This window comes from uncultured Psychrobacter sp. (genome assembly GCF_947495825.1).
Classification (GTDB): Bacteria; Pseudomonadota; Gammaproteobacteria; order Pseudomonadales; family Moraxellaceae; genus Psychrobacter.
The window spans coordinates 288358-346028 of sequence record NZ_CANMAH010000001.1 but is presented as its reverse complement, the minus strand read 5'-3'; the positions used below and the strand labels follow the sequence as shown (position 1 = coordinate 346028).

Sequence of the window (57671 nt, the reverse complement as noted above, 5' to 3'; positions counted from 1 at the left end):
CCGTATCGGTCATGGCATCAGGCGCAGATACTCTGACCTGTCCATCAGGTGGCATCACGCTGATATGTAGGTTTTTAATATCCTTGCGAGTTAAATATATATCTAACTCGCCAATCTTAATAAGCGTTGACTTAACAATCACTGATATTCCTGCTGTGCCTTAATCAAATTAATTAACGCTTCGATATCGACATCGACATCGACATCGACCTGATACTGAGAAACAGTTTGATGGACGGCACGCTGAATTTTTCGCTCTTTAATCAGATGACCCTGCCAGTCGGCTTGCTTATTGAGCCTAATAGCAGCGTCTACTTTATCTGCCAAGTCCTCATTTTGATCCAAGTTATCATATAGTGCGCGCTTAGCAGGGGTGTTAATAGCCTCAGGATATGCGTCACCACTTGCTGTGCCAGTCGGATTGATTACTTTAGAGGCTAGCTGGCGTATCTTTTGCAAGTATTCAGCGTAGGCAATGGCTTTTTGTCGGCGTAGCTCAATGAGCTCATCGAGTAGGGCGGACATATGCTCATAGTATTTAGGGTTGATCGGATTCTCATCGACAATCGTTTTGCGAACGTTGTTTTCAATGGTCTCTGCGACGTTTTCAGGGTTGCTCGCTATATCCTCAGGTATGGCTTTGATTAAAGCTTCAGGCCCTTGATTGACAATAAGCTCAATGAGTCCTAAATCTTCAAAGTCGATAACCGTCTCACTAGGTGTGGCATGAATATAAGTGTCTAGCATCCTACGCATGGTCGGCTCATAGCTTTTCATATCGATATGGTCGCCACTCATAAGCTTGATGTTATTACGCACGGACTCTAAGTGCTTTACATCGTCTTTGATGCGTGTTATCTCCTGATCGCTATATCCCGCTTCCGCCATTTCATTGGCAATATTGCCGTAAGCGCGTATCAGTTTGGAGACGCTTTTGTACAGGGTCAGTCTAAGTTGTTCCTTTTCTATTTTTTCAGCCTCAGTTGTACCTTCGCTAGGACAAAAGTAAGCGCCATAATCTTGTGTATTTCTAGGGTATTTAACAGGCTCACACAGTCCTCTGACCATCTCTAGGGCATCATCTAGGTTTTGTTTTGCCGCAGTTAAGCGGTTCTTTAACAGCCCATCAATATCTTCATCTTCGTATTTTGAGAACGCGCCTTGCGTATAGTCAGAAATAGTACTGTTTAAAGACTGAAATAGATCCTGATAATCAATGATATAGCCATAGTCTTTTTCTGCACCATCGAGTCTATTAACACGGCAAATGGCCTGAAACAGATTATGATCAACCATCTTTTTATCAATATATAGATAGGTAGCAGAAGGGGCATCAAAGCCTGTTAGCAGTTTATCGACGACGATTAGTAGGCGCATTTGACCTGGTTCTTCGATGAAGCGTTTTTTAACTGACTTTTCAAAGTCCTCGGCCTTAGAGCTTGCTTCTTGTTCGCTAATATCATAATAATCAGCAATCATTCTGCGATAGATTCGATATTTAAAAAGCTTCTCTGTCATGCCTTCGCCAGTTTCTTCCCCTTTGATGCTATCTGCAGTTGGTAAGTAGCTGGTCACAATTGCTACTTTGCCTTTTAAGAAAGAGTTCTCAAAGGCCTCATAAGATTTACAGGCTTGATAAATACTGCTACAGACCAGCATGGCATTACCATGACTGTCCATAAGTCTAGGTTTTTTCTGCATATCGAGCAAGATGTCATTGACGATGCACTCTATGCGCGACTGGCTAGATAGAACCCGCTGCATGGTGCCCCATTTTTGCTTAAGCTGGCTCTTAGCAATATTGGTTAAGCCACGAGTATGAGCATCGAACCATTCATCGACTTTCTTAGAGGAAGTAAGCTGTTGATCGATATCACGTGCTTCATACAGGAGGTCCAATACCACACCGTCAGCAACTGCTTCATCAAACTTATAGGTGTGAATAAAGGGTCCAAACACTTCGATAGATTTCTTCTTATCTTTTTTAAGCAGTGGTGTGCCGGTAAAACCGACAAACATAGCTTCTGGCAATAATGCCTTCATAGCGCTGTGCAGCTTGCCAGACTGAGTACGGTGACACTCATCAACGAAGACAAATAAATCGCCCTTAGGGCTAAAGTCTGACGGTAGGCTGGCTTGAATGTCCTTTATAAAGTCGTCTGTGTCTTTACTGTCAGGGCTATCATCATCACCGCCGCGCCCAAATTTATGAACTAGGGAGCAGAGCAACCAAGGGTTAGGCTGGTTTAACTGGGTAATAAGATCAGCACCACTCTTGGTGCGATATATTGATTCATCGACACCAAAGAACACTTTTTCAATTTGTTCATCAAGCTCAGTACGGTCAGTAATAATGAGTACACGGCTATTGGTGACATTCTCCCGTATCCATTTAGTCAGCCAAACCATAGTTAAGCTTTTGCCTGAGCCTTGGGTATGCCAAACAATCCCATCCTTGCGCTGTGCAATGTGTTTTTTTGCCGCCTGTATCCCGAAATACTGATTGTGTCGGCAAGTCTTTTTGACACCCGAATCAAAAACAATGAAGTTATTAATGATGTCTAAGAATCGGTGCTTATTGCACATATGATACAGATGGAAGTCTAAGGGCTGATTGGTGAAGTTAGCGTTTGCTAAGGTAAGATGTGTCGGTACGCTAGTATCAGACTGGGGTGTATGATTGGGGTTAGCTTCTTTCCATTCTAGATAGTATTTCTCTGGCGTTTCGATCGTGCCATAGCGCAGGCCTTGGGTATCATTACCTGCCATAACCAATTGTATGGTGCTAAAGAAGCTACGAATAAATTCTTTGTTTTGATTGTCTAAGTTTTGATGAATACCTTCGGTGACGTTGATGCTAGAGCGTTTAAGTTCAATAACGCCTAGTGCAATGCCGTTGACATAAAGAACGATGTCAGGACGTTTTTTATTTTCGCCATTGATGGAGACTTCTTCGGCAATGGCAAAGTCATTGGCCTCTATGTTATCCCAATCAATCAGCCAAATGGTCTCTTTATGATCCCCTGTGCCTTCTTTTTCTTTGATGCCATAACGGAGTAGTCTATAGACCTCTTTATTGGCATCGTATAGTTTAACGCCACTGCCTAGAGCGGCTGCTTTTTCTAGAGCGTTAATGGCTCTATTTCGCAGTGTACGGCTGACGTTACGTGAGCTTAGCCACGCCGCTAAAATCTCGGACTCAATGTTTTTGTTATTAGGTCGGTCTTTGAAGTCGCCGAGATAGCGATAGCCGAGTATGTCGGTGAAAAAGCGTACGACACGGTTCTGCGTGAGTCTTTCTATGTCGTTGACGTTACTCATTATTATTATCCCTAATTTTTATATCTAGCGCATCCTCAAGAAGGCTAAACATTTCAGTTTCATGCTCAGTAATTGCGTCTATATTCCATTCGTCATTGTGCTGTTCCAGCGTCTCAATCATCTTATAAAGCTTTAAAGAATCAATATGGTTTTTAAATGATTCATCATAATGTTCTTTTTTAGCTAAAGGCTTATGATTACTAACACGGGAGTTTAAGCCTCTGTTTATAAGGCAAAGATTACCAAAACGATGAATATATCTTCTATCGTCAACTTTTTCATCTTTGTGGATAGGGGTCTGAGGAATAAAGTGTTCAATAGAACCTTGTGTAGAGGGTCTGAATTTCTTTTTATCATCTGATTTAATATTACCCTTCAACCAAATCAAGTAATCTAAGTAGTTGAATACAAAGATATTGACGTGAGGGTATCCTAATTGTTGTGACAATTTCTCAAATTCAATAATTTGAGGCAATAGCGACGGACTGGACAAAGTCGTCTCGCTATTATCATTTATATGTCGACGAAACTCTTGAAAGTAATCACTGACGATATTATTAGGCTTGGTTCGATCAGATTGAGCGATATATCTTCTAAGCATATATGCTTTAGCCAGCCCATCAAGATAGCTCAGAAATTGTTTGCCATCGATACCTTGTTCACGCTTATCAAAAATCAAATAGAGATACTGCAAGCAGGCATTTAACCAGTATTTAGAATTTAGAGTAGGTGAAGAGACATGAAAGGCGCTTTGTAGAGTAACCAAACTGGCATTTAAGTCTGGTCCAGTTGAGTCCTTTGGCATATTTTTTTTATAAGAAGGACCTGACGCCTCGTTGATTAGCTGCTCAAGTGTCCAATAGCCTTTCTTAAACTCTGTATTACGCTTGATAATATATTGATCAAATAAAAACTTGGATTTCAACAGGGTGTAAAGGAAATGCTCTATTTTAGTTACCTTATTGGTCACCTTAGAACCAATCAAATGATTATCAAATTCAATCAATAACTGCTTATCATCAAGCGATACGATGTCAATTTGGGAGTTGTCAGTCAGATCGCTAGCTGGATTTTGAGTCGCGTGTACTCTTAGGACCTGCAATAAAAAATTGGGAAAATCTATCAAGCTATAATAGGTTTCGTCATCCTCATCGCCCTTATTCTTTTTGGCTGGATCAGTGGGTATATCAACAGTATCATTAAATAAAATATCATTTAAGCTGATGGTATCTTGAGCCTCTACTTTTTCTGAGTGTGTTTTAGACTTGTCTTTATTGTTTTTGGCAGCTTGCTCGTTGCAATCTTGAGTATAAATTTTAAGCAATTCAGAGAATTCTTTTGGCTCAAAATGTGCCCAGTCTAATGAAAAAACCTTTTTACGTAGATCAGTTGTAAAGCCATACTGTACGTATTTATCCATACGGCTGCAAGTATTCCAAATCAAATTCAACAGGCTTTTGCAGTGTTGTGTTCGCTCTGTATCGGTAGAGTCGTCACTGCTAATTACTGATAACAGCCGAGCCTTAATAATTTCGTGCTTTTCTAACTGCTCTCCTCGATTGTTCATGACTTCAAAGTAGTGATTAAGGTCTGTTTCTTGAGGAACAGGAACTCTTGCTATCTCTACCTTATCGAATAAAAAGGTACAAAAATCATTGATGGTTATAACTCCATTATTTCTATCAAAAAGATGCATCATCGTTTTGGTTAAGATGTCATAACCGTCGATAATAGACTGATTCATAGAGGCATCTTGGACAAAATGCGCTGACTCATCGTTATAAAGCAAAGATAAGGTGTAAGCCGAATGTGGGCGACTTTCAAAATGTAAATTTGGCTGGTTAAAGCTTTTTAAATAAGAGTCGCAATACTGACGATGATGGTGATGTAAATATACTGCCAGTAGAGTTAGAGTAGTTAAGCGTTGCTGACCATCTATCACTTCAAACAACGCTTGACTGGTATTGGATTTATCAAAGACAACTAAAGTACCTAAATAGTAGGTTGAGCTTGGGTTACGATTATAAGCATCAATAATATCTTTAATTAATGTTTCAATCTCAACAGTGCCCCATGCATAGTTACGCTGATACATCGGTATAACGTATTGATCGCCGTCTGTCAGCAAGTCTTTGATATTCAAAGAGCTTACTTTCACACTTGAGTTATTCACTGTCATATTATGCTCCTGACGTATCTATATAGTTGAGACTATCAAATAACATATAAATATCGCTACCACTTTCAGGCTTCTGATTAGTGGCTAATTCAATAATTTTAAGAGACGGTATAGAAGTGATAACCACGTTCTTTGGTAATGTTGCCTCGTTGATACACATGAACATACCTGTACTCTTTGTGGCATGCTTATCGATTGTAGTTAGGCTGACACTGTAGTTTGTTAATCTAATGCTATAAGCCCACGCAAATAGCAGCTCCACCGCCTGTGGCAGCTCTTCTGTGCCAAATTTGTCAATATAATAAATTAATGCATTATCAAAGACGTTACGGGTCAGCTTGTCGCCTTTACGCCTTCGTTGATAGCTATTATAAGAATCTAAAGTATTTATTATTTTGGAGGCGCGCTTGTTTAAGGCGTGATCGAACAGGGTAAAGATGTGCTCAGAACTAGATGCTTGACTATTATTAATGGCTTTGTACTTGGTTATCAGAGCATCATAATGTGCCACCATTTCAAAAAAACGTCTTCCGTTAATGATGGTTTGGTCAATTGAAAAGGGATAAGCAGTGGGTGAGCCTGCGATCTTGCAATGAACGCTGTTGTTATAGTCATCAATATAGTGGTGAGTGATGGCTAAGCGTCTGGTATAAGGTGGAAGTGTCTTGGACTCTAAAGTAATGCCTTTGAACTCTACGACATCATCTTTAGTAAATGTCTGCGCTGACTGACCCCGCGACCAGCGTCTAATACGATATAAATAATTTGAGAATAACTTGTCCAGTCTGTCATCATCTAGATTTTCCCAGTAATCGACAGTCTTTATTCTTAATGCTTCATCATCAGTCTTAAACTCGCGTAAATGAAACGCTTTTAATAGATCATGAGGGTAAAGGTCTTTACCGCGTGAGTTTTGAGAGTCAAAAAACTGAAACGCTTCAGACTCTTTGTCTAATACAAATATCACTACTTCGCATCGAGTTAATAAAAACTGAATATGCTTAAGGATAAAGTCGCCTCTGCTAATAATATTAGAGATAACTTTATAATTTTTATATAGGTTATATAGTGAGAAATCATCTTTAAATTGAGGTCTGTTAATAAAAGTCTGAACCTTCTTAGGCAGCTCATCTAATACCTTATTGATACTTTTGACTTCGTCTGATTCTTCGTTGTGTTGACAATAAGTATTGATAGCCAGTAAAGCCAATATGAGAGTAAGGGTGCGCTGCTGACCATCGACAATATCTAAGGAGCTTTTTTCGGTATTATTGTGCAATACCACTGTACCTAAACGGTAAGCCGGTTTGTCGCTGTGCATTCTAATGTCATCAAATAAACTCATGACATTTTGAGCAGTCCATTTGTAAGGACGTTGATAATCAGGAATGCTTAGCCTTGGCTCACTGAGTAGCTCAGATACACTGATGATTTTCTCATGTAGCCCATGCGAATCAGTACTTTTAGTCTCATTCTGACTTTGTGATACATAAATATTGTTGTCAGAATTACTCATACTCACCTTGCTCTTCAACTTCTTTGCCCATCGCTTTAGTGATCAGGGCTATCAACTGATTGCGCCTATCTGCTATAAAACCGTCAAAGTCATCCGCACGTAGGAGCTCAGGCGATAATGAGTGGCTGGCAAGCAGCTCATCCATTTTTTCATCTGATAGACCGACTTGTTTTTCATTTTGAATTTTAGGTAAATATACGGAAGGGGCATCGCCACCAATTTTACGATTGGCTTTATATGAGATGCTGGTCTTGTTGAGAATGCTGTCGTAAATCTTGTAATCTAGCTCTCGATCTTCACACCACTTTCTGGGAAAGATATGATGAATATCAAGCGCAAGTTCTTGCCCGGCATCTAGCTCTTGGATCGTGGCATTCCAAAACCAGTCTTTGGCACCTTCACGTAGTATCAGGATATTAATAGCTTTATAAGCCGCACTATTGCGCGAGCGCAAGCTAAGTAACCTTTCTGGTTGAAAAAAAGCATCGCTCACTGTACGTGGTAGTTTGCTATCATCCTCAAACCACTGTAGCAGCTCTTCAAAGTCATTAGCGATACGTGTTTCTACAGCGCCCCCGTATAACTCTCCCAATACACCTGACCAATACCAGCGAGCCAGCTTTTCATGGATTCTCGGCTCAAGCCAGCGATTACCAAGCTTGGTCATAACAGCAGCTAAAGGAATGATTTGGGTGCGATATGGGAGCTCACTACGAGCATAGAAATACTCTTTACGCAAAAACTGCGCCGCTTGTTTAAAGCCTTGTTCGACACTATCAGCATACTGCTGCCACGCAGATAACGGTAGCTTGAGCATATCGGTGCGCTTGGCACTCACGGGACGAATTTGCTTGCCTGTATTACCTGCTGCTATGTCGGCTTGACGTACATCATGAGTATGCAAAATAGTCACAGCTTGTAGTACTTCAGTGGCCTCAGTGCCTTTTAGCAATGACTGCGTGCCAATGCGAGCTTTACGCGACTCTACATTGCGATCTTTTGATCCAAGCCAGTCATCACGCAGATTGTAACCTTCAGCGGCATAGCTTGCAGTGATCAGCTCAAACACCGAAAGTTGGACGCCGCCTGTGTTTACTTTTTCAAAAACTAAGCATACCGCTTCTTTTGTAGATTCTTTTTTTAGCTCAATGACGGGCAACTGATAAGTAGTAAATGGGTGAATGATCTTGGTCAAAAACTCCATAAAGACAAACATGTCGCTTTGCTTATCAGTGTTCATAGTCAAGTATTTACTCAGCTCAATCTGCCACACATTGGAGTTGAATATCTGATCACAAGGGAACATCATGTGCTCGCATTCTTTTTCAATAGTGGATAAATCTATATCGATATCACGTCCAAAGTTGCTTTTGATTTGCTTGTTTTCATCGACGGCGACGATAGCGTCTTCGATATAGTCCTCGGACTCGATAGCCTTACGAATATCAAAATAATAATGACGCTGAATTTTTTTACCTTTGCTGGTGCGGGTCTGTACTGGCGTCGTTAGCCCTATCGCTTGGGTAAGAGTGGTGAGACGCTGTTGGCCGTCGAGTATGAGCTTTTGCGGCTCTATGCTTTTATCTATTAAGTTTTCGACACCTTCGACAGGGCGAGTCTGAAACTTAACCTCGCCGCCAGTCTCGAGTAGCATGACGGCACCTACTGGGAAGGAGCGAGCAATACTGACCAGTAGGTCTTTGACGTGGTCATCATCCCATACCCAGCCACGCTGAAAATCTGGCAACTGGACTTTTCCAGTTTTGATGTCATTAAGTAGTTGGCTAAGGAGTATTTTGGTGGAGTCAAAAGTAGTCATTAATTCAAAAATCCTTTTCATTCATTGTATTAGGTATTGTCCTTCATCTTATCGAGATGAGGTTACGTAATTTTAATCCACCAACCGCACTTTGCCGGTCAACAGCTGCTGCATCATGCCTTGCTTAATATCACGGGTTTTTTCCAAGCGCTGTTGCACTGCTTGAATCTCAGCATCCATATCGGCGAGAATAGTAGCTATGGCGGTTTGTTCTTCTATACTATTTGGACTTAATATATCAAGACTATTAATTCTTTGAATAGCAAGTTTAGGTTGTGCGCCAACAGTGATTTGAGAGAGGATTTTATCTTGAACTTTCTGACTGCTTAAATAATATAGGAAGTAGGTAGAATCACCTTGTATATTACAAATTCTATCAGCGTTCTCTGTAAGGTTAGCTTTATCTAGTTCAGCTGGTATCTTACCAATTAGACCTATCGTGCCAGCCACACTTATAAATAGCTCATTGCTAAATATTCTATAGTTTTTAATTAGTGGTGCTGTATCTTCAGTCAAGTAAAGCATGTTTGTTGTATCTACCCCACCCATAAACATATCGGCTACTCTAATGTATGGATGTTTGGTTTGAGCTTTAACAAGCTGTTTTCCTTTAGGTAATCTTTTCCCTCCTCTTACATTTGCCATACTATCTAAAGTTAGGTAATCCCAATCCTCAGGGATCCGTCCCAGCTCAGTTTGTTTAAACCCTTTTAGGCTACCATCATCACGAGTAGTAAACTCAGGCAGGCGAGTTTTGCCAGTGAGTAGCTGCTGCATAGTGCCCGTTTTAATCGCTTCTTTTTTCGCAATCAATTTTTCTAGCGACCCGATTAAATCATCGATATCAGATAGGGCATTGGCGATGGCGGTTTGTTCTTGTTTGGGTGGAATTAAAATTTGAATTTTACTAAGTGCTTTTGTTCCTATATTTGGAGGATCAGTACCAGCCATTGCTAAGTTCATAGCAGCAATAAAGTTAGATGTTTGTAATGCATAATATGCAAAATTAATATCACCTTTGGAAGTCACTTCTAATTTTGCTACCCTCTGGTTTAGTAGTGAAGGTGTATCAGATAATCTTAATCTGGCAATCTTAAGGTTTTCACTTAAAATAGGTCTTGTTAATGCAATGACTACGTCATTTTCTTTAAGTAGATATTTACTATGCACTTCTGAAAATGAGTAGGGCAGATAAGATTTGGCATCCCATTTAACCTTATTAACGCCAACATTTGCGATTTTTATCCAGCGTATGCCATTATCTTGAGCTGAATTACTACTAAAGCTATAACCTCCTATAAATGAGGTCATTTCTTTAGCAAGTAGTAAATTCCAGTCCTCAGGAATAACGCCAATCTCAGTCTGCTTATAACCCTCAGGTACTTTAACCTCACTCATTACGCTACTCCCATCGCTTGCAGATGCGCTTGTACTTTTTGACTTAACGTCTCCACCTCGTCTACGATTTGCGATAAAGGCTCAGCATAACGCTCATCCAGCTCCTTGATACGGTTAGCAAGCTGGGCAGTGATACGCTCAATCTCATCTTCGATACGACCTTGTAGTGTGGCGTGCCATTTATCCTCAATCAATAGCGTTTTAATAGCCTTTTCATCCAAAGTCGGGTAGTGCTCAAATACCGCTTTGTCTAACGCATCTTGTGCTTCTTTTAATGACTTTTTGGCTTTGGTCTCAGTATCGAAATAAGAAAGCAACTGATGGAGCACGTCTTTTTCATCACTATCGCTGACAAGTTTTAGACGTGCGTTGACACTGGACTTAGTAAAGCTGCCTTTGTCAGTGGCGGCATCCGCTAGTAAGCCTTCCTCATCGCCGTGTTCTTCCGTATAGTCCGCTATTGTACTTGAAGCAGTATCTAGCTCAGCCTGTAACGTATCGATATGGGCTTGCTCATCATTATAATAACGGTCGATGATCAGCGCAGGCGGGATCAGCTCGGCTTTGTATTTGACCTTATTAATAATCAGATCAGGCTCTTCTTTCAGCTTTTCACCCTTAGCCACGACTAGCTTGCGTAGCTGACTGCCGATACTCCAGCCATCTTGGCTAATAGCATAGATATCGTCCTGCAAGCGCTCACTCCAGTAGTCCATCAGGATTTGATAAATGTCGTATTTATCTAACAGTGGGGCATGAGCGTAGCGTGCTAGCAGGTCTTCACTGATCTTATGAATAATGGCTTTGGGCCGAGCACCCTGCTGAATGCTAGCAAGATCAATATCTTGCCACCAGTCATTAAATGGCGTTAAGCTTTGCTCAGCAAAGGCGATAAATTCAGGATGAGCCAATACCGCTGCTTTGACCTCGGTCGATGCCACGAGACACTCACGATAACCATCACGGCTATGCGCCATTTCAGAAAATAGCGTCTGGCGTAAGGTAGGTAGTACTTGCCAATAAGACTCTAAAGAGTCGATATCGGCAACAGGGATACCGCCTTTTAAATGTGCGGTCAGATCATGCTGATCCTCATCGATACTGGCATCGATATAGCGAGGAATGTTTAAGTTATAGTCGTTTTCAATGATTTCATCCAGCTCCACCATTCGGCTATAGCCTTCTAGAGCAATTTGAGAGTTAAAGACATCGACGATTTTGTGAATATCTTGGCTGCGTAAGCGGTTTTTATTACCATCTTTCATGTAGCCGCGGCTGGCATCTATCATAAATAGACCCGCATCCCCTTTGGCTCGGCTCTCAGCAGTGTTTTTATCTATCACGATGACACAAGCAGGTATGCCCGTACCGTAGAAGAGGTTGGCTGGCAAGCCGATAATGCCTTTGATATAGCCTTGTTTGATAAGGTTCTGGCGGATATGCGCTTCGGCATTGCCTCGGAACAGCACGCCATGTGGCAAGATCACTGCGCCAACGCCCGTGCTTTTTAAGCTTTTGATAATATGTAAAAGGAAAGCATAATCGCCATTTTTCTCAGGTGGAATACCCCAAGTAAAACGGTTAAACTCATCCGACTCTGGATTTAAGCCACTGGTCCAGTTTTTATTACTAAAGGGCGGGTTTGCCACGATAAAATCAAAGGTCTTAAGCTGACTGCCTTCTACAAAGTGCGGGGAAGATAGGGTGTTGCCTTTGTAGATATCTGCACCCGTCGCCCCATGCAAGATCATGTTCATTTTCGCAAGTGCGGTCGTGGCAAAGTCCATCTCTTGACCATAGATCGTCAAGCCACGTGGTGCTTCATCACTGACTTTTAGTAGCAGAGAACCTGAACCACAGGCAGGGTCGTATACGGTCGCGTCTTGTGGCGTATTGTCGTCAACGCCGATAATCTTCGCTAGAATACGTGACACTTCCGATGGCGTATAAAACTGACCCTTAGATTTACCAGATTCTGTAGCGAAATGACGCATTAGAAATTCGTAAGCATCACCTAGTAAGTCATCACCATCAGCACGGTTGCCCGATAGATCTAATCCCTCAAAGATACCGATTAGCTTCGATAAGCGGTCGATATGCTCTTTGCCTTTACCCAGTTTTTCTTCATCGTTAAAGTCAGCAACGTCAATGACACCGCGTAAACCGTTAGCTTCAGCCAGCTTAGCGATAATCTTATCGACCTTTTCGCCGATCTCTTTGTCACCTTTCAGCGCCACCATATCATCGAAGCTACCGCCTTCTGGCACTAGGATATCGCCAAAAGCATCGTCTTTATATTTATCAGACACGTATTTCATAAATAGCATGGTCAATACGTAGTCTTTGTATTGACTGGCATCCATGCCACCGCGTAGCTCATTGCAACTTGCCCAAAGGGTAGAATAAATCTCGGTTTTCTTAAGTGCCATAGTTATAAATCTTATGTTTAGAGAATGCTTTATTGAATGAAAAAATATCGAAGAATGGTAGCACATTACTGCTTGTTTGCTTACTGTATAGCCTGACTTAAACGACTAATAATTATCGAGTCTAGTGTAGAGTCAGTGCGATTAAATGAGAAGGATGTTTAGAGCAGAGGAGATACTATGCGTCATCTAATGTCGTAAGGAGGCAAGGGTGCTTTAAAGGCAGCCACATTTTAGCCACTATGTTGACTCATAATAGATAATTATAAGTACCGAGAATCGTCTAGTTTTTTATAGATGTTTAATGTCAACAGTTTTCTAATCATTTGTTTATGTTACCATTGTATTTTTGTGAGTTACAGTCTGTAATTATTGATAGGGTGGGCAGTGTCGATGGATTTTTGGTTAAAAGTGGCGCAAGTCTCGCAGGAGTATTTTGTATTCCCAGCATTGATTTTGGTTTTTGTCGTGATTGTCGGCATAGTCTTCTATTTAAATTACACTAAACCTGCTAAAGCGCTAAATAACAAGCTGTTGCAATTAACTAAGGAGCTAGAAGCGGTTGATGACACATCTGGGGTCAATAAAGACTTATTAGATGAAAAGTTTAGTAGTCATACATCGTTAAAACAAGCTTGGTCGAATTACAAAAAAACCTTCCATGATATTCATGAGACGGTAGATGGGGAAGATAGGGTTGTTCATTCGCATGCAACTGTGCCAAGTGAAGCGTTTTTTACAGAGTCCATCGTTGTAGATGTACCATTAAAGGTAGAGTTTTATAAGCATTTGCCTGGCATGATTACGGGTGTCGGTATTATTGTTACCTTTGCAGGTCTGCTCATCGGTCTACTAGCCTTTGATCCTGCTGGTAGTCCTGACACGGTTCAAGACAGTCTAAACCTACTACTGACTGGCGTTGCTGAAGCATTCATGGCGTCTGGGTTAGCTATTCTGGTCGCTATGGTTATCACATGGCGTGAAAAGTCATGGCTCAGACAGTGCTATGCGCAATTACAAAGGCTAAATACTGCCATTGACAACGCCTTTATACCTGATGACAGCGGTGAAGAGTATTTAGCAAAGTTACTTAAATCATCCGAAGCAAACGAAGCCAATGCCCGCCAGCTCAAAGACAGCCTGGTTAATGATTTAAAAGCCATGATGACCAATCTGGTTGAAGAGAATAAAAAGAATCAGGCAGCTTTTGCGACTCATTTGAGTGAGTCTTATGCGCAAACCAGTCAGTCGATGGCAACTCAAATAGGCGAGTCTATCACTGACAACTTACAAGGCCCATTAGATAAGATTGCCTCCAGCGTGCAGCAAGTGAGTGGCGATCAAGGCTCTGCCGTGCAAGAGCTGATGACTGATGTATTGACCGCCTTTATGAGTAAGCTTGAAACGACATTTGGCAGCCAAATGACGGGTATGAGTGAGATGATGACGCAGTCTGTCACCGCTATGCGTGAGATGCAGTCAGGATTTTCTCAGCTCATTACAGACATGCAAGTCAATAGTGAAACATCAACGAAGACGCTAGAGACGCAAATGACAAACATGATGGAGGATATCCATCAAAAGCAAAACGAGATGGCAGCTCAAATGAACGATATGGTAGAAAACCTATCTGCAGGCTCTGCCAAGATGAGTGAGCAAGGACTACAAGCTGCAGAACAGCTAAATACTAAGATGTCAGAGCTCGTCTCAGATTTGGGCGCCTCCATGTCAGGTCTGCTAAAAAATGTTGCAGAGCAGCGAGTTGAGCAAGATCGCTTGATATCAGACAATCAGCAAAAACTTCATGAGCAGTCATCAATACTCATTGATAACTTAGGTAGCGAGATTAAAGAGCTGATAGCGCAAAGCCAAGATGCCGTTCAGACCCATAAAGAGAACATTCAAAAACTGTCTCAAGTCACCACCGATAGTATCACTGGTATGAACGAGGGCGCAGAAAAAATGCGCCGAGCGTCCGAGCAGTTTACGACAGCAGGTAGCTCGCTGAATACGGTTACTGAAAAATCCTCAGAACTTATCGCACAGGTTAATACCACCTCAACCAATATGACAAACGCCAGCAGTAACTTGATTGAGTTGGTCAGAGATTATAAGAACTCTCAAAATAGCGTCAATCTTGCCATCGAAACGCTCGAGAGCCTCATTCAGCAGTCAAAATCTGAGGCCGGTATGAGAAGTCAACTGCTAAACGATATGCAAGGCATGACAACTGCGCTTAATCAAGTGAAGGCAGAGATGCAGGAGTACTTAACAGAGGTCAGCGATGTATTGGTGAAAAGCTTTGATAGTTTTGGTAGCTCTGTTGAAAGTAGCCTAAACCAATCGTTATTATCCTTCGATAACACACTTGATCAAGCGGTCAAACGACTTGCAACGGGCGTCGAAGGCCTAGGGAATGTGGTAGAAGATCTTGAAGATTTGACCCAAAAAGTCAGAGTGTAATTTTGGAGTGTATCGCTAATGTTTGGTAATAATAGGTACGCAAAAAAGCACCGTCCAAAAGATGAGGGTGAGAAACCTTTTTGGATATCATTTGCTGACTTGATGACCGCGCTTATGACCTTGTTTTTGGTGGTGATGGCGGTGTCTTTAATGGTAGTGACCAAAAAGATCAATGAAGCCACACAAGCAGAGAAAGAACGCAGCTCGGAGATTTTAGATATTTGTACCAGTATCAAAGATGACCCTACTTTAAAAGATCAACTGGTTACCGTCGACTGTAAAGAAAACCGTATTAATTTTGGTGAAGCAGGTCGTTTTGGTCACAATGACTATCGATTAAATTCAGAAGGTGTAAAAGCATTAAGTGCGTTAGTACCCGTCGTTTTAGATGCTGCAAATAGTGAAAATGGTAAAAAGTGGTTCAAACAAATTGTGATTGAAGGCTTTACCGATACGGATGGTTCGTATTTATATAATCTAAACTTAAGCTTGCGGCGCTCAGAATGGGTTATGTGCAGTTTGCTCGATCCTCAATTCAACCCAGATCTTAATCTGACTGATGAGCAAAAAAATCAAATTAAACAGCTGTTCCTAGCTGGAGGGGTTTCATTTAATGCTGCAAAAGACAGTAAAGAAGCTTCACGTCGGGTCGAGTTACGGATGCAGTTTTACGGTTTAAAAGAATCAGAGAATATCGAGGATCAACCCACCTTTGATGCCGTTTCTGTTGAAAGCTGTCAGTTACCAAGGTAGATGTGATGAGTATCGCTTATTTAAAGCAAAGACTAAACGTGAGCGTCGAGAGGTTTTCTGAGCCTGCTCAAGCACAAAACAAATTTGCTAGACCGCATAAATTGATAAAAACCTTAGATATCATTGAGCGTAGGTTTGATGATATGGAAAATGCTCAGCCTGTTGAAGAAAAGATTATCAATTCTATTAAAAAGTTAGAAAAGTCTGGCATAGACTATCTGACTAAACGTGACTGGAAGAATCTTGCATGGTCACTAAGCAAAAAATTGCCGCATTATGAGGATAAAATTTTATTTACTTTTGTGGGTAGTAAACTAATTAATCAGTTTAAGAACATGCAGCCTGAATTGCTTAAGGCCGTTTATTTCCCTTTGCTTTATAGTTATTTTGCAGTAGAGCAAGAGGAGATCAATAAACGTCCCAACAACTGGCTTGAGCTCAAAAACATATTAAGTAACAACCGCTCCTCTTTATTTCAAACCACCACACGGCCCAAAAAATGGCTAACGACGTTAACCGACCATCCTGAACTCCTATCAGCAGACCCTTCCAAAAAGTTTATTCGTAATTTTTTACATAATAGCGACGAGGACAGAGTAAGCAATCAGCTAGAAAGCCTAAGTATCGCACCGAATAGTTGGTTTTGGGATAGTTTAGTAAGCTCATCTATCAAGTCGGTTAAAACGATGAAAGAGGACGACTATTTTAAAGTCATCCCTCGCTTTCTGCGCTTATTAGAACAAAACCCAATCTATACCAAAGACATATTAAAAGCGTTACTTGAACGTTATGCAACTACCTCAAAGCGTACAATAGTACATGAAGCTTTAAAGAGCGTCTCTCTGACGCAGTGGGGTAATCCTCAATACGACTCATCGGCAGGCTGGCGTAACGTCAGCTTGGATACCAAAAAAATGGTGATTCAATGGTTCGTCAGAGCAGATTTAGAAGCGTTCTTTAAATTATTTAGTCATACAGCCGATAGGGATCGCTTTGACTACTGGATTAAGTTTATTGATAAAATCTCTTTTTCTCAGATATTTTTAGGAACAGCAGCTCTGCAATCTCGGAGTCCGGCACATAAAAAGTTTATAGAACTTAACCGCGGTAGGTTGAAAAGTCTTATAGGCTCTACCCCTAGTAATAATGCTTTTTTATTAAAAATTGATAACGTCCATATTGTTGATTTTTCAGATACTGGGAATGCCTGCTATGGATATAGTGACTTACCTTTCAATCTTAGTAAAAAAAATATCACGGTTCATGAATTAAAAAGTAAACAACACTCAATCTTTAAAAGTGATTCTGGTCGGGGGATGAGTTTGAGTCATTCAGGAAATTGGGAGGCAAGATTTGATGAAAAACTCGCTGAATTGGGAGTTTTTTCTAATCAACCTGCTAGTCCAAAATATAAAAGGCGCCATTAGAGAGCAGTTATGAAACTAGCATTTTGGAAAAAAAATAAAAACAAGCAGACCGCAACATCAGAAACTGTAGTCAATAGTGTCGAGTCTGCGCCACTGCAATATGATGATATTGGTTTAAGGCATAACTATAAATTGGTAGCCAAAACAGATGCCGACTTTTATTGGGAGAGTTTGGCAGATGAAGAGCTCGCTTATCAATCAGATGATGGCTATGTACTGCCATGGGAAGCGCTTTTTGAGATACAGCAAGACCCTGAACATACTATAGACAGTAATGCCATTGAATGGCTTAACTTGCCACCATCAAGTGAATTATATCCGGTCATCCGTAGTGAAAAGGGTCTAAGTGACAAAGATTTCCAAATCATTCTTGACGGCTGGTGTGATAAAAATAAGATTAAGTTTAAAGGGTCGGTCAAACGAGAAGGCGCTATTGTTAGTATTGCTGGCAAAGAATATTTATTAAATGAGTCGGCCTGGAAACTGGTTGAAAAGATTAAAGCATTCTCTCGTATTACGGATAAGAACAAAGCATTAAATCAAAAGTATTGGGCACAGATACGTAGTCTAGCAAATAAAAGTGAAGCCAATTTAGATGAGTTTTTACGTAAAACTATCGTACTCGCCCCAGAAGAGCTGCAACTTAATCTTCGTAAAAACTTAGTGAGCACAGAATCGATAGTTGAAGTACAGCCTGACTTTAAAGACGCACCTGCAAACTGGCTGCAAACTTTCGATAGCTATAATGACGTTCAAAGTGAATATACAATCAGCTTGCCAGAAGGCGGTCTAGCGCATGTCATTATCGAGCCACAAGTCAAAAGCGTACTCAGTGAAATCAAAAAAATGCCCAATCGGCGCATCGCTGGTGAGCGTGCACAGACTTTTTTGCATAACCCTTTTTCTCAGTTAGGTGATGACGCAGTTGAAGTCATATCTTCAGAGAGTTTCGAGCAATCAAAAGAAGACGCAGAAATCTATAGCTATCGTATGAGTATAGATAAAGCTTACGATGAATCATCATATTTTATTTCAGCTCAGCTGACACTGCATGAAAACTCAGATCGAGAAGCAGATCCTATTTTATTAGCGCTCTCCAATGTAGTGCAGGCTAAGCATTTTATAGCTGCTTATGAGAAAAAATCTCCTATTTTTCTATGGGCGGGCTATAACATCGATAGAACCAGCTATTTAGATGATCAAGTAGCCGCGCTTAAAAATGATCTAGAAAATATTCAGCAGTATGAAGATGATTTACAAGCTAAAAATGTACTAGATTTAAATAATTACAGCGCTCGAGTAATTGGTATTGGTGAAGCCGAAAAGCTGAGTTCTGAAGCCATTCAAAAGGACAGTGGCGAGTCAAAATGGTTGCCACAGAACCTTATTGAAGAGTCCGCTACTTTATCTCAGCTGACTGCTGACAATGATATTGAGACTACTACTGAACGGCTTAAGCAGCACATTGAGCAGGCAGAATTAGAAGGGTCAGGCTTTGTATGTCATCCAGAGGGCGATATATCTATTTCATTAGACGAAGCAAAGCGCTTACTAAATGAGCTTTGTGATTCAAAAAATGAGAATGCAGCTGAGAGTAATACTGAGCAAGAGCAACCAGAGGCAGCTGAAAAAAAGAAAAAGTCCACCTTATTGATTGCCAATAATATTGATGAGGCGGATTTTACTAAACAGCGAGCTGAAGTCCTAAGCCTTAATGAAAAAAACTGTCTAGAAGCGAGACTGCCATCAAGCTTTAGAAACCAAGAGTTTAGTTTAAAAAAGCATCAAGAGTATGGTGTTGCTTGGCTACAAAATCTATATCAGTATGCACCGATGCAGGTGAGTGGTTGCTTGCTAGCCGATGATATGGGGCTAGGAAAAACGCTGCAGTTACTTTGTTTTATCGGAGAAATCCTAGAAACAACAGAAGATAAAAAGCCTGCGTTAGTGGTAGCGCCCGTGTCATTGCTAGAAAACTGGGAGTCTGAAATCAATCGATTTTTTAGTGCCAAGTTTGGCAAAGTGTTGAGTCTATATGGTGATAATTTAAAACAGCGAAAAATACCTAAGCACCTAATATCTTCTCAATTAAGAGATGATTATGGCATTACAAAGCTACTTGAAGATAATTGGTTGGGCGGTGCAGATATTGTGCTCACCACTTATGAAACCATGCGAGATCTTGAGTTCTCCTTAGGGAGAGTGGACTGGAGCGTTATGGTCTGCGATGAGGCACAAAAAATTAAAGTGCCTACTGCTATGGTGACAAAAGCTGCTAAAGCACAAAAAGCTGACTTTAAGATTGCTTGTACCGGCACACCTGTAGAAAACTCACTGGTAGATCTGTGGTGCTTATTTGATTTTATACAAGAAAACTTGCTCGGCTCTTTAACTGAGTTTAACAAAGAGTACCGCCGGCCTATTGAGAAAAAAGAGGATGAGAATGGCGCAATAATAAATCATCTTCGTCAATTGATTGAGCCGCAAGTATTGAGACGTATGAAACACGATGTCGCTGAGTTACCCGCGAAGCACGAGGTTGATGATTGTAAGGATATTACAATTTCACAGTTACAACGCACATTATATAAGCAAGTATCTAATGACACTCAGAGTCTATCTGAGCAAGGCAATAAAGGCGTTATGTTAAAGGCGCTGCATGATATGCGGATGATTTGTGCCCATCCCTTAAAGCTACATCAGCAAGCAACGATCAATGACTCGCCTAAAGCTAAATGGCTAATAGAGACTTTAGAGCTCATAAAACAAAAAAATGAGAAGGTTATTATTTTTACTGAGTTTAGAGACATTCAAGTATTTATAAAGCGACTTTTACTTGAGCGATATGGTTTAAATGTGACGACTGTAAACGGCGACACAAATACCGACAGTAAAAAAGGGTTAACTCGGCAAGCAACTATTGATAAGTTTCAAGAAATAGAAGGGTTTAATGCAATTATCTTATCCACGGTGGCAGTTGGCTTCGGAGTGAATATTCAAAAGGCAAATCATGTGATTCATTATACAAGGAGCTGGAACCCCGCTAAAGAAGACCAGGCGACAGATAGGGCGTATCGTATTGGACAAGATAAAGAGGTCTATGTGTACTATCCGTCTATCTCAGCACAGGATTTTGAAACCTTTGAAATCAAACTGGATAAGCTGTTATCTAGTAAGCGTCGTCTTGCTGATGATATGTTAGAACCAAACACTGAGATCACACAAGAGCTGATTCAGTCAGTTTATTGAGTTGAGCGCTTATGAGGAAAAGTGCTTAACCCCTATAATGAGATATATTAGCTATGCTAGACAATAGTACTGATGTTTATGACACCGACGATGAAAAGCAGCGTTATGCATATAATATGCTACCAACTTACTTATTGATGAAAGGGTTGCCCGAGGGCAAACGTCTTATCAAACAAGCAACTAAAAATATATCTAAAAAACCTTATAGGCAGAAAATTCAGTTCGCTCATGTTTTTAATGAATTGGCAACTACGCAGACATACTCACACATTGGTATGAATAATATCAAGCTTGAAAAAGGTGAGTTATCCAATCATCCTTATGAAGGTCTATTACGCTCATTTGGTGCTGAAACGGCAACTGAACTATTAAAACATACGAAGCTTATAGACGCATGCTTAAGTCAGAAACTACATGATCAGCTTATCATAGACTTTAAAGACTATATGTTTGAGACGTTTGGGTACGAAGATAGTGAGCTAAATACTAACATGTCTGCAGAATCGTTTTATCTGCACTTAGTTTTGAGTTTTATCGCACATCTCGATGCTTGTGTTCATCATGCAGCCTATTCAGAAAAAGTTGCACCGATCAGTCTAGGCTGGTTATTTATGCAAAAGTTAGACCCAGATAAGTGGCAGTATAATCATGAAAAAGACAACTATCACTTAATCAATCATAATGGCAGTCCCTTTACCTGTAGCTCTCGATCATTTATTCATTTATTACTAACTGTCTTGTATTTTCAGAAGCACAAGACAATGCCTACAAGTTTGTATGGTATTCGAGATAAGATCGATTGGAAGGTAGAAGATGAGGAAGGCAGGCTAGATGAGTTCATCTATAAAAAAAGCGAACGCGACAGTAAACGAAATTGGCTCAGTCTTGAAGACGTTTTTTGGTTTGTTGGTGTCCAAGGCTCTGAGGAAGATGAGGTCAATGAAACGCTGGCAAGCTGGCAAGAGTCGATGATCACATATATAAAAACGGATGACATTAATGACCTTGGAGGTCTGCCTCCTCGTGCGGAGGGCTTTATATGGCTAATTTATGCCTTTTTTCAAAACATTTATGAGCATACGGATAAAAGCAACAAAGCAAATAAAGAGCAAAGTTGTGTGTCCTATGACGATTATTATGGGCTATGGGAATCAATAACAGACTATTATGAGTTAAGGATAGATAAAAATATAAGAGCGGAACGCATTCAGTGGTCACAGTATTTAATAAAGCAAGCCATGCCCATTAAGCGCATGACTTGAAATGAAAAAAGAGACTGTGCACTATTTAGACGTTTGTTTATTGCTACGTCCTTTGCCTGACTTCTCAAACGGTTGCATACTAGGTTTGTTTTTTGGGTATTGAGGACGAGGTTTTGTATTCTTAGACATTGTAATTACCTTCTTGTTAGTTGATTTACTTACTTGGTGGGTTGTTATCCCGACCACCGCCTGAGGGGTTGCCTGTTGTACTTGGCCAGCCAGCACATTGTCCGCCATTACTCATATAAACTCTCATAGTTGTTACTCCATTAAATATTAAGTTTAGATTCCATAGCCATTTGCTTACTGACTATGATTAATAGAGTAACGTTCAAAAACAGTTTAATCTCCACCAAAAATGGGTATTTTGGTTAAAAAACATACAAACCAGTTCAATTCTTTATAATAAAGTGATGAAGTTTAAATATAGGTGAATAAATGAGTCAAAATTCAGAAATAGATAGTTCTAAATCATATTGGTTTGTTGGTTCTACATACGATGGTAAAGACCATACTGAGCGATTTATTGAAGAAGGTATTTGGGAGTTACATCCTAAAGCCAAACCGATTGACTCAATAAAGTTTATGAAGGCTGGTGAAGAAATTGCTATCAAGTCAGCTTATACTCGAAAAAGAGGGTTGCCTTTTGATAATCGAGGTCATACTGTTTCTGTGATGGCAATCAAAGCGATAGGTACCGTAGTAGAAAACCTAGGAGATGGTAAAACCCTTAAAGTAGACTGGGATGAAGAGACTACTGTAAGGGAGTGGTATTTTTTCACCAGTCGCAATACAGTTTGGAGGGTTGTTCCTGAAACGGCGATAAGAGTTGGTTTAATAGATTTCGCATTTCATGGCAAAGCTCAGGATATTGACATGTTTCGCAACGATCCATATTGGCGTGAAAGGTTTGGAGATAATATGGAAGAAAATTCTTCTTTTGGCTGGACAAGGTTTTATGAAGAGTTTGCGAATAAACTTCTTGCCTTCCGCTATCGCCGCGAGGAACTCGTAGCCGGTATTCATAAGATCTCTGAAAAAGTAGACGCTATGTCTGTTCTTAATGATCAGTATGAGGAGGGTGTTGTAGGGGGCCCATTAAAAGATATATGTCCATTTACAGTCTTTGCTATCTTTAATCGTGGTCTGACTGATAAAAACCGAAAAATTATTGCTAAAGAGCTAGCTGATCTGATTGGAGTGTCAGAGCCAGTGCCAAGGTCGTTTGATGGCATTCCTCTTGTTAATAATCAGTCAACCTGGTTTTTTGGCTATAGCTATAAGCGTCAGTCAGACGATATAGATAATCTATGGGAAGTCTTTGCACGTGGCATCTCGTTTGCAGATTTAGAAGATGGAGGTGAAGGTGAAGAAGTCTTTGCCCGCTTTGCCGATGCTTATGATACAGCAATGGAAGTATATGGTGTGGCTTGGAACCTCACTATGGGGCTTTATTGGATCCGCCCCTGGAGTTTCTTAACTTTAGACAGTCAATCCAAGAACTATATTAACAAAAAACTTAACATCGAGATTAATACCACTGGTTCTAATAAACGTTGTAGTTCTGATGATTATTTAGAGTTGATGGATAGTATAGAAGCTAGATTTCAAGAAGACAGCTATCCTGTACACTCTTTTCCAGAGCTCTCACTTGCAGCATATAAGTATCAGCCAGATAGTTCGGAGAAATCAATCAAGAGAAATTGGAAAGAGATGATTCCCTCTCAAGTAAAACAGCTTTGTGATGAAAAGCAGACTTATGAATTTACGATAGATGAGTTTTTAGAAAGATTTACTGATGATATTAAAGAAAGATACCCTAAGAACAGTGATATTGAAAGAGATGTTAAATATCTATTAAACAAAATGGTCAAAGATGGAGAAATGAAGTCACTTAGTAAGGGAGTATATCGCTTACTAAGTGAGGATCTGCTCAATGGTCTTGATGGCGTAACATATTCTGAGACTGATACACTGGTAGCTCCTGACAGCTACTCTATTGATGATATTACAGCTGACGGGTGTTTTTTACCTCAATCTAAGATTGAGATGGTACTTAAGCGTCTTCAAGCTAAGAAAAACATTATACTACAGGGTCCTCCCGGTACTGGCAAAACCTGGCTTGCTAAAAGACTGGCCTTTGCGCTAATTAGCCAACGTGATGACAGTAAGGTAAGAGCTGTGCAGTTTCATCCAAACCTATCCTATGAAGATTTTATTCGCGGGTGGCGTCCATCAGGCGAGGGCAAGCTGACATTGGTAGATGGTCCTTTTATGGAAGTGATTAAAACTGCCATAAATGATCCTGAGTCAAAATATGTCATCGTCATCGAAGAGATTAACCGAGGCAATCCGGCTCAAGTATTTGGTGAGATGCTCACGTTACTTGAGGCCGATAAAAGATCGCCAGATGAAGCGTTAGAACTGTCTTATAGAAAAACTGCTAGTGAACGTATTTATATACCTAGTAATTTATATGTCATCGGCACAATGAATATTGCTGACCGCTCGCTTGCATTGGTTGATCTGGCCTTGCGTCGCCGTTTTGCCTTTATCGATCTTGAACCGATACTTGGTAAAGCCTGGCGTGATTGGTTAAGAGATAAGAATGGTATTGACTCAGAATTCTTAGATAATATTGAGCAGCGAATTAGTGCTTTGAATGATGAGATTACTAAAGATCCTAGTCTTGGCGCTCAATTTCAAATAGGTCATAGTTATGTCACACCAGCCGTTGGTATGAATATCACAGATGCTAAAGAATGGTTCGTTGAAGTGGTAGCAACAGAGATAGGTCCTTTGCTCGATGAGTATTGGTTCGATGACCTTGAGAAATCTCAAAAAGTCCAAAAACGTTTGACTGAAGGCTTGTAGGGATATGTCTGTTAAAGAAGGCATACTGAAAGAACCCTTTGACGACATTAAGCATATAGGCAAGATACCTGTTCGTAATCTTTGGCTTCTTATGCTCTATGCATCAGATATCTATAGAGAGCTTGATGCTGCTAATATCGCAGTCGAAGAAAACCCTGATGATATTCCAGATTTAATCGCTGAGATGCTTTGTCGACGGGTTGAGCATCGAATTCAGCGTAACCTAAGTTATAGCTATCAGTCTCGTGATGCTGTGCTCAGTCGTGTACGTGGCAGAATAGACCTTATAGGTACTGAAAGAGGTAGATTGCTTGAGCGGGGCAAGATCGCTTGCCGCTTTGATGAGCTAACTATTGATACGCCGCGTAATAGGTATGTCCGAGGGGCTCTTGAGGCTATCTCTAAAGTCGTTAAACGTAAAGATCTGGCTCATTGGTGTCGATCGCTAGATATACGACTAAGACGAATGGGTGTCAGTCAAAAACGCCCCAGTCGTAGTGAGGTGTCAGTGGATAGGTTTGGGAGACATGATGCTGAAGATAAGCCAATGGTAACGGCTGCACATCTGGCGTTTAATCTGGCCTTACCAACAGAATCTAAAGGTACAAGGCGGTTGTCTTCAGCACAGAGAGACAATCTACCATGGCTGCGCAAACTCTTTGAAAAAGGGGTAGCTGGATTTTATGCTACGGTTCTGTCAAATCAATGTTATAGAGTAAGCTCGGGAAAAGTGCTTAAGTGGCAAATAAGTGATAAAAGCTTAGGTATGGATAATATCCTTCCCAATATGAAGGCGGACATCATCATTGATAATATTGACTCAGCACATCGCATCGTTATCGATACTAAGTTCAACTCTATAACAACAGATGGATGGTATCGAGATGAAACACTAAGAAGCGGATATCTTTATCAGATGTATGCTTACTTAAGGTCGCAAGAGGGTAGTGACGATCCTCTTAATGAGAATGCTGGCGGTCTATTTATTCATCCTTCGATAGGTGAAGATGTGAATGAGTATGTTGTCATTAATAACCATAAGATTCAGTTTGCGACAGTAAATTTAGAAGCCAGAGCAGGTGATATCCGTAATCGGTTGCTATATATCATAAAAAGTGCTGGTGTAAAGAATATAGCTTAGTAAACTGTAACTCTACATGAGCTTTTGCTAAAAAAGGATAAGACCGCTTATAATTTACTAACTAAAAAATAAGCAATACTAAGTCAAACAGATATTTCCATTCTGGACGAAAAAATGGTCATGATGAAGAGCGTTCAGTTATTGACCGGTAAACCCTAATAGTTATTCTGTGGATTTTTCGTTACTGATCTTAAAACTTTCTTTGCAGATAGAGCACTATTATCAGAAATTTTGAGAGAGCGAAAAAAGTAGCCACTTCCTTGATAATCTCATTAGCTTATTATAACTATATATTCTAACGTGCCAGCTCTTTAATAGCTGTCTTTATTCTGAGCTTGAACGTTGGTTGTCATGGTTTGATCGATGTGGTTTTTATACCACCACCGTAGGATTTCAGGCCTATAGCCAATCTTAGGTACAATAACTTGGATTGATGACTAGACGACAGGATAGTCATTTGTAGCTTCGATAAGCAAACGAACGTCGAACACTTTGATTTCAGAGTATAGTTTCGTGTTTTCGTTGTAGTATGCTCTTAGAAGGTTAAACATTCGACAACCACAAGGCGGTTCAAATAGTTGAGAGGCTAGCTCTATAAAGAGTTTTACATTTCTAGTTATAGAAAATAGTGTCAAAACTTCAGACTAACGAAAATTAACGACAATAGCTGTCGTGTAGTCTGATTAATCGATGTATTTTAATCACTATTTATACTATAGTAACTCAGTCAGTAAATTATTAAGCACTAATAATGCAGTATAGAGTTAACCCTCGAGGCGCAACGCTTCACATTGTAACTCTGCTATTACTGTCAAATACCAAAAATAATACTAAACAATAGACCTCATTAAAACGACGGTGAAATATCTTGTCTTGCCTAATTGATAAGATAACTCAATCATTAAAACTATGTCCTCAAATATATTTGATAACGGAGCTTAAAAAGCTGCGAACAGACTCGGCTGAGTCAAATTTGAGATGATACTAAAAACAAAAATTTAAATGCTACGACTAATAATACTAAAAACAAGGAGACGTTATGGCAGACGTTAAGAGTACTTTCGGACCAAAACGGATAGACAACATATCTTGGTCAGATACGTCACAACCTTCTAAATTAATTCAAGATGACTTACAGACTAAGCAAAAGACCCCACTGTTTTATCTTCATAACGAGTCCATCAACGACTATGAAGATGACATTTACTTTGTGAATAATAGCGATGAAACATTAAGCTTTGTCGCGCCTTATGAGCTGATGAAGAAGGATACAGAAAACCCTGAGAGTGTTATTGCTGTAGAGCCAAGTGAGCGTGATAAGGCCTTTACTTATACTGATGTCTTGCCGAAGCAAGGCGTGAGAATCAATCGTCAGCACATCATTTATGATAGTGATTATCTCAACCAAATCATTGTCTATACCATGAGTTGTGCTAGCAAAGCGATGTGGGGTGTTTGGCGCTTTAGTGCGTGTGAAAAGGGCCTGTTTCCATCGTCTTATCCTTTGCTGTGGGAGGATGGCACGAAACCGTTGTGTGTCGTGAGCGCAGAGAAGCTTAACGATCCTAAAGACCGTCCTATCCTACCGCCAGTACTGCCCATACGTCAGCAGTTATACCAAGGCTGGTCTGAACCCTATGATCAAACGCGCGCGAGTTTTATGGTCGCTATCACAGATGTGATCTATCGTTATGACTTTGGCATGGTGGGCTGTTATTACAATCATATGTGGGATGAGTACAGTAGTGAGGCGGAGCAGATTGCCAATTTGCTCATTAAAAAAGATGCCGATAATGTAGATGAAATATTGGCGCTGATGACTGCGGTCTACGATGTATCGTTTGGTACTGGATATACTACAGTTCCTAAAGAAGTTGCCGAGATCATCTATGATCTGTGGTTAAAGTATAAAAATAATAAATGAAGTAAGGGAGAAAGCTATGATGTTTCCAATTGAGAACAACGACACGTTTTTACTGTTCTTTCACGGTCTTGATTCGAGCTGTGAGACCAGTAAGTACACTTGTATTACCCGTGAGCCTAAATACTGCCAAACTGTCAATTATCGAGAGAACTTTAATGAGGTTTTCGATATTTACGACACCTTAATACAAGAAAAATTGAAACAATATCCACGTGTAGTCTTGGCAGGGCATTCACTGGGCGCTTGGTTTGCCAATCACTTCGCGCATAAATACAATCTACGCGCGCTATTGATCGCGCCTTGTATATATCCGAGTGAGGTTTTAGCTGATCGTATACCTGAGTTAGCTGATAGGAAGCTATCCTTTCCTACCTCAAACACTGAGATGGTGCGGGTCATGGTTGAGATTGAGGACGAATGCTTAGATGTGGCCGTTGCTAGACGAACACTGGTTAATTTACCCGATAGCTGGGAGGTAGATTACTTTGAGCGCGGTCATCACCGAATTGCCCGTAGTAGTGATATCTGGTATCACTTAGTTCATCTGTGTGAAGATCCTATTGTTTGGATGGACGACGCGACATACCATGGGGAAGACTAAGTATAGTCAGTACTCTGAGTAATCAAAATATAGCTGTTGTTACGCACTGTCAGAAAACCTAGACAACTAAGCTGTCTGGGTTTTTTTTAGACTTGTAAGTAGTGATATAATGCCTCGATAATCGATACTTTATAGAGGATCCATATTATGGCTCGCACCGCTAGCGCATTACACATTTTAGTAAAAGACAAAGAGCTGGCGGAGGATATTGTCGCTAAGCTCAAAAAAGGTGCTCAGTTTGATGTACTGGCCAAGAAGCACTCAACCTGCCCGTCAGGTAAAAAGGGCGGCAGCTTAGGTGAGTTTAAAAAAGGCCAAATGGTAGGGCCCTTTGATAAAGTCTGCTTCAACGGTGAGCTGTTTACCCCGCATTTAGTCAAAACCAAATTTGGTTGGCATGTGGTAAAAGTGCTTTATAGGAGCTAAGCGTTCAAGTCAAAGGTGGCTCAGAAGGTTTAAGCGGTTATTAATAGACGCTACACGCAAAAAAAGCCAGACAACCTAAGTCGTCTGGCTTTCATTCGTTTTAGGATAATCACTATAGTATACTAGTAGATAACTCAAAAATTAGACATAAAAAAGCCTCACTACCTAATAAGTAGTGAGGCTTTTTGCTCTGTTCGAGCCATATTTGGAGCGGGATAAGAGATTCGAACTCTCGACCCCAACCTTGGCAAGGTTATGCTCTACCACTGAGCTAATCCCGCTGATTCATCGTTTGATTAACTATCGTCAGATGATGAAGGCGTATTATACGCGGTTTTTTCGGTCTGTCAACAACCATTATGAAAAAAAGTAAAATTTAATAAAATAGGCATGTCATCATATCATCAATGTATGATATAACAGTTTTTTATAATACGTATTCCAAAAGATTTTTGTTAGATAAATGATTTTAAGATACGTTTTTATAATTATTTTCAACCATTTATATTATTACGAGTGTTTATAAATATAATTCTTAAGGATAAGAGCTATGAGCCAACAGTATACCATCGCTGATTATTTGTTTGATCGCATCGCTGAGGCGGGTGCGACTGAGATATTTGGCGTACCAGGTGATTTTAATTTAACATTTTTAGACAATATTATAGAGTCCGATAAATTACGCTGGGTAGGTAATACCAACGAATTAAATGCAGGCTATGCTGCTGATGGTTACGCACGAGAGCGTGGGTTTGCAGCTATGGTGACGACTTTTGGTGTGGGCGAGCTGTCCGCGATTAATGCGACTGCAGGCTCCTTTGCAGAGTACGCGCCAGTCTTGCACGTCGTCGGTGCGCCTAGTACAGCGACCCAAGATTCTAAGCGACGCATTCATCATACGCTTGGTGACGGTGTGTTTAACCACTTTATCAAGATGGTAGAGCCAGTAACGGTAGCACGCGCGCACCTTACCGCCGAAAACGCTGCTTCAGAGATTGATAGAGTCATTCGTGTGACTCTCAAAAAACACCGCCCAGGCTACTTGCTACTATCGCCGGATGTGGCACGTCAGCCTATTTATCCACCTTCTACTAAGCTTGTCGATAGTGCAGAGAATATAACCAGCGAAGCTGCATTGGCTGACTTTAAAAAAGCACTAAAAGCGTTTTTGCCAAATAAGACTACTACTTTGATGGCGGATTTGATGGTACATCGTTTGGGACTACAAGATCGGCTCAAAGCTTTGATCGCTGATACTGAAATTCCGTATACGACGCTATCTTGGGGTAAGACGCTATTAGATGAGCAAAGTGATCGCTGGGCAGGCACGTATGCTGGCGTGGCATCACGTCCAGTAGTGAAGGATGCGGTAGAAAACTGTGAATGTCTCATCAAGATTGGGGTGCAGTATACCGATACGACGACCGCAGGCTTTAGCCAAGACATTGATGAAAAAACAGTCGTAGATTTGCATTATGAGCGCGCAACCATCAGTGGTCAAAACTTTGCACCTATTGCATTAGAAGATGCGCTACAGGCTTTACATGAAGTCATGACCTCAGGTATCAACATTGTGCCAAAACCCTTTTGTAGAGAAATCAAGCCGCATGAGCAACATGGCACTGATGAAGAAGCTATCCGTCAAGACGACTTATGGCATGTCATCGCAGACCATTTGGATCACAACAATCTAGTATTTGCTGATCAGGGGACTGCCTACTTTGGTATCAGTGATGTGCGTCTGCCAGAGGGCGTAACTTGTTATGGTCAGCCAATGTGGGGCTCAATTGGTTATACCTTGCCTGCAAGTTTAGGAGCGGCTATTGCATCGCCTGACAAGCGTAGCGTCTTGCTCATTGGTGATGGCTCAGCATTATTGACCATTCAAGAAATAGCCATGATGATTCAAGAGCGTATCAATCCTGTCATTGTACTTGTCAATAATGACGGTTATACGGTTGAGCGCGCCATTCATGGTGAAAACCAGCACTATAATGATATTCCTAAGTGTAACTGGCAACTGATGCCACAAGCTTTTGGTGCAGATGAACAAAACAGTCTATTACTCAAAGCAGAAACCATGGGAGAATTAAAATCGGCTCTCAAGACAGCTGCAGCGACGACAGATAAAATGGTGTTTGTAGAGGTGGTGACTGACAAGCATGATATTCCGCCGTTATTGGCCGATATCAGCGCGGCGCTTAAGCCAAAGGCAGACTAAGTAGTTAGATATATTATTTATAGCGTAAACATTAAAAAGCCCCGTTCAAAAGTTTGAGCAGGGCTTTTCTACTTTTCATTAAGCGGTATAACGGTTTTTTACACTGCTTAGAAATGAAATTTAACTAGGGCGCTAGGTACGCTCTGGTTCACTCCATCAACACCAAACTTGTTTTTCCAATAGCTGTATTCCATACCGACTTCGATGCGATTATCAATACCAAGCATGTCTTGCAAGTTGTATTTGATCTGCGGATTAATATGCAGCTGGTTTGCCTTATCGTCGTTATTAAAAGAATAATCAACATAGCCGTCAATGACGAAGTTACTCTTCTCCCAACCATAGGTTAAAGTAATCTGTTGATCATCAGCGTCACTGAAAGTGTCATCGTTAAAAGCGTGATATAACGTAGCTGAAGCATACTTCATACCGTCAATTGGTATGTTTAGATCAGCGCCAATACCAACTAAGAAATTATCTTGCTCAAAACCATTAGTATTCGAGCCAAACTCATAAGTACCCGCTAAGTTTACCTGCTTAATCAGACCGTTGCTGTAGTCTGAAATCTTAAACTTTGGAGACAGCTCGCCATAAATATCTTTAGCGCGAGTACCATTAGCATCGCTTGCACCTTGCAAACGATCAACGAAGAAGAACACACCACCCCAGCTATGAGCAGACGCATGCTCTAAGGTGACTGTCGTCAGCTCACCATCTTCTGCTAGCTCATAATCAGTACCATAAAGTACAGAAACACTCGTATCAGTAAAAAAAGTCTTAGCTTGAGCGGAGGTTAGACTGCCTAAAGCACCGATAGTAGCTGCTGCTATAAACAATGATTTTAGATGGTACAGCTTATTTTTAGCTAGATGAATATGAGTCTTTGCTATTAAGTTAAAACGCACAGTATTACTCCCTTAATTACAGTCGTTGATTTCCATAAAACACAGTTGTAAGAATATGTAGGGTCTTTCTTTAACATCCTGTCAAAACGCGTTGTTACTATTAAGAAAAAAGGTAGGCTTGTAAAATAACTGACCATTTGGTCAGGATTTATATTACTATAAAGGAATTACAATTAGTAGCATTAATGCATTAAATCTTAGAAAACAAAAAAGGCTTACAATTTAATGTAAGCCTTTTTTGTTTTAAGGATTATAGCTTCATTTTCAAATAAATTTTAGAGAACAGTATGTAAGCGTATGATTTACTGTAAAAATATGGTTTATCTATCAACGATAAACTTTGATTATTCCTCTCGGTTTTAGGTAATTATGGCAGCTGATTCTCTTATCTAAACTACTCGCTTAAATATAGTAGGTTTGGATTTTTGCAGCGCAATCACGTAGTATTGGTAAAAACTGTTCGATTAATACGTCATGAGAGATACGAAGGGCATTGGTACTAATATTAATAGCGCCAATGAGTTCGTTATTTGCTTTATAGACTGGCAGTGCTAAGGACAGCAGGCCAGTATCTAGCTCTTGATTGACTACGACGTATTGTTGTTCTCTAGCGTCTTTTAATGCTTGATTGAGCTGATTACGATCAGTAATACTGTAGGGCGTATGAGCGCGTAGCTCGACATTGTCGATATAATCTGTAAGTAGCTCATCAGGAAGGCTGGCAAGAATAGCACGTCCCATAGACGTATAAGCGGCCGGTAGTCTTGTGCCAATCGCTAGGGTAATAGACATCAAGCGATGTTCAGCTGCAGAGCGGGCGATATATACCACTTCATCGTCATCTAGTACGGCAAACGAACACGATTCTCCCGTTTGTTCAGTGACGCGCTCTAAATAGAATTGGATAATATCGTGATGGTGGACGCCACTTAAATAACTGGCACCAAGACTTAGCGTTTTAGGAGTTAGACTAAACTGGCGTTTGCTTTTATGGACATAACCGAGGGCGTGTAAGGTTAATAAATAACGCCTAGCCTTTGCTCGATCTATCTTGGCGCGTTCGGCTACTTCGCTCAATGTCATACTAGAGTGGTTTTCATCAAAAGTCAGTAATACGTTCATGCCTGCTGCAAGCGATGCAACGAAATCTGGACTATCAACAGATATTTTCTCATCTTGTTTTTTATACATGCTATTCAATGATTACCAAAATTAGAGATTCTAAATGAAAGTTACTCAATTAATCAATCAGCCTTTTATACATTCTGATATTGCAAAGAGTTTTTCTGATCGTTTGTTTGTGCAAGCCATGTTGGATTTTGAGATGGCCATCATAGAGGTCAGAGAATATCATAGCCTCATTCCAGCAGGCATTCTACAGCAAACTAAAGAAGCGTTAGCGATAGATTTGTTTGATATTGATGAGATTGGGGCGCAAACCTACCTTGGCGGTAATGCGGCTATTCCTTTTATCGCCCAAGCCAAAGCCCTATTGCCGCAAGACATAAAACCGTATTTTCATCAGACCGTCACCAGTCAAGATGTCATCGATACAGCAATGATGATGATGCTCAAGCCAGCTCTACAGCGTATCAATAATGACTTAATTGATGTGCTTCAAGCTTGCGCTGTATTGATTGAAAATCATCGTGCCACTCCGATGGTAGGTAGGACATTGTTGCAACAAGCACTACCGATTACTTTTGGAGCAAAGGTCTCGCAGTGGGCAGCATCGCTACTTGCTGTTTTGCCAAATTTAACACAATTAGAGCAAGCAGGCTTTTATTTACAATGGGGTGGCCCTGTTGGGGTTGGTAATGAAGAAAATGAACGTTATGAGTTGCCTCAGCAAGTGGCGACGTTACTCGGACTATCGTTGCCGTTGTTGCCTTGGCATACAAATAGACAACCTATTCATGCGCTCGCTTCTGGATTGGATGCTTGTGCTGGCGCTATGGAAAATATCGTTGAAGATATAGCCTTGATGTGTCAGTCTGAATTGGATGAATTGGCTGAGCCCGCTATCGAAGGAATGGGCGGCTCATCATCGATGCCGCATAAACGTAACCCTGTGTTGTGTGCTTTAATTAAGACCGCTACGCTAAGAATGCACGGGCATCTAAGTGTAATTAGCAATACAACCGCTCAGCCTTTTGAGCGCGCGTTGGGGCAGTGGCATGCAAGCTGGATGCCATTAATGGAAGGCGTCGCTTTGGTCGCTGGAGCCGCAAATTATCTAAAAATGTTGTTACAAGGATTACAAGTGCATCCCGAGCGCATGGCGGCCAATCTTGATTTGAATAGTGATGCGTATCTCACCGAACCTTTAAAACGTCATTTTTTAGAGCATCAAGAGCAAATTTATCCTTTAATAGAGCAAGCTAGCCGACGAGCACATAAAGAGCATAAAGGCTTTGTACAGACATTTTGTGAAATAACGTCAGAGCGAGTTATGGATGATAGCGCTAATGACTCAAATGAGCTTGCAACACTTCTATCTCCTTTGACTTACTGCGGTGCAGCAGATAGACAATGTCAGTTGACACTACAAGCAATCAAAACAATAGTTGCAAATTCATCCAGCATAAACAAATAACCAGATTGACAGATGCTTAGAAAAGGGTTACGTTAATTCACTATACGAACAAGAATTCTTATATAGAACAAGTTATGAAAATCTTAGTACATTTATCTTTGATCATCAAAAAAGGAATTTATGATGAAGAAAACGCTTCCTATTAGTATGGCGTTGGCCGCTCTGATGAGTCTTACGGGCTGTTCACCATCAAATGATACTGCTAGCGATGCTACCAATGGCGATACTGCGTCAAGTTCTGATGAGGCGACCACATTACGCTTTGCTCACTTTTGGCCAGCGACTTCAGCGACACATAAAGACGTCTTTGCACCTTGGGCAAAAAAGATTGAAGAAGAATCAAATGGTCGCCTAAAAGTTGAAATCTTTCCTTCAGCTACCCTTAGTAAAGCCGATGCCGCCTACGACGCCGCTGCTAAAGGTACCGTCGATATTGGCTCTCAACTCCAAGGTTATACCAATGGTCGCTTTCCATTGACTCAAATTACAGAGCTTCCAGGTCTCTCCAACTCAGCCACCCAAATGAACTGTATGCTACAGACCTTGTATGATGATGGGGTGATTTCGAGCGAATATGAAGACACGCATTTATTGTTTATGATGGGTACTGGCCCTGGAGGTATTCATACTATTGATAAAGAAATTCGTAAACCTGAAGATTTAAAAGGCTTACGTATCCGTCGTCCTTCTGCCATCGCAGGTGACATTATTGAAGCAGCAGGAGGCACGCCTGTCGGTCTGCCAGCCCCTGATCTTTATACTTCGCTGCAACGCGGTGTGTTAGATGGTCTAAGTCTGCCATGGGATGCGACTGGCTCATTTAAACTTATCGAGCTTGTAAACACCCATACCAATATGCCTTTTTATAGCTCCGCTATCATGGTGACGATGAATAAAGACAAATACGAAAGCCTACCTGATGATCTTAAAAAGGTCATCGATGACAACTCCGGTATGGAGATGGCTGTTATGGCTGGCGAAGTGTTTGATGGTGAAGATGCCAAATTTATGGCTGAGGCCAAAGCCAAAGGCGATACCATGATAGATATCCCTGATCCATTGAATGATCCTGCATGGAGCGCACCATTGGAAGCTGGGACACAAAAATATCTAAAAGACACTGAGGCGCTTGGTTTGGACGCTCAAGCAGTGTATCAAAAAGCCAAAGAGGCCAGTGCAGCGTGTAAAGCCTAGTTTATAACATCGCAATAGACTAATCTTATACAAGAAGTTTGCATGGTTTTAATTTATCTACAAGGATGTGATAAAGATGTTTTTTAAAATTAAAAGAAGCGCCATCCCTTTATCTGTAGTAATGGCATTGAGTATGTCAGCTTGCTCTAATCAATCTGAGCAAGGTGTCAATACTGATTCAGGCGCAGCAGATGTCACGACGCAGGAAGTTACGACGCTAAGGTTCTCACACTTTTGGCCATCTACAGCAGCTTTGCATACTGATGTGTTTGAGCCTTGGGCCAAAAAGATTGAAGCCGACTCAGAGGGTAGGCTAAACGTTGAGATTTACCCCTCAGCCACTCTAAGTAAACCTGATATTACTTATGATTCGACTGCTAAGGGTACTGTTGATATAGGGGCGCAAGTTCAGGGCTATATCAGTGGCCGTTTTCCATTGACTGAGATTACCCAGCTACCCGGTCTGTCAAGCTCAGGTGCTCAATTAAGCTGTATGCTACAAACCTTGTATAACAATGATGTGATAGCAAGTGAGTATGAAGATACCCATCCGCTATTTATGATGGCTTCAGGACCTGGCGTTTTTCATACGATTGACAAACCTATTCGTGAACCAGAAGATCTTAAAGGCATGCGTATTCGCCGCCCGTTAGAGATAGCGGCTAATATTATCGAAGCGGCAGGAGGCACACCTGTTGGTATGCCAGCATCTGACCAATATACTTCCTTGCAACGCGGGGTAATAGATGGGGTGAGCACGCCTTGGGATGCGGCAGGCGCCTTTAAGTTAGCGGAACTGACCAATACGCATACGACCATACCTTTATACAGCTCAGCATTATTAGTGACCATGAATAAAGATAAGTATGAGAGCTTGCCTGATGATCTCAAAAAAGTCATCGATGACAACTCAGGTATGGATATGGCAAAGGTTGCTGGCGGCTTATTCGATAGTGAAGATATTAGAGTTAAAGCTGAATCCAAAGCTCGCGGCGATACGATGATAGAGATTCCTGATCCATTAAACGATCCTGCTTGGAGCGGTATACTCAAGACAGAAATTGAGAAATACCTCAATAACGTGGAAGCGCTTGGATTAGACGCACAAGGCGTTTATGAAAAGGCGCAAGAAGCGAGCGTTGCTTGTAAGACCTAGCTTGTAAGAGCGAGTTGGCAGAGCCAATTGTTAGAAGAAAGGAAGCATTAGAGCAAGTTATACACGATAATTATGACAGGTTTTAGCCTATCTACAAGGATGAGATAAGGATGTCTATCAAAACTAAAATGAGCGCGATGTCGTTACTTATGACGTTAGCACTAGGAATATCAGCTTGTTCCCAATTTGGCGACAATGAACAAGCGGCCGGTGTGGAATCTTCTGCAGCGGATACGACAGTTTTAAGGTTTTCACATTTTTGGCCAGCAACTTCTGCCATGCAGACTGAGGTATTTGAGCCATGGGCCAAAAACCTTGAGACAGAGTCAAATGGGCAATTAAAAGTTGAAATCTATCCTTCTGCGACCCTAAGTAAGCCCGATGTAACCTATGACTCTGCTGCCAAGGGCACTATTGATATCGGCGCACAAGCTCACGGATATACTGCTGGGCGTTTTCCATTGACTCAAATAGCAGAATTACCAGGTCTGTCTAATTCAGCTGTACAGATGAGCTGTATGCTACAAACTCTGTATGATGATGGCACTATCGCTAGCGAATATGAAGACACGCATCTATTGTTTTTGATGGGTGCTGGCCCAGCAGCTTTGCATACCGTTGATAAGGCTATTCGCGTACCAGAAGATATGAAAGGCATGCGTATACGTCGTCCTTCAGCGATTGCAGGGGATATTATTGAAGCTACTGGCGGCTCTCCTGTTGGTTTGCCTGCTCCTGATATTTATACCTCATTGCAGCGAGGCGTTATTGATGGGCTAAGCTTTCCTTGGCAGCCCACCGGCGACTTTAGAATCACAGAATTAGCCAATGCTCATACCAATATTCCTTTTTACAATTCAGCGCTATTAGTGACGATGAATAAAGATAAGTATGAAGCTTTACCTGCCGATCTGCAAAAGATTATCGATGACAATTCAGGACGAGTAATGGCAGACATCGCTGGCAAGATGACGGATAGAGAAGATGCCAAGTTTATGGAAGAGGCGCGTGCAAAAGGAGATATTATGGTCGATATACCTGACCCACTTAATGATCCTGACTGGAGAGGTCCTTTGATAGAGGGCACACAAAAATATCTTAGTGATGTTAGCGCTTTAGGTTTAGATGCGCATGGTGTTTACGAAAAAGTCAAAGCAGTTAGCGCTGCTTGTAAGGTTTGACGGTCATAGTCTTCGTTATTGAACGTCAATATTATAGTTAAAGCATGTCTTTGTTTTTTAGTTGATGTAGTAAAACTCAATTTTAATAATTTTTAAGGGATTAAAAATGGTTAATAGTGTTCACCCCACAGGACTTTTTGATAATAGTGCAAAAGATTATCAGCATATTACTGCCCATCCTTTAGCTTCTGCTATGGGCGCAGAGATTAGAGGTGTAGATTTAAGCGATGTCAGTGACGATGCCATGGCTGAAATCGAAGATGCCCTTTATAGGCACAAAATGGTCTTTTTTAGAGATCAGGAAATATCTTTTACTGATCATGAAAATCTGATTCTTCAACTTGGTGAGTTTGGGACAGATGCCTATACTACTGGTGTTCCTGGTCATCCAAATATTCAACCGCTTATTAAAGAGGCAAGTGTAACTACCAAAAGCGTGTTTGGCAGTGGTTGGCATGTCGATTCAGCTTTTTTAGAGTGCCCGCCTTCTATTGCCATTAATTATGGGGTAGATATACCGCCGTATGGTGGCGATACGATGTTCGCTAACGCTGTGTTGGCATATAACTCCCTAAGTCCAGCGATGCAAGAGATGATAGCGCCGCTAAAAGTATGGATGAGTGGTAAAAACGTCCTTGCCAATATGCAATCAGAAAAGCAATCTCAAGAGTCAGGCAAAGTAGGCGCTATTGGTAATATTGAGCTGGATTTAAATGCCCAGCAGATGCTAGAAGGTTTTTATCATCCAATGGTCAGAACCCATCCCGTGTCAGGCGAGAAGTCACTGTATGTTGATAAGATTTATGCTTGCGGGATAGAAGGCATGACGGACGATGAAGCGCGTCCTTTGCTTGATTTTTTATCGAGCTTTGCCACTCAAGAGTCTTTTACTTGCCGATTAAGATGGGAAAACAACACGGTTATTATGTGGGATAACAGGATTTGCTTACATCAAGCGTTTAACGACTATGATGGTTATAGACGTGAGATGTATCGTGCGATTGTCATGGGCGAGAGACCAGTATAATAGAATTATAGTAATAGGATTGTATTATGGAAGATATTTTTGCAACGACAGTAACCCCGCCAGGCTATAGTGACGTTGAGTGGCAGGCTCGAGTCGACTTGGCGCTGTGCTATAGAATGGTTGATTACTATGGCTGGACGACTCAAGTCTACAATCATATCTCTTATAGGATCCCTGGTACTGAGCATTTGCTCATCAATGCTTTTGGGCTCTTATATAGTGAAATAAAACCGTCAAACTTAGTCAAAATCGACTTTAATGGAAATAAGGTCGATGACTCACCTTATCCTATCAATCAAGCAGGCAATGTGATTCATACTGCGCTTCATAAAGGTAGGCCAGATGTACACTGCGTCATGCATACTCACAATACTGATATCCAAGCGGTAAGCGCATTAAAGTGCGGATTTATTCCTTTATATCAAGAAGCGTTTATGTTCTACGATCGCATTGGCTATCATGACTTTGAAGGTATTGTATTAGATGAAAGCGAACAACAACGACTCATAGCTTCACTTGGACCGACCAATCACACTTTGATGCTAAACAATCATGGGGTTATCACGACTGGCCCTGACGTATCTTGGGCCTTTATGAGAATGTATCAAATCATTCAAGGCTGTCAAGTGCAGCTAAAAGCCATGGCGTCAGGAGGAGAGATGATTGAAGTAAGCGACGATGCGATGAAAAAAACAAGGGAGCAATTTGAAGGCGGTGACGCTCAAGCTGGTGCTGCAGTGAGATTGCCTGAATGGCCCGCTTACTATCGCTTGATGGATAGATTGGATCCAGACTGGAATAAATAATCGCTTTTTGAACGTTTTACGCGTAGGAGAACAAGCATGGCATTTTTTGCAACCGACGTACACCTTGTCGCTTATCAAGATAGTGGCGAGGCTTATCTACCAGCATTGTTTATGGCGCATCCACTTGGGATGAGTCGTGATGTCTGGGATAAGATATGTGACCAATTACATGGACACTATCGCTGTATTCGTTGGGACTTACCAGGGCACGGTAGTAGTGGGGTCGCAGCAGATGATGTCTCTGCCAAAATGCTGGCTTATGATGTACTTGCCTTAGCTGATATGCTAGAGATTGAGAGCTTTAGTTTTATCGGTACATCAATTGGCGGTGTCATCGGTCAAAGCTTATGTCAGATAGCGCCTGAACGTTTAGAGCAAGTGTGGCTAACCAACACTGGAGCTGTCATCGGTACCAAAGAAGCTTGGGCCGAGCGTGCCAAAAATGTCCGTCATTTAGGCTTGGCTGAGATGGCTGAAGGTATCGTGTCACGTTGGTTCGCTCCAAGCTATGCCAACCAATACCCTGAGACATTACAGGGCTGGCAAGTACAATTGTCACGCAGCGATGATGAGAGCTATGCCAAGCTTTGTGAAGCATTGGCCCAAGTCGATAACCGCGACAAACTAGCAAGCTATACCAAAAGTGTTGCCTTACTTGCTGGATCGGAGGATGTGTCTACCCCTCCTGCTACTCTAGAAGCATTGCAGTCGGCTTTTTCTGATGCCCACTTAACTGTATTTGCAGGGGTAGGACATGTACCATCAGTTGAGGCACCAAGTGAGCTAGTCGACTATATTCAAACCAATACTGCTCGTGCGACCGTCGGCCAAACAGGTGTCAGCTATGAGCAAGGGCTTGTACAGCGTAAGCGTATACTTGGTGATGCTCATGTCGAAAGGGCGTCTAAAAACGCGACCACGTTAGACAGTCCGTTCCAGCAGTTTATTACTCGTAATGCGTGGGGCGAGCTATGGGGGGATCCCAGTTTGACTTTCCATCAGCGCAGTATGATTACGACCGCTATATTAGCAGCGCTTGGGCGCGATGGTGAATTGGGATTGCATTTACGTACCGCGCAGCGTCTGGGTATCAACGAAGCTCAGCTGCGTCAAGTGCTGATGCATGTGTCTATCTATGCTGGTGTGCCGGCGGCCAATCATGCGTTTTCTTTAGCCAAGGAAAATGGCTGGGGTGATGCAATATCTTAATATTAAAATATTCAATGCTCTAAGCCTTTTATAAAAATGGAGATACTCCTAATGAGTCAAAACTATCCTTATTTTGTCGCGCGTGACCGTGCATGGCAACCTGCACAGTATACACCAGGTTATAAAACCTCAGTTTCTCGTTCTCCGCGTCAAGCATTAGTCAGTATTCAAAATGCCAGCCCCTCAGAGCGCAGTGGTCCTGTCTTTCATAACTTAGACATGGGACAACATGACAATGATTTGTTGATGAATTTTCGCACAGAAGGCTCGCAAGCAGGCCTGCCTATTGGTGAGCGCATTGTGGTACATGGCCGTGTGATTGATCAGTTTGGCAAACCAGTTCCCCATACTTTGGTTGAGATGTGGCAAGCCAATGCTGGAGGCCGTTATCGCCATAAAAAAGACAGCTACCTTGCGCCTCTTGATCCAAACTTTGGTGGGGTCGGTCGTTGTATGACAGATGCTGAAGGCCGTTATCGTTTTCGTACCGTGCGACCCGGTCCTTATCCTTGGCCAAATGGTATTAACACTTGGCGCCCTGCGCATATTCACGTTTCAGTCATGGGACCATCGATTTCGACTCGCTTAATTACTCAAATGTACTTTGAAGGTGATCCATTGGTTCCGCTGTGTCCAATCGTGCAGGTATTAAAAGATCCAGAAGCGGTTGAAACGATGATTGCACGTTTGGACATGGCTATGAGCAAACCGATGGACTACCTAGCGTACCGTTTCGATGTGGTCGTTCGCGGCGCATTACAGACCTATTTTGAGGAGTAAAACATGTATAGCCAATACAAATTACAAGATGAAACGGGTTTACTGCGTGAAACAGCTTCACAAACGGCTGGGCCTTTTGTCCATATCGGTTTAGCGTTAGAGATTGCAGGCTTTGAGTCAAGATCAGATGAAATCTGGCAAGATTTGGCAAAAGAAAATGCCGAAGGTGAGCATATCGAGCTGGTCGGCTCTGTCTATGACGGCAATGGTGACTTAGTACATGACGCCTTAATTGAGATTTGGCAAGCTGATAGCCACGGTAACTATGTTGCTGATTTTGATAATAAAAAGCCATTTAGCGGTTTCGGTCGTAGTGCCTGTGCGATGGATGGTGACTTTTATTTTAAGACGATTAAACCTGGGCAAGTAGATTTTGATGGTAAATCAATGGCGCCTCATATCAATATTGCCATCTTCGCACGCGGTATTAATCTTCATTTGCAAACCAGAGCGTACTTTGATGACGAAGAGGCGGCTAATGAAAATTGCCCAATCTTAAATAGAGTCCCGTCGCCTGTACGCCGCAAAACGCTGATAGCGGTGAAAGAGTCGAACAATGAAAAACCTCGTTATCGGTTTGACATACGCTTGCAAGGTGACGATGAAACGGTCTTTTTTGACTTTTAATATGATGAGTGACAAGTGCGTCATATGATAAATGACAAACAAGTTTAAATGGACTTTACTAAATATAAAGAGGGATTTTATGACTAACACTCAGGCAGCTTCAACTGCACAAGTAACGACCAAAACTCAAGTTGCCATCATTGGTGCAGGTCCATCTGGTTTGTTACTTGGACAGTTATTGACCAAAGCTGGTATCGACAATATCATCTTAGAACGTCAATCAGGTGAGTATGTATTGGGACGTATTCGTGCGGGTGTGTTAGAGCAAGGCACGGCAGACCTCATTCGTGAAGCGGGTGCTGGCACACGTATGGACAAAGAGGGCTTAATTCATACTCATACAGACTTTAGTTTTCAAGGTGAGCACTACCAGTTAGACCTCGAAAAATATAGCGGTGGCAAGCATGTGATCGTGTACGGTCAGACAGAAGTCACTCGCGATTTGATGGAGGAACGCGAAAAAGCAGGCGCTATCACAGTCTATCAAGCGGATAATGTTAAGCTACATGATATTGAGTCAGACAGCCCTTATGTAACCTACCAACATAATGGCCAATCACTTCGTTTGGACTGCGATTATATTGCTGGGTGTGATGGCTTTCATGGAGTTTCGCGCAAATCTATTCCTGCTCATAAGATAGAAGAGTATGAAAAAACCTATCCATTTGGCTGGTTAGGTTTGATGAGTGATACGCCGCCAGTCAATGATGAGCTGGTCTATTGTGCCCATGAGCGCGGCTTTGCACTATGTTCAATGCGTTCCCCGACCAGAAGTCGTTATTACATCCAAGTGCCTGATACGGATAAAGTTGAAAACTGGAATGAAGAAAAATTCTGGGATGAGTTAAAGCGCCGTATTCCACCAGAAATGGCTGAGCGCTTAGTCACAGGCCCAGCATTGGAGATGAGTATCGCGCCACTACGCTCTTATGTATGTGAGACGATGCAATATGGCAAAGTGTTTTTGTTAGGGGATGCCGCGCACATCGTACCGCCGACTGGGGCCAAAGGCTTAAACCTTGCGGCCAGCGATGTAGAGACTGCTTTTCGTCTATTTGCAAAAATTTACCAAGAAGGGCGTACTGATTTGATTCCACGCTATCAAGAAATATGTTTGGCACGAGTCTGGAAAGCAGTGCGTTTTTCGTGGTGGATGACCATGCTATTGCATCGCTTCCAAAGTGCGGGTCGTTTTGACTTTCGTGTGCAGCAGGCTGAGTTTGACTATTTTATTAACTCAGAAGCAGGCAAGACAACCATTGCAGAAAACTATGTAGGCTTGCCGTGTGAGGCGTTAGAGTAGTCTATAAATACTAGTTTATACCTAAAAAAAAGGTCTTTAATGCTATGTCTACTATAGTATTAAAGGCCTTTTCGTTATATAAACACTTATAAACCTTGTACCACGCTAATTATCATGATGAACCCAAAAACCTGGGACACATAACTGCTACGATTGAGTACAGCAGTTGTGCTACGTTTAAACGTAATTATTCAATGTACCAAATAAACTAATCGTTTTTTTTTGCACTCTAATGGAATAGCTAGTCATATGAACATTAACTTCCCTGATCTTGAAAAGCTGATACAGATAGCTGAGCGCTCGAACATAAACTCTCTAGAAGTGACTGATGGTGACGCGCGCATCTCTATAGTATGTCGATCTGATGACAACAAATATAATAGTGATAACAACGACAACAAGCGCAATCTTGCTAGTACCGCTGGCACAACACAGCGAACGATGACAAGCTCTGAGAGTAATCAAGACGCTGTTGATAACAGCGATGCAAGCTTTAATAAAAAAGAGGCAGGTGAAGATGATCAAAACCAAGTAACAGCGCCTATGTTGGGCACCTTCTATTCACGCTCAGAACCTACTGCTGACGAGTTCGTTAAAGTAGGAGATAAGGTAGATAAAGGGCAGACGCTATGTATTATTGAGGCTATGAAAATGATGCATGAGGTCAAAGCTGATTTTGCTTGTACTATTACAGACGTATTAGTAGATGAAGGTGATGTCGTAGAATACGGACAACCGTTGTTTGTGATTGAACCAGCCAGCTAATATTGGCTCATCTTACTTACGCACTGTATTTTTATGAAGACCAGCTTAGGAAGACCGACATGTTCTCAAAAATCTTAATTGCCAACCGTGGCGAGATTGCCTTACGCATTGTGCGAGCTTGTAAACAGTTGGGTATCGGGTCAGTCATAGCCCATTCGGAGGCGGATAGAGACTCGCTACCAGTCCGCCTCGCTGATGAGAAAATATGTATTGGCCCTGCTAATGCGGCACACAGCTACTTAAATCAAAGAGCGATTGTTTCTGCGGCAAAAATGACTAACGCCGACGCCATTCATCCAGGCTATGGGTTTTTGTCCGAAAACGCAGAATTTGCGGATTTGATTGAAAAGTCTGGTCTCGTTTTTATCGGGCCAACTGCAGACAACATCAGACAAATGGGAGACAAGGTCGCTGCCAAAAAGCAGATGATTGCCGCAAGTGTGCCTTGTGTGCCGGGTTCCGAAGGTGCTTTGCCTGCAGATAGCGCTCAGATAATCAAGATTGCAAGTGATGTTGGCTATCCTGTTATTATTAAAGCTGCTAGTGGCGGCGGTGGCCGCGGTATGCGAGTTGTGGAACAAGAGGCCGATTTACTACCTGCTATTTCTATGACGCAGACAGAAGCTAAAGCCAATTTCGGTAGTGCTATCGTTTATCTTGAAAAATACCTACAAGCGCCGCGCCATATCGAAATCCAAGTGCTGTCTGATACCCACGGCAATGCTATCTATCTAGGTGAGCGCGATTGCTCTATGCAGCGCCGCCACCAAAAAGTAATAGAGGAAGCGCCAGCCCCAGGTATTACTGATGAACAAAGACAGCGGATAGGTCAAGCTTGCGCGACTGCCTGCCAGCAAATGGATTATAGAGGGGCGGGCACGTTTGAGTTTTTATATGAAAACGGTGAGTTCTTTTTTATCGAGATGAATACTCGTATTCAGGTTGAGCATCCTATTACCGAGATGGTCACTGGAGTCGATATCGTCCAAGAACAAATACGAGTAGCCGCAGGGTTAGAGCTTGCGCATAAACAAAGCGATATCGTTATCACTGGACACGCTTTTGAGTGCCGTATTAACGCTGAAAATCCTGATACCTTTTTGCCCAATGCTGGACGTATAGACTACTGTCATATGCCCGCAGGACTTGGTATTCGAGTTGATAGTCATATCGAGTCAAACTATACCGTTCCGCCCTCTTATGACAGTTTGATAGCGAAAATATGCGTGTATGATCAGTCAAGGGAAGCGGCGATTAAGAAGATGCAAGCAGCCTTATCAGAAGCGCAAATTACAGGTATTGATACCAATATCAGCCTGCACGAGCGGCTGTTTAAAGATGAAGCGTTTTGTCAGGGTCAAGTAAGTATTCATTATCTGACCGACTGGATAAAAGAAAATATATAAACTAAGTTTTCATGTTTAAAAAACAGATATGAAGCCTGAAAGAAAGACGAAGATAACGGAGCGTGTGCTAATGGAATTACAATGGCAACTATGCAGTGAGACCAATCTAACTTTGTTTTTCCCTAAACCTATAACGTTAGAAAAACAGCAGCAATGCTGGGCGCTCGCCGATAGCATACAGCAGATGCCAGAAGTCTTAGAAGTCGTCATCGGCATGAATACGCTAAGTGTCTTTACCGCATCTTTAACATGGGCCGAGCTTAAAGTGTTTAAAGATAGACTATCAGCTCTGCTTGATGATATTCCTTCAAAAACCATAAACGGTAAGCATATTGAAATCCCCGTACATTATGGCGGCAAATATGGCCCTGATTTAAAAGCGTTGGCCACTGAATTGGGCCTCTCCGTTGAAGCGGTTGTCGATTTACATACCAAGGCGACTTATACGGTTTATTTTATTGGTTTTCAGCCCGGATTTCCTTATCTTGGCGGCTTATCTGAAGCCTTATATTTTCCAAGACATTCGACCCCCAGAACGAAAGTGCCTGCAGGCTCAGTAGGCATCGGTGGTGAACAAACCGGTGTCTATCCCTTTGAATCCCCAGGTGGTTGGCAGCTATTAGGCCAAACTGATATACCTTTATTTGATTTAACAAAAGCGTCGCATGCTTTGCTTAACGCAGGCGATACTCTGAAATTTACCGCTATTGATATTTATGAATAAAACATCTTTAAATCAGATATCTGCTAATACAAATAGATAGGTGCTATCAATGAAGATTTTAACCACTAGTGCGCTTGCTAGCATCCAAGACTCGGGACGATTTGGCTACCGAAGTATGGGCGTAGATAGAAGCGGGGTGATGGACAGCTGGGCTTTGCAAGCGGGAAATGCGTTGTTAAAGAACGACCTTAACGAGCCTGCTATCGAAATAGCGGTCGGTAGTCTCACAATACAGTTTGAAGAAGACGTGAGTTTTTGCTTAACGGGTGCGCTTTACGAGGCATATATAGATGATAAGCGCATTCCTTGCTATTGGCGTATTAATGCACAGGCGGGGCAGACGCTCAAACTGCTGCGCCCATTGCAAGGTATGTATACCTATCTGTGTGTACACGGCGGCTTTGATATCGAGCCTGTCCTGCAATCGTCCAGCACCAATCTAAAAGCTGGTTTTAGTGGTTTTAAAGGTAGATACCTTAAAGCAGATGATGTTCTAAAAGTGAGAACATCCTCAAGCTTACCCGTTATAGGGGTGGCTCGCCTTGAGCCGACCAATACGATTAGAGTAATAAAAAACAGTGAGTACGAGTATTTTACCTCTGCCTCAAAAGCAGCGTTTGAATCACAGCAATGGCAACTACAGAGTAGTAGCAACCGTATGGGCTATCGTTTGGATGGCATGCCACTTGAGTTTAATGAATCCATGCAAATGAGCTCGCACGGTGTCGATATCGGTATGATTCAAGTACCGCCGCAAGGGCAGCCGATTGTGTTGATGGCTGATGCCCAAACGACGGGTGGCTATCCTAAGATTGCAACGGTGATTAACGCTGATATAGGGCTAATGGCGCAAATTCGGTTTGGTAAAACTTGTCAATTTGTCGTCGTAGAGGTAGAGACAGCATTGCGTGAGCAGCAAAAAAGACAACACTATATCGAGCAAATTAAGGAGTACGCCCATGAAAGTTGATTTAAATGCAGACGTTGCCGAAGGCTGCGGACAAGATGAGAAGCTGATGACCATAGTAAGTTCGGCTAACGTATGTTGCGGCTTACATGCTGGCTCCTATGCCGAGATGCTAAAGACCTTACAGTTGGCAAAGAAAAATAATGTCAGGGTAGGGGCTCATCCAAGTTTTGATGATAGAGAGAACTTTGGCCGCAGCGATCAAGTTTTGAGTGAGGAGGGCTACCGTGCCTTGTTGAGGTATCAATTGGGTGCAACCAAAGCGCTTTGTGACTTGGTTGGCGTGACGTTAGAGTATGTCAAACCGCATGGCGCTTTATACAACCAAGCGGCTGCCAATGAATCGTTAGCCGATATTCTAGTCAGTGAAATTAAGAATTTTGATTCCAATCTCAAAGTGATGGGTCTATCAGGTGGCTATCTAGTCAAGTCAGCAAAGAACCACGGTCTAGAGGCGATATCTGAAGTATTCGCTGATAGAAACTATGAAAAAGATGGCACGCTCGTCTCGCGTAGCAAAGACAATGCCCTAATAACTGACACGGATGAAGCGACCAACCATGTCATGCAAATGATTACTGAAGGTTCTGTTACCAGTGTATGCGGTGACAAGGTGCCAGTAGATGCCCAAAGCATCTGCTTACATGGCGACGGCGAACATGCCATTCTTTTTGCAAAAGAAATAAAGAAGCAGTTAGAACTAAAAGGTATTAAGATATCGGCTTAATAATAGCTTGAATAACCTACTCTGTATACAACAAGGATGTTTATGAGTACCTTAAAAAAACGCAATACCGCCATCTTAGGCGCTGCTTTTTTAATGGCAACCTCAGCAGTAGGGCCAGGGTTTTTGACTCAAACTGCTACTTTTACCGAAAGCCTGATGGCGAGTTTCGGTTTTGTTATTTTAATCTCTATTATTATGGATATTGGCGTCCAGCTTAACGTTTGGCGAGTAGTAGCGGTATCCAAAAAGCGCGCGCAAGAAATCGCTAATCTAGTATTTCCAGGAGTGGGCTATTTGCTCGCTTTCCTAATCATAGCCGGTGGCTTGGCGTTTAATATCGGTAATATTGGCGGCGCTGGTTTGGGTATGCAGTCGGTGTTCAATATCTCTCCCATTACTGGTGCGCTGATCAGTGGCGTTATCGCTGTGGCTATATTTTTGGGTAGAGAAACTGGGCCTATCATGGATAAATTCGCCCAGCTCATGGGCTTTATTCTAATCATCTTAATTATCTATGTGGTATTCAAATCTGACCCGCCATTAGCAGACGCAGTTACCAAAACCATCATGCCTGATAAGATAGATGCGGTTGCGATTGTAACCTTAGTAGGCGGAACGGTTGGTGGTTATATTACTTTTTCTGGGGCGCATCGCTTGTTAGAAGCAGGCGTAAGCGGACAAGAAAACCTAGGCTCGGTGACCAGAAGCTCGGTCTCTGGTATTTTGATTGCCTCTGTTATTCGCGTCTTTTTATTCCTTGCTGTGCTAGGCGTGGTTTCTAAAGGTATGGCATTAGATCCAGCAAACCCAGCGATGTCTCCTTTTCAGTATATTCTTGGGAATGTCGGTAAGATTATCTTTGGTATCGTCATTTGGGCCGCCTCAGTGACCTCAGTGATTGGCGCCGCCTATACCTCCGTTTCTTTTATGACCAACTTTCATCCATTCATCGAGACGCATAAACGCTATTTTATCATTGGTTTCATTGTCATCTCGACCCTTGTATTTGCCACCATCGGCAAGCCAGCTCAAGTACTTGTACTAGTGGGAACGTTGAATGGCTTAGTATTACCGATCGCTATGGTCATTATACTTATTGCCGCTTATAGAAAAAATATCGTCGGCAATTATAAACACCCTCTTTGGATCGCGGCCTTTGGTTGGTTAATTGCCATTGCGATGAGTATCTTAAGCGTGATGACTATTGCTCAATATCTTGGTATCAGTTAAGGAGTTTATGATGGATATAGAACAAGTGGCGCGAGTTGTCGCACTCGTTGAAAGCAGCCAACTTTATAAAGTAACGATTGAAGATAATGGGCAGTCAATCACAGTGGTTAACAATGTAAATCAGCAAGAGATTGTCAGCCCCGTAAAGACAAAGACTGTTCAAAATAGTGCGTATAAAAATAGTGCAGCTCACAATTTTGGAGTCGTAGATAATACTTTAACGAAGGTGTGCGCGACGCATGTTGGCCGGGTTTATTTAAGTGAAGACGGAGCAGTAGATCCTTTGGTTAGCAAGGGTGACTATGTCAAAAAGGGTCAAACGATTTGCTTTATTGAGGAGTTGACTCGATTGCTACCTGTGGTCAGTGACAAAGAAGGTGTCGTGAGCGATATCTTAGTTGAGGATGGGCAAAGTGTTGAATACGGGCAGCCTATTTTAGCTTTGGAAGTGTATTAAAACTACCTCCCATTGACTTTTATCAATTTAGATCGCCATTTTTAACTCATAATGGATAAGTATCAACTCAAAGAACTGATTTAATCTCATATGAGCATTATTAAAACCGCCAGATAAGCTAATTATTTGGCGGTTATCAATACAGGGGTTAGTTTTCTGGTTATAACGAGACTTGTTGCGCTTCGCCTTTTTCAAGTGCAAGCTTAGCAGCAGCAGAGGCAACTGCTAAATCTTGTAGGCCAACACCAGTACCATCAAACAAAGTAATCTCATCATCTGAGCTTCGACCTGCATGCTCACCGTTAATAACGTCCCCAAGCGTGGTGATATCACTTTCTTTAATAGCACCAGACTTAATAGCATGCTGAGCTTCACCAAGGCTAATCGATTGCGCGATTTCATCAGTAAAGACAGTAGCAGCGGCTAGCAAGTTGACATCAACTTCTTGTTTTCCGACAGTATCAGTACCCATGCAAGCGATATGTGTACCGGGTTTGATCCACTCTTTCATAAGCAGCGGCTCAAACGCTGAAGTAATGGTAATGATCACGTCGGCCTCGCTACATAACTGCTCGCGCTCAACAGACTCAAACGGTACGCCTAATTCTTCAGCGACTGTTTGTAGGTTTTTAAGACGATCTTTATTGTTGTTCCAAGCGACTACTTTTTCAAAGTTACGTTGTTCAAGAGCCGCGCGCAGCTGAAAAGTAGACTGATGACCAGCGCCAACCATACCAAGCACTTTGCTGTCTTTGCGGGCCAGATGGGCGATTGATACTGCCGATGCTGCTGCAGTACGTACCGCAGTTAGGTAGTTACCACCGACGAGCGCACGTAATTTACCATTATTTGGATTGAATAAGAAAATCGTTGACTGATGATTGGTCAAGCCTTTAGCGGCATTGCCTGGCCAATAGCCACCTGATTTTAAACCTAGGGATTTACCAGCACGGTCAAAACCTGATTTGAAGCCATATAACGCATCAGCATAGCCAATCGCTTCACGGATAACAGGGAAGTTATACGCATCACCTCGTGACATTGATGCAAAAACATTTTCAACTGCGGTAAAGGCAGAAGCGCGATCAATCACGGATTTACAAGCGTCTTCTGATACGATTAATAAACCTTCGTCGCTATTAACACTATTTGCTTCACTCATCATAAAATCCTTTTTATTATAAATTCCTTAAACAAAAGGGGCCGTGGCAGGCTATAGCGACAACAGCCCCTTTAAACTAAGCTGATAAAATATTATTAATTTAGCTGATAGGTCTTAGTACATTTTACCGCGTGCAGAGACTGGCCATACGGTTTCAACTTTACCGTTACGCACACCAACATAAAAATCATGAACGTTACAAGTAGGATCACAATGACCTGGTACCAGTTTTAGTTTTTCATTAATTTTAAGCACGCCATTTGGATCGCTTACGACGCCATGCTCGTCTGAACACTTAACATATTCAACATCGTCGCGACCATAGATAAAGGGTAGGCCGCTATCGACGGATTGAGCTTTTAGGCCAGCATCAACAATAGCTTTGTCAGGTTTGGCGTGACTCATGACGGAGGTTAGGATAAATAAGGCATTTTCCCATTCGCCAGCGTCAATACGGTTACCGTCTTCATCTAAGATACGACCGTAGTCGGCATCCATAAACGCGTAAGACCCACACTGTAATTCGTTAAAAACCCCTGAATTACTTTCAAAGTAGTAGCTACCTGTACCGCCACCAGAGATAAATTCTGGTTTTAGTCCGATTTCAGTTAATGCATCAATGGCTTCTTGTACTTGGTCGATAGCCACTTGGGTCTTAGCTTTACGGTCGCTATAGCTATCCATATGCTGCATCGCGCCTTGATAGGCTTGAATACCAGTAAATTTTAGATTTTCAGCCGCATCAATCGCTTTAGCAATCTCTACCACCGCTTCTGTCGTCGTGACACCGCAACGCCCAGCGCCGCAGTCAATTTCGATGTAGCAATTAAGCTCAGTGCCTGCTTTAACAGCAGCAGCTGACAGCTCAGCCACGTTATCAACATCATCGACACAAACGGTAATTTTTGAGCCCATTTTAGGCAATTTGGCTAAGCGCTCAATTTTGGCTGGATCGCGCACTTGGTTTGAGACCAATATGTCTTTGATACCGCCACGTACAAAAACTTCCGCTTCAGAAACCTTTTGACAGCAAACACCAACAGCGCCGCCAAGCTCTTCTTGTAGCTCTTGGACATCAACCGACTTGTGCATTTTTCCGTGGCTACGGTGACGCATATTATGCTCTTTAGCGTAGTCGCCCATTTTTTTAATATTACGCTCAAGAGCGTCTAAATCTAATATCAAGCAAGGGGTTTGGATATCTGCCTCATCCATACCAACTTCAGCAGGGACGTTAAAACCAACTTCTAATTCTTCAGTAATCATGTTCAAGCTCCATTTGTTTTCATTGGTTATATTTACTTAGTTACGGACAATTAATTCCAAGGCAACTTATCAAGATCAACGTTACCACCCGTAATGATGACGCCAACCTTTTTACCGGCAAAAACGTCTTTGTTTTTTAAGATGACAGCGAGCGGCACGGCACAGCTTGGCTCAATGACGATTTTCATATGTGTCCAAATCAGCTTCATGGCCTCAACGATTTCTTCTTCAGTCGCGGTCAAAATATCAGTCACATAATTGCTGACAAAATGCCAGGTCAAATCTTTGAGCGGTACCTTTAAGCCGTCCGCAATAGTATCGGGCGCATCATCAGCGATAATGTGACCGGCTTTAAGTGAGCGCGCGGCATCATCGGCGTTTACTGGCTCTGCTGCATAAATTTTGACATCAGGTGCTAGGTTCGATAACGTCAAGCAAGTACCTGAAATCATGCCGCCACCACCGATTGGCGCGACTACCATGTCAGGCTTTTTACCCATCTCTTCCATTTGCTCTAAAAACTCACGTGAGCAAGTTGCTTGTCCAGCGATGACGCGTGGATCGTTGTATGGATGGACAAAGTCGCCACCAGTTTCTGCTTGAACCTTGGCAAACGCTTCTTCGCGTGACGTGGTTGATGGCTTGCACTCAGTAATGATGCCGCCATAGCCGCGTACTGCCGCCTTTTTAGCTTCTGGCGCAGTGTATGGCATGACTACATTGCAGGGTATGCCGCGCCGACCAGCCGCATAAGATAAAGATAGGGCATGATTGCCTGAGCTATGCGTACAGACGCCATTTTTTGCTGCTTCATCGGACAGACTAAACACCGCGTTTGATGCGCCGCGTACTTTAAAAGCACCTGCTTTTTGGAAGTTCTCACATTTAAAGAACATCTCACAATCTGCCATCTCATTTAAAAAATGAGAGGTTAAAACTGGTGTGCGGTGGATATAAGGCTTAATGCGCTCATGCGCCTCTACCATATCTTCAAGGGTTGGAATCACTAATCCATCATTGTTTGTGATCATAAAAAATATTCCTTTATTTTTCTGTTGAATCGCCTTTATTTAGTTATTGCGATAATACTCTTGCGCAGCAGCGACGCCTTGACCTAGTTTAATCGGATAATCTAGGTCAACCATCGCCATCTCTATAGTGGCAAGCCCTGCTAGTACCATGACTTCGGTCAATGAACCCAAATGTCCTATTCTGAATGCTTTACCATTCATCTCACCTAAGCCGATACCGAAAGAAATACCGTATTTATTAAACGCATGATCGGTCAGCTCGTTACTATCAAAGCCTTCAGGAACATATATCGCGCTTACAGTTTCAGAATATAAGTCAGGAGATGCTGCACATAGCTTAAAGCCCCATGCGCTAACTGCTTGTCGTACGCCTTCGGCTAAACGGTGATGACGCGCGTAGACATTCTCAAGGCCTTCTTCAAATAGCATATCAAGGCTTGCTCTCATACCATAAATCAGATTTAGTGGGGGCGTATAAGGAAAGCCGCCATTGGCGTTTGCTTTTAACATATCGCGAAAGTCAAAATAAGTACGGGGTAGCTTAGCCTCATCCATATGACTCAGAGCTTTTTGACTGACACCTAATATGGCCATGCCAGTTGCGAGCATAAAACCTTTTTGTGAGCCAGCGACAGCAATGTCTACGCCCCATTCATCCATCTTAAAAGGTACAGAAGCGATTGAGCTGACACCATCTACGAATAATAAAGCGGGGTGGTCACTGCTATCTATGGCTTTGCGAACGGCGCCAATGTCACTTAGGACACCTGTCGCTGTTTCATTATGCGTGACCATTACGGCTTTTATTTCATGCGCTGTGTCTTCGCTCAGAATTGTTTGGAATTGGTCAGCAGGTGCGCCCGTACCCCAAGGACATTCGATAACTTGCACATCAAGGCCGTGGCGCTGACACATATCAATCCAACGATGGGAGAACATACCATAGCGGGCAATCAGAACTTTATCACCAGGTGAGAGTGTGTTGCTAATAGCGGCTTCCCAGCCGCCTGTACCGCTAGACGTAAACAGAATAATTTCACCATCTTGCGTGCCAAATACTTTTTTACAGTCAGCAAGCACTGGCAAGAAAGTGTCTGAAAAATCAGGCGCACGGTGATCTTGCGTCGGCACGTTCATCGCGCGGCGTAGTCTGTCAGGGATATTGGTAGGGCCAGGTATAAAAATTGGGTTTTGTAGTGACATAATTTACATCCTTGTAATTGCATATAGAGAGGGGTGCAACAGGTGTATAGTCAGGATTTATACGAATGTAATGCAAGAGTCTTCCTGACTCATACAGTTTGGGTTGTGTTTTTTTAGATTTAAAAAATTAACCACGTCAAAGAAAGGAGTTGCAGGTGATAGGTCACTTTACTACTTACTGCGTTCTTTTTATGGTGTTCTTGCGGTAACGATTTGTACGAAGAATAAACTAGGAGGTCTTGGTTGAAAAAGTGTAGATACTTATCAACTGCTCAAAATATAGCATCAAAAGTAAGTTGTAACAAGGTGTTTTTAAATAACCTTTGTGCTAGACTTCTCTCAATTATTACAATGACTATTTTGCTTTAAATTTTGTACAATATAAACTGCTCATCGAGTAAAGAGATTACCAAGTCTATCTTTACAGACTTTTTAGCGAAACTCAGCTTTTAACTGTCTACAAACTACTTATTTAATTAAATAAACACGATAAAACAATCACTTCATTATCAATATTGAAAGCTTATAAAAGACATATATTCGAACAATTTCTGTTGTTTAATGAATGGATTAAAAAAATTAAGTATTTCATCTCGTACAATCCTATACCTTTAATAAGAAGACTTTATCATGCTAAACCAACGCCCGTTATATATCCCCTTTGCAGGTCCTGCATTATTAGAAACCCCTCTACTAAATAAAGGTAGCGCTTTTTCACCAGAGGAACGTGATAGCTTTAATCTGACAGGTCTATTGCCTCATGCCATTGAGACGATCGAAGAGCAATCATTACGCGCCTATCATCAACTTAGCTCTTTTACCAGTGATATGGACAAGCATATTTACCTGCGTAATATACAAGATACCAATGAGACGTTATTTCACCATTTGATAGAGCAGCATATTGAGGAAGTGATGCCGCTCATATACACCCCAACAGTTGGCCAAGCTTGCGAAAAATTCTCTCAGATTTATCGCCGTAAACGTGGTCTATTTGTCTCTTACCCTGAGCGCCATAAAATCGATGACATGCTGCAAAATGCAACCAAGCAAAAAGTAAAAGTGATCGTTGTCACTGATGGTGAGCGTATATTGGGCTTAGGTGATCAAGGGATTGGTGGAATGGGTATCCCAATCGGAAAACTATCGCTGTATACGGCTTGTGGTGGTATTAGTCCAGCTTATTGTCTGCCAATTTTGTTAGATGTTGGCACCAACAATCAAAAGCTGCTCGACGATCCTATGTATATGGGCTGGAGAAACCCAAGAATTTCTGGTGATGAATATAATGAATTTGTAGACTTGTTCATTCAAGCGGTTAAACGCCGTTGGCCAGAGGTATTATTACAATTTGAAGATTTTGCCCAAGAAAACGCGACACCATTATTGAATAAATATCGTGATCAGCTATGTTGCTTTAATGATGATATTCAAGGCACTGCTGCTGTTTCAGTCGGTACATTGATTGCAGCGTGTTTAAATAAGGGGCAGAAACTTAGTCAACAAAAAATAGCCTTTTTGGGCGCAGGGTCGGCAGGTTGCGGTATTGCCGAACACATTATTCGTCAAATGCAACGTGAAGGGTTGACAGAAGAGCAAGCACGCAAACAGGTATTTATGGTTGATCGCTATGGCCTGCTCACTGATGGTATGACAGAATTGCAAGAATTCCAAGTACCGTTAGTGCAGAAGGAGTCAGATATTGAACACTGGGATCACAGTCAGCAGCTTGGTTTAGCGCAAGTGGTTGAACAAGCAAAAATAACCGTATTGTTTGGCGTAAGCGGGCAAAAAGGTCTGTTTACACGAAAGGTGATCGAGACGTTATGTGCTAATACTGAAAATCCAATTGTCTTACCGCTTTCAAACCCAACGTCTCGTGTTGAAGCAACACCGCAAGAGGTGACAAGCTGGAGTAAAGGTCGCGCAATTATTGCAACTGGTAGTCCTTTCCCTCATACAACTTTTGAAGGTCAGACTTTTGAGGTCTCACAGTGTAACAACAGCTATATATTTCCAGGTATTGGCTTAGGTGTTTTAGCATCACGTGCGAAGGGGATTAGCGATAATATGTTAATGGCTGCAAGCCAAGCACTTGCAGATATCTCAATAGAGTATGAAAAAGCGCCAGGTGCAGTATTACCTCCAATCAAATTTATTAGAGAAATCAGTGAAAGGATAGCCTATGCAGTGGCATTGCAAGCGGTCGAAGATAAACTTGCCTTACCAGTCACGGCAGAAAACTTAGAGCGTCGATTAAAAGCTAATTTTTGGTTACCTAAATACCGCAACTATCGTCGTACTTCCTTCTAGCTGTTAAAAAGTAGTTATTAGAAAGTAGCTGCTAAAATTTATCTAAAAAAGCACCTAAAAAACAGCGCCTAAAAAAGTAATCGTAAAAAAGCCGAATATTATTAGAAATAGCATTCGGCTTTGTTTTTTATTATATTTCACTAAAGTTTAAGCAATAAAAACCTCTTTAAACTCGATGGTTTAAAGAGGTTTAAAAAATGTCTAATCTTAGTGAGGCAACATGAGTGGTATGATTGAGCTTTTAATGTCCGTATAAGTTAATTGACAATCGCTTTAGCCTATATAGATATTGCTTTCAATGGTGTTTTTCATATGTAACAAACGAGGAGCGATATCTTCTTCTAATTTGGTACGGCTTAGAACAAAGCTTGGCGCACCGCAATTAAAAGTGAGTAAGCCCTCAGTAGGGTGCATCATTGCAGTGGCGACAGCATTGACGTCTTTTTGCCATTCACTAATCGAAAAACAATATCCATACTCTTCATAATCTTTAAATGCTTTGTCCAGTCCTCGCCTAATCTTTAGCCAGTCGTCTTTATACTTACTACGAATGGCATCAAGGATAAACTCTTGCTCAGCAGGCGCCATACTAGCCAGGCACGCTCGTCCCATGGAGCTTAAATGAATAGGTAAGTA

General features: G+C 41.8%; 43 protein-coding genes and 1 tRNA gene (2 of these 44 only partly in view). 29 read left to right on the top strand and 15 right to left on the bottom strand.

Going from position 1 to position 57671, the window contains the following annotated elements:
- The 7 genes from Q0895_RS01395 to Q0895_RS01365 form a co-directional block, all read right to left on the bottom strand.
- Positions 1-142, bottom strand: the 5' end (the start) of a protein-coding gene (locus Q0895_RS01395; protein WP_299184946.1) for a SprT family zinc-dependent metalloprotease. Its footprint begins 596 nt before the window's first position; the window shows 142 of its 738 coding nt (coding positions 1-142); its start codon is at positions 140-142; its stop codon lies off the left edge, out of view.
- Positions 139-3321: a type I restriction endonuclease subunit R gene (locus tag Q0895_RS01390; protein WP_299184944.1), complete on the bottom strand. Its 3183-nt coding sequence runs from the start codon at positions 3319-3321 to the stop codon at positions 139-141. Before Q0895_RS01390 ends, Q0895_RS01395 begins: the two co-directional genes overlap by 4 nt.
- A complete protein-coding gene (locus tag Q0895_RS01385) occupies positions 3314-5500 on the bottom strand; it encodes a DUF262 domain-containing HNH endonuclease family protein (protein WP_299184943.1) in 2187 nt (728 codons plus the stop codon). Before Q0895_RS01385 ends, Q0895_RS01390 begins: the two co-directional genes overlap by 8 nt.
- A gap of 1 nt (position 5501) precedes the next feature.
- On the bottom strand, positions 5502-7016 hold the full coding sequence (locus Q0895_RS01380; protein ID WP_299184941.1) for a DUF262 domain-containing protein: 1515 nt from the start codon (positions 7014-7016) through the stop codon (positions 5502-5504).
- Positions 7009-8835, bottom strand: coding sequence for a DUF262 domain-containing protein (locus Q0895_RS01375; RefSeq protein ID WP_299184939.1), 1827 nt, complete (start codon positions 8833-8835; stop codon positions 7009-7011). The genes Q0895_RS01380 and Q0895_RS01375 overlap by 8 nt, the downstream gene beginning before the upstream one ends.
- A 72-nt stretch (positions 8836-8907) precedes the next feature.
- On the bottom strand, positions 8908-10233 hold the full coding sequence (locus Q0895_RS01370) for a restriction endonuclease subunit S (protein ID WP_299184937.1): 1326 nt from the start codon (positions 10231-10233) through the stop codon (positions 8908-8910).
- A complete protein-coding gene (locus tag Q0895_RS01365; protein WP_299184935.1) occupies positions 10233-12662 on the bottom strand; it encodes a type I restriction-modification system subunit M in 2430 nt (809 codons plus the stop codon). The genes Q0895_RS01370 and Q0895_RS01365 overlap by 1 nt, the downstream gene beginning before the upstream one ends.
- 390 nt (positions 12663-13052) lie before the next feature.
- On the opposite strand from Q0895_RS01365, the gene zorA reads away from it, so the two are divergent.
- The 10 genes from zorA to Q0895_RS01315 all read left to right on the top strand — a co-directional run bounded on the left by zorA (position 13053) and on the right by Q0895_RS01315 (position 28779).
- On the top strand, positions 13053-15122 hold the full coding sequence (zorA, locus tag Q0895_RS01360) for an anti-phage ZorAB system protein ZorA (protein WP_299184934.1): 2070 nt from the start codon (positions 13053-13055) through the stop codon (positions 15120-15122).
- Between the two features lie 18 nt (positions 15123-15140).
- Positions 15141-15875: a type I Zorya anti-phage system protein ZorB1 gene (zorB1, locus tag Q0895_RS01355; RefSeq protein WP_299184933.1), complete on the top strand. Its 735-nt coding sequence runs from the start codon at positions 15141-15143 to the stop codon at positions 15873-15875.
- 5 nt (positions 15876-15880) lie between these two features.
- Positions 15881-17302 (top strand): EH signature domain-containing protein, encoded by a 1422-nt coding sequence (locus Q0895_RS01350; RefSeq protein ID WP_299184931.1) that lies wholly within the window; start codon positions 15881-15883, stop codon positions 17300-17302.
- A 9-nt stretch (positions 17303-17311) separates the two neighbouring features.
- Complete coding sequence (locus Q0895_RS01345) at positions 17312-20551, top strand: DEAD/DEAH box helicase (RefSeq protein WP_299184930.1); 3240 nt, start codon at positions 17312-17314, stop codon at positions 20549-20551.
- A 53-nt stretch (positions 20552-20604) separates the two neighbouring features.
- Entirely contained in the window at positions 20605-21813 is a 1209-nt protein-coding gene (locus Q0895_RS01340) for a hypothetical protein (RefSeq protein ID WP_299184928.1), read from the top strand.
- A 438-nt stretch (positions 21814-22251) separates the two neighbouring features.
- A complete protein-coding gene (locus Q0895_RS01335; RefSeq protein ID WP_299184927.1) occupies positions 22252-24687 on the top strand; it encodes an AAA family ATPase in 2436 nt (811 codons plus the stop codon).
- Positions 24688-24691: 4 nt separating this feature from the next.
- A complete protein-coding gene (mcrC, locus tag Q0895_RS01330; RefSeq protein ID WP_299184925.1) occupies positions 24692-25828 on the top strand; it encodes a 5-methylcytosine-specific restriction endonuclease system specificity protein McrC in 1137 nt (378 codons plus the stop codon).
- A gap of 1039 nt (positions 25829-26867) precedes the next feature.
- Positions 26868-27752 (top strand): hypothetical protein, encoded by an 885-nt coding sequence (locus tag Q0895_RS01325; protein WP_299184923.1) that lies wholly within the window; start codon positions 26868-26870, stop codon positions 27750-27752.
- A 16-nt stretch (positions 27753-27768) separates the two neighbouring features.
- Positions 27769-28353 carry an alpha/beta hydrolase gene (locus Q0895_RS01320; RefSeq protein WP_299184922.1) on the top strand — a complete coding sequence of 195 codons (585 nt, stop codon included), beginning with the start codon at positions 27769-27771 and terminating at the stop codon, positions 28351-28353.
- A 147-nt stretch (positions 28354-28500) separates the two neighbouring features.
- Positions 28501-28779 (top strand): peptidylprolyl isomerase, encoded by a 279-nt coding sequence (locus tag Q0895_RS01315; protein WP_299184920.1) that lies wholly within the window; start codon positions 28501-28503, stop codon positions 28777-28779.
- A 206-nt stretch (positions 28780-28985) separates the two neighbouring features.
- Here the strand turns inward: Q0895_RS01315 and Q0895_RS01310 are convergent.
- Positions 28986-29060, bottom strand: a tRNA-Gly gene (locus Q0895_RS01310).
- Positions 29061-29329: 269 nt separating this feature from the next.
- On the opposite strand from Q0895_RS01310, the gene Q0895_RS01305 reads away from it, so the two are divergent.
- Positions 29330-31000, top strand: coding sequence for a thiamine pyrophosphate-binding protein (locus tag Q0895_RS01305; RefSeq protein WP_299184918.1), 1671 nt, complete (start codon positions 29330-29332; stop codon positions 30998-31000).
- Between the two features lie 107 nt (positions 31001-31107).
- On the opposite strand, the gene Q0895_RS01300 is transcribed toward Q0895_RS01305, so the two are convergent.
- Complete coding sequence (locus Q0895_RS01300) at positions 31108-31905, bottom strand: DUF5020 family protein (protein ID WP_299184916.1); 798 nt, start codon at positions 31903-31905, stop codon at positions 31108-31110.
- Between the two features lie 402 nt (positions 31906-32307).
- Positions 32308-33096, bottom strand: a complete 789-nt coding sequence (locus tag Q0895_RS01295; RefSeq protein WP_299184914.1) for an IclR family transcriptional regulator C-terminal domain-containing protein — start codon at positions 33094-33096, stop codon at positions 32308-32310.
- A gap of 34 nt (positions 33097-33130) precedes the next feature.
- Between Q0895_RS01295 and Q0895_RS01290 the strand changes: the two genes are divergently transcribed.
- The 17 genes from Q0895_RS01290 (at position 33131) to Q0895_RS01210 (ending at position 50060) form a co-directional block, all read left to right on the top strand.
- The gene (locus Q0895_RS01290) at positions 33131-34501 is read left to right on the top strand and encodes a lyase family protein (RefSeq protein ID WP_299184913.1); all 1371 of its coding nucleotides are present in this window, start codon (positions 33131-33133) and stop codon (positions 34499-34501) included.
- A gap of 123 nt (positions 34502-34624) precedes the next feature.
- Entirely contained in the window at positions 34625-35695 is a 1071-nt protein-coding gene (locus Q0895_RS01285; protein ID WP_299185336.1) for a TRAP transporter substrate-binding protein, read from the top strand.
- Between the two features lie 133 nt (positions 35696-35828).
- Positions 35829-36851: a TRAP transporter substrate-binding protein gene (locus Q0895_RS01280; RefSeq protein WP_366139899.1), complete on the top strand. Its 1023-nt coding sequence runs from the start codon at positions 35829-35831 to the stop codon at positions 36849-36851.
- 110 nt (positions 36852-36961) lie between these two features.
- Positions 36962-38032 (top strand): TRAP transporter substrate-binding protein, encoded by a 1071-nt coding sequence (locus tag Q0895_RS01275; protein ID WP_299184911.1) that lies wholly within the window; start codon positions 36962-36964, stop codon positions 38030-38032.
- Between the two features lie 106 nt (positions 38033-38138).
- Positions 38139-39059 (top strand): TauD/TfdA family dioxygenase, encoded by a 921-nt coding sequence (locus tag Q0895_RS01270; protein ID WP_299184910.1) that lies wholly within the window; start codon positions 38139-38141, stop codon positions 39057-39059.
- A gap of 26 nt (positions 39060-39085) precedes the next feature.
- The gene (locus tag Q0895_RS01265; protein ID WP_299184908.1) at positions 39086-39865 is read left to right on the top strand and encodes a class II aldolase/adducin family protein; all 780 of its coding nucleotides are present in this window, start codon (positions 39086-39088) and stop codon (positions 39863-39865) included.
- A 36-nt stretch (positions 39866-39901) separates the two neighbouring features.
- On the top strand, positions 39902-41074 hold the full coding sequence (locus Q0895_RS01260; RefSeq protein ID WP_299184906.1) for an alpha/beta fold hydrolase: 1173 nt from the start codon (positions 39902-39904) through the stop codon (positions 41072-41074).
- A gap of 51 nt (positions 41075-41125) precedes the next feature.
- The gene (pcaH, locus tag Q0895_RS01255) at positions 41126-41854 is read left to right on the top strand and encodes a protocatechuate 3,4-dioxygenase subunit beta (protein ID WP_299184904.1); all 729 of its coding nucleotides are present in this window, start codon (positions 41126-41128) and stop codon (positions 41852-41854) included.
- Positions 41855-41857: 3 nt separating this feature from the next.
- The gene (gene pcaG, locus Q0895_RS01250) at positions 41858-42481 is read left to right on the top strand and encodes a protocatechuate 3,4-dioxygenase subunit alpha (protein WP_299184903.1); all 624 of its coding nucleotides are present in this window, start codon (positions 41858-41860) and stop codon (positions 42479-42481) included.
- 79 nt (positions 42482-42560) lie between these two features.
- Positions 42561-43784 carry a 4-hydroxybenzoate 3-monooxygenase gene (gene pobA, locus Q0895_RS01245; RefSeq protein ID WP_299184901.1) on the top strand — a complete coding sequence of 408 codons (1224 nt, stop codon included), beginning with the start codon at positions 42561-42563 and terminating at the stop codon, positions 43782-43784.
- 249 nt (positions 43785-44033) lie between these two features.
- Complete coding sequence (gene accB, locus Q0895_RS01240) at positions 44034-44549, top strand: acetyl-CoA carboxylase biotin carboxyl carrier protein (protein WP_299184898.1); 516 nt, start codon at positions 44034-44036, stop codon at positions 44547-44549.
- A gap of 59 nt (positions 44550-44608) precedes the next feature.
- Positions 44609-45955 carry an acetyl-CoA carboxylase biotin carboxylase subunit gene (gene accC, locus Q0895_RS01235; RefSeq protein WP_299184896.1) on the top strand — a complete coding sequence of 449 codons (1347 nt, stop codon included), beginning with the start codon at positions 44609-44611 and terminating at the stop codon, positions 45953-45955.
- Positions 45956-46025: 70 nt separating this feature from the next.
- Positions 46026-46679 carry a 5-oxoprolinase subunit PxpB gene (gene pxpB, locus Q0895_RS01230; RefSeq protein ID WP_299184895.1) on the top strand — a complete coding sequence of 218 codons (654 nt, stop codon included), beginning with the start codon at positions 46026-46028 and terminating at the stop codon, positions 46677-46679.
- A gap of 49 nt (positions 46680-46728) precedes the next feature.
- Positions 46729-47649, top strand: coding sequence for a biotin-dependent carboxyltransferase family protein (locus Q0895_RS01225; protein WP_299184894.1), 921 nt, complete (start codon positions 46729-46731; stop codon positions 47647-47649).
- On the top strand, positions 47639-48373 hold the full coding sequence (gene pxpA, locus Q0895_RS01220; RefSeq protein WP_299184893.1) for a 5-oxoprolinase subunit PxpA: 735 nt from the start codon (positions 47639-47641) through the stop codon (positions 48371-48373). Before Q0895_RS01225 ends, pxpA begins: the two co-directional genes overlap by 11 nt.
- 42 nt (positions 48374-48415) lie before the next feature.
- Positions 48416-49603: an NRAMP family divalent metal transporter gene (locus Q0895_RS01215; RefSeq protein WP_299184892.1), complete on the top strand. Its 1188-nt coding sequence runs from the start codon at positions 48416-48418 to the stop codon at positions 49601-49603.
- A gap of 7 nt (positions 49604-49610) precedes the next feature.
- Positions 49611-50060 (top strand): biotin/lipoyl-containing protein, encoded by a 450-nt coding sequence (locus Q0895_RS01210; protein WP_299184890.1) that lies wholly within the window; start codon positions 49611-49613, stop codon positions 50058-50060.
- A gap of 160 nt (positions 50061-50220) precedes the next feature.
- Here the strand turns inward: Q0895_RS01210 and bhcD are convergent, their stop codons facing one another.
- The 4 genes from bhcD to bhcA form a co-directional block, all read right to left on the bottom strand.
- Positions 50221-51222 carry an iminosuccinate reductase BhcD gene (gene bhcD, locus Q0895_RS01205; RefSeq protein WP_299184889.1) on the bottom strand — a complete coding sequence of 334 codons (1002 nt, stop codon included), beginning with the start codon at positions 51220-51222 and terminating at the stop codon, positions 50221-50223.
- Between the two features lie 114 nt (positions 51223-51336).
- Positions 51337-52488: a 3-hydroxy-D-aspartate aldolase BhcC gene (bhcC, locus tag Q0895_RS01200; RefSeq protein ID WP_299184887.1), complete on the bottom strand. Its 1152-nt coding sequence runs from the start codon at positions 52486-52488 to the stop codon at positions 51337-51339.
- Between the two features lie 50 nt (positions 52489-52538).
- Positions 52539-53519: a beta-hydroxyaspartate dehydratase BhcB gene (gene bhcB, locus Q0895_RS01195; RefSeq protein WP_299184885.1), complete on the bottom strand. Its 981-nt coding sequence runs from the start codon at positions 53517-53519 to the stop codon at positions 52539-52541.
- A 39-nt stretch (positions 53520-53558) separates the two neighbouring features.
- A complete protein-coding gene (gene bhcA / locus Q0895_RS01190; protein WP_299184883.1) occupies positions 53559-54722 on the bottom strand; it encodes an L-aspartate--glyoxylate aminotransferase BhcA in 1164 nt (387 codons plus the stop codon).
- 630 nt (positions 54723-55352) lie between these two features.
- Between bhcA and Q0895_RS01185 the strand changes: the two genes are divergently transcribed.
- The gene (locus Q0895_RS01185; RefSeq protein WP_299184881.1) at positions 55353-57035 is read left to right on the top strand and encodes an NAD-dependent malic enzyme; all 1683 of its coding nucleotides are present in this window, start codon (positions 55353-55355) and stop codon (positions 57033-57035) included.
- Positions 57036-57308: 273 nt separating this feature from the next.
- Here Q0895_RS01185 and Q0895_RS01180 read toward each other — a convergent pair whose 3' ends face one another.
- Positions 57309-57671 carry the 3' portion of an IclR family transcriptional regulator gene (locus Q0895_RS01180; RefSeq protein ID WP_299184878.1) on the bottom strand. 483 nt of this gene lie beyond the right edge of the window, so only the last 363 of its 846 coding nucleotides appear in the window; its start codon lies off the right edge, out of view — the gene reads right to left on this strand; the stop codon is at positions 57309-57311.

Bases quoted from the DNA above. Each gene is read 5' to 3' on its own strand.
- Q0895_RS01390 (WP_299184944.1), bottom strand. From the start codon at position 3,321: ATGAGTAACGTCAACGACATAGAAAGACTCACGCAGAACCGTGTCGTA.
- Q0895_RS01385 (WP_299184943.1), bottom strand. From the start codon at position 5,500: ATGACAGTGAATAACTCAAGTGTGAAAGTAAGCTCTTTGAATATCAAA.
- Q0895_RS01380 (WP_299184941.1), bottom strand. From the start codon at position 7,016: ATGAGTAATTCTGACAACAATATTTATGTATCACAAAGTCAGAATGAG.
- Q0895_RS01375 (WP_299184939.1), bottom strand. From the start codon at position 8,835: ATGACTACTTTTGACTCCACCAAAATACTCCTTAGCCAACTACTTAAT.
- Q0895_RS01370 (WP_299184937.1), bottom strand. From the start codon at position 10,233: ATGAGTGAGGTTAAAGTACCTGAGGGTTATAAGCAGACTGAGATTGGC.
- Q0895_RS01365 (WP_299184935.1), bottom strand. From the start codon at position 12,662: ATGGCACTTAAGAAAACCGAGATTTATTCTACCCTTTGGGCAAGTTGC.
- zorA (WP_299184934.1), top strand. From the start codon at position 13,053: ATGGATTTTTGGTTAAAAGTGGCGCAAGTCTCGCAGGAGTATTTTGTA.
- zorB1 (WP_299184933.1), top strand. From the start codon at position 15,141: ATGTTTGGTAATAATAGGTACGCAAAAAAGCACCGTCCAAAAGATGAG.
- Q0895_RS01350 (WP_299184931.1), top strand. From the start codon at position 15,881: ATGAGTATCGCTTATTTAAAGCAAAGACTAAACGTGAGCGTCGAGAGG.
- Q0895_RS01345 (WP_299184930.1), top strand. From the start codon at position 17,312: ATGAAACTAGCATTTTGGAAAAAAAATAAAAACAAGCAGACCGCAACA.
- Q0895_RS01340 (WP_299184928.1), top strand. From the start codon at position 20,605: ATGCTAGACAATAGTACTGATGTTTATGACACCGACGATGAAAAGCAG.
- Q0895_RS01335 (WP_299184927.1), top strand. From the start codon at position 22,252: ATGAGTCAAAATTCAGAAATAGATAGTTCTAAATCATATTGGTTTGTT.
- mcrC (WP_299184925.1), top strand. From the start codon at position 24,692: ATGTCTGTTAAAGAAGGCATACTGAAAGAACCCTTTGACGACATTAAG.
- Q0895_RS01325 (WP_299184923.1), top strand. From the start codon at position 26,868: ATGGCAGACGTTAAGAGTACTTTCGGACCAAAACGGATAGACAACATA.
- Q0895_RS01320 (WP_299184922.1), top strand. From the start codon at position 27,769: ATGATGTTTCCAATTGAGAACAACGACACGTTTTTACTGTTCTTTCAC.
- Q0895_RS01315 (WP_299184920.1), top strand. From the start codon at position 28,501: ATGGCTCGCACCGCTAGCGCATTACACATTTTAGTAAAAGACAAAGAG.
- Q0895_RS01305 (WP_299184918.1), top strand. From the start codon at position 29,330: ATGAGCCAACAGTATACCATCGCTGATTATTTGTTTGATCGCATCGCT.
- Q0895_RS01295 (WP_299184914.1), bottom strand. From the start codon at position 33,096: ATGTATAAAAAACAAGATGAGAAAATATCTGTTGATAGTCCAGATTTC.
- Q0895_RS01290 (WP_299184913.1), top strand. From the start codon at position 33,131: ATGAAAGTTACTCAATTAATCAATCAGCCTTTTATACATTCTGATATT.
- Q0895_RS01285 (WP_299185336.1), top strand. From the start codon at position 34,625: ATGAAGAAAACGCTTCCTATTAGTATGGCGTTGGCCGCTCTGATGAGT.
- Q0895_RS01280 (WP_366139899.1), top strand. From the start codon at position 35,829: ATGTCAGCTTGCTCTAATCAATCTGAGCAAGGTGTCAATACTGATTCA.
- Q0895_RS01275 (WP_299184911.1), top strand. From the start codon at position 36,962: ATGTCTATCAAAACTAAAATGAGCGCGATGTCGTTACTTATGACGTTA.
- Q0895_RS01270 (WP_299184910.1), top strand. From the start codon at position 38,139: ATGGTTAATAGTGTTCACCCCACAGGACTTTTTGATAATAGTGCAAAA.
- Q0895_RS01265 (WP_299184908.1), top strand. From the start codon at position 39,086: ATGGAAGATATTTTTGCAACGACAGTAACCCCGCCAGGCTATAGTGAC.
- Q0895_RS01260 (WP_299184906.1), top strand. From the start codon at position 39,902: ATGGCATTTTTTGCAACCGACGTACACCTTGTCGCTTATCAAGATAGT.
- pcaH (WP_299184904.1), top strand. From the start codon at position 41,126: ATGAGTCAAAACTATCCTTATTTTGTCGCGCGTGACCGTGCATGGCAA.
- pcaG (WP_299184903.1), top strand. From the start codon at position 41,858: ATGTATAGCCAATACAAATTACAAGATGAAACGGGTTTACTGCGTGAA.
- pobA (WP_299184901.1), top strand. From the start codon at position 42,561: ATGACTAACACTCAGGCAGCTTCAACTGCACAAGTAACGACCAAAACT.
- accB (WP_299184898.1), top strand. From the start codon at position 44,034: ATGAACATTAACTTCCCTGATCTTGAAAAGCTGATACAGATAGCTGAG.
- accC (WP_299184896.1), top strand. From the start codon at position 44,609: ATGTTCTCAAAAATCTTAATTGCCAACCGTGGCGAGATTGCCTTACGC.
- pxpB (WP_299184895.1), top strand. From the start codon at position 46,026: ATGGAATTACAATGGCAACTATGCAGTGAGACCAATCTAACTTTGTTT.
- Q0895_RS01225 (WP_299184894.1), top strand. From the start codon at position 46,729: ATGAAGATTTTAACCACTAGTGCGCTTGCTAGCATCCAAGACTCGGGA.
- pxpA (WP_299184893.1), top strand. From the start codon at position 47,639: ATGAAAGTTGATTTAAATGCAGACGTTGCCGAAGGCTGCGGACAAGAT.
- Q0895_RS01215 (WP_299184892.1), top strand. From the start codon at position 48,416: ATGAGTACCTTAAAAAAACGCAATACCGCCATCTTAGGCGCTGCTTTT.
- Q0895_RS01210 (WP_299184890.1), top strand. From the start codon at position 49,611: ATGATGGATATAGAACAAGTGGCGCGAGTTGTCGCACTCGTTGAAAGC.
- bhcD (WP_299184889.1), bottom strand. From the start codon at position 51,222: ATGAGTGAAGCAAATAGTGTTAATAGCGACGAAGGTTTATTAATCGTA.
- bhcC (WP_299184887.1), bottom strand. From the start codon at position 52,488: ATGATTACTGAAGAATTAGAAGTTGGTTTTAACGTCCCTGCTGAAGTT.
- bhcB (WP_299184885.1), bottom strand. From the start codon at position 53,519: ATGATCACAAACAATGATGGATTAGTGATTCCAACCCTTGAAGATATG.
- bhcA (WP_299184883.1), bottom strand. From the start codon at position 54,722: ATGTCACTACAAAACCCAATTTTTATACCTGGCCCTACCAATATCCCT.
- Q0895_RS01185 (WP_299184881.1), top strand. From the start codon at position 55,353: ATGCTAAACCAACGCCCGTTATATATCCCCTTTGCAGGTCCTGCATTA.